This is a genomic window from Cryobacterium sp. TMT2-14, from assembly GCF_004402465.1.
In the GTDB taxonomy this organism is placed as follows: domain Bacteria; phylum Actinomycetota; class Actinomycetes; order Actinomycetales; family Microbacteriaceae; genus Cryobacterium; species Cryobacterium sandaracinum.
Map to the genome: position 1 here is coordinate 1 of NZ_SOFV01000018.1, position 57,671 is coordinate 57,671.

At 68.6% G+C, this 57,671-nt stretch carries 47 protein-coding genes, 2 pseudogenes and 1 riboswitch (1 of these 50 running past the window's edge); of the genes and pseudogenes, 29 read left to right on the forward strand and 20 right to left on the reverse strand.

From position 1 onward, the window contains the following. Positions 1 to 97: 97 nt before the first annotated feature. A complete protein-coding gene (locus E3O28_RS07120; RefSeq protein WP_104099205.1) occupies positions 98 to 835 on the reverse strand; it encodes a helix-turn-helix domain-containing protein in 738 nt (245 codons plus the stop codon). 622 nt (positions 836 to 1,457) lie between these two features. Between E3O28_RS07120 and E3O28_RS07125 the strand changes: the two genes are divergently transcribed. The 8 genes from E3O28_RS07125 (at position 1,458) to E3O28_RS07165 (ending at position 10,159) form a co-directional block, all read left to right on the forward strand. Beyond that, on the forward strand, positions 1,458 to 1,703 hold the full coding sequence (locus E3O28_RS07125; RefSeq protein WP_134415492.1) for a hypothetical protein: 246 nt from the start codon (positions 1,458 to 1,460) through the stop codon (positions 1,701 to 1,703). Between the two features lie 49 nt (positions 1,704 to 1,752). Beyond that, entirely contained in the window at positions 1,753 to 2,184 is a 432-nt protein-coding gene (locus E3O28_RS07130) for a hypothetical protein (protein WP_134415493.1), read from the forward strand. A gap of 539 nt (positions 2,185 to 2,723) precedes the next feature. Next, the gene (locus E3O28_RS07135; RefSeq protein WP_134415494.1) at positions 2,724 to 3,521 is read left to right on the forward strand and encodes an RNA methyltransferase; all 798 of its coding nucleotides are present in this window, start codon (positions 2,724 to 2,726) and stop codon (positions 3,519 to 3,521) included. A gap of 557 nt (positions 3,522 to 4,078) precedes the next feature. Further along, positions 4,079 to 5,380, forward strand: a complete 1,302-nt coding sequence (locus E3O28_RS07145; RefSeq protein ID WP_134415495.1) for a thiolase family protein — start codon at positions 4,079 to 4,081, stop codon at positions 5,378 to 5,380. Position 5,381: 1 nt separating this feature from the next. Further along, on the forward strand, positions 5,382 to 6,221 hold the full coding sequence (locus E3O28_RS07150; RefSeq protein ID WP_104194191.1) for an SDR family NAD(P)-dependent oxidoreductase: 840 nt from the start codon (positions 5,382 to 5,384) through the stop codon (positions 6,219 to 6,221). Between the two features lie 113 nt (positions 6,222 to 6,334). Beyond that, positions 6,335 to 7,384 carry an iron ABC transporter substrate-binding protein gene (locus E3O28_RS07155; protein ID WP_104099200.1) on the forward strand — a complete coding sequence of 350 codons (1,050 nt, stop codon included), beginning with the start codon at positions 6,335 to 6,337 and terminating at the stop codon, positions 7,382 to 7,384. A gap of 154 nt (positions 7,385 to 7,538) precedes the next feature. After that, complete coding sequence (locus tag E3O28_RS07160) at positions 7,539 to 9,038, forward strand: iron ABC transporter permease (protein WP_134342698.1); 1,500 nt, start codon at positions 7,539 to 7,541, stop codon at positions 9,036 to 9,038. Further along, positions 9,035 to 10,159, forward strand: coding sequence for an ABC transporter ATP-binding protein (locus E3O28_RS07165; RefSeq protein ID WP_134415496.1), 1,125 nt, complete (start codon positions 9,035 to 9,037; stop codon positions 10,157 to 10,159). The genes E3O28_RS07160 and E3O28_RS07165 overlap by 4 nt, the downstream gene beginning before the upstream one ends. Positions 10,160 to 10,448: 289 nt before the next feature. On the opposite strand, the gene E3O28_RS07170 is transcribed toward E3O28_RS07165, so the two are convergent. Then, a complete protein-coding gene (locus E3O28_RS07170) occupies positions 10,449 to 11,891 on the reverse strand; it encodes a helix-turn-helix domain-containing protein (protein ID WP_104099202.1) in 1,443 nt (480 codons plus the stop codon). 153 nt (positions 11,892 to 12,044) lie between these two features. On the opposite strand from E3O28_RS07170, the gene E3O28_RS07175 reads away from it, so the two are divergent. Next, a complete protein-coding gene (locus E3O28_RS07175; RefSeq protein ID WP_134342681.1) occupies positions 12,045 to 13,898 on the forward strand; it encodes a phosphoenolpyruvate carboxykinase (GTP) in 1,854 nt (617 codons plus the stop codon). A 221-nt stretch (positions 13,899 to 14,119) separates the two neighbouring features. After that, positions 14,120 to 14,584 (forward strand): glycosyl hydrolase-related protein, encoded by a 465-nt coding sequence (locus tag E3O28_RS16915; protein ID WP_241973047.1) that lies wholly within the window; start codon positions 14,120 to 14,122, stop codon positions 14,582 to 14,584. Between the two features lie 197 nt (positions 14,585 to 14,781). On the opposite strand, the gene E3O28_RS07185 is transcribed toward E3O28_RS16915, so the two are convergent. Continuing rightward, on the reverse strand, positions 14,782 to 16,977 hold the full coding sequence (locus E3O28_RS07185) for an ABC transporter ATP-binding protein (RefSeq protein WP_134415513.1): 2,196 nt from the start codon (positions 16,975 to 16,977) through the stop codon (positions 14,782 to 14,784). A gap of 145 nt (positions 16,978 to 17,122) precedes the next feature. Between E3O28_RS07185 and E3O28_RS16920 the strand changes: the two are divergent. Further along, a pseudogene (locus tag E3O28_RS16920) lies at positions 17,123 to 17,299 on the forward strand (ATP-binding cassette domain-containing protein); the annotation flags it as partial. Positions 17,300 to 17,431: 132 nt separating this feature from the next. On the opposite strand, the pseudogene E3O28_RS07195 reads toward E3O28_RS16920, so the two are convergent. From E3O28_RS07195 to E3O28_RS07220, 6 genes and pseudogenes are all read right to left on the reverse strand, one after another. Further along, positions 17,432 to 18,517: pseudogene (locus tag E3O28_RS07195) on the reverse strand (MFS transporter). Positions 18,518 to 18,611: 94 nt separating this feature from the next. Then, complete coding sequence (ribH, locus tag E3O28_RS07200; protein WP_104100365.1) at positions 18,612 to 19,082, reverse strand: 6,7-dimethyl-8-ribityllumazine synthase; 471 nt, start codon at positions 19,080 to 19,082, stop codon at positions 18,612 to 18,614. Beyond that, a complete protein-coding gene (ribB, locus tag E3O28_RS07205) occupies positions 19,079 to 20,341 on the reverse strand; it encodes a 3,4-dihydroxy-2-butanone-4-phosphate synthase (protein WP_104100364.1) in 1,263 nt (420 codons plus the stop codon). Before ribB ends, ribH begins: the two co-directional genes overlap by 4 nt. Next, positions 20,338 to 20,970 carry a riboflavin synthase gene (locus E3O28_RS07210; RefSeq protein WP_104100363.1) on the reverse strand — a complete coding sequence of 211 codons (633 nt, stop codon included), beginning with the start codon at positions 20,968 to 20,970 and terminating at the stop codon, positions 20,338 to 20,340. The genes ribB and E3O28_RS07210 overlap by 4 nt, the downstream gene beginning before the upstream one ends. A 7-nt stretch (positions 20,971 to 20,977) precedes the next feature. Further along, on the reverse strand, positions 20,978 to 21,994 hold the full coding sequence (gene ribD, locus E3O28_RS07215; RefSeq protein WP_104100362.1) for a bifunctional diaminohydroxyphosphoribosylaminopyrimidine deaminase/5-amino-6-(5-phosphoribosylamino)uracil reductase RibD: 1,017 nt from the start codon (positions 21,992 to 21,994) through the stop codon (positions 20,978 to 20,980). Between the two features lie 98 nt (positions 21,995 to 22,092). Further along, a riboswitch (FMN riboswitch) is annotated at positions 22,093 to 22,224 on the reverse strand. 81 nt (positions 22,225 to 22,305) lie between these two features. Then, positions 22,306 to 23,091, reverse strand: a complete 786-nt coding sequence (locus E3O28_RS07220; RefSeq protein WP_134415498.1) for an IclR family transcriptional regulator — start codon at positions 23,089 to 23,091, stop codon at positions 22,306 to 22,308. 208 nt (positions 23,092 to 23,299) lie between these two features. Here E3O28_RS07220 and dhaK point away from each other — a divergent pair, with 208 nt between their 5' ends. The 4 genes from dhaK to E3O28_RS07240 all read left to right on the forward strand — a co-directional run bounded on the left by dhaK (position 23,300) and on the right by E3O28_RS07240 (position 28,885). Next, complete coding sequence (gene dhaK, locus E3O28_RS07225; RefSeq protein ID WP_134342677.1) at positions 23,300 to 24,298, forward strand: dihydroxyacetone kinase subunit DhaK; 999 nt, start codon at positions 23,300 to 23,302, stop codon at positions 24,296 to 24,298. Positions 24,299 to 24,302: 4 nt separating this feature from the next. Next, entirely contained in the window at positions 24,303 to 24,947 is a 645-nt protein-coding gene (gene dhaL / locus E3O28_RS07230) for a dihydroxyacetone kinase subunit DhaL (RefSeq protein WP_104100359.1), read from the forward strand. Between the two features lie 3 nt (positions 24,948 to 24,950). After that, the gene (ptsP, locus tag E3O28_RS07235; RefSeq protein WP_134415499.1) at positions 24,951 to 27,401 is read left to right on the forward strand and encodes a phosphoenolpyruvate--protein phosphotransferase; all 2,451 of its coding nucleotides are present in this window, start codon (positions 24,951 to 24,953) and stop codon (positions 27,399 to 27,401) included. Positions 27,402 to 27,739: 338 nt separating this feature from the next. Continuing rightward, positions 27,740 to 28,885: a glycerol dehydrogenase gene (locus E3O28_RS07240; RefSeq protein WP_104100357.1), complete on the forward strand. Its 1,146-nt coding sequence runs from the start codon at positions 27,740 to 27,742 to the stop codon at positions 28,883 to 28,885. Positions 28,886 to 28,943: 58 nt separating this feature from the next. Here the strand turns inward: E3O28_RS07240 and E3O28_RS07245 are convergent, their stop codons facing one another. After that, positions 28,944 to 29,912 (reverse strand): sugar-binding domain-containing protein, encoded by a 969-nt coding sequence (locus E3O28_RS07245; RefSeq protein ID WP_104100381.1) that lies wholly within the window; start codon positions 29,910 to 29,912, stop codon positions 28,944 to 28,946. 168 nt (positions 29,913 to 30,080) lie between these two features. Here E3O28_RS07245 and E3O28_RS07250 point away from each other — a divergent pair, with 168 nt between their 5' ends. From E3O28_RS07250 to E3O28_RS07265, 4 genes are all read left to right on the forward strand, one after another. Continuing rightward, complete coding sequence (locus E3O28_RS07250) at positions 30,081 to 31,769, forward strand: glycerol-3-phosphate dehydrogenase/oxidase (protein WP_241973051.1); 1,689 nt, start codon at positions 30,081 to 30,083, stop codon at positions 31,767 to 31,769. A 210-nt stretch (positions 31,770 to 31,979) separates the two neighbouring features. Next, entirely contained in the window at positions 31,980 to 32,744 is a 765-nt protein-coding gene (locus E3O28_RS07255; protein WP_134401231.1) for an MIP/aquaporin family protein, read from the forward strand. Positions 32,745 to 32,812: 68 nt separating this feature from the next. Next, complete coding sequence (gene glpK / locus E3O28_RS07260) at positions 32,813 to 34,327, forward strand: glycerol kinase GlpK (RefSeq protein WP_104100354.1); 1,515 nt, start codon at positions 32,813 to 32,815, stop codon at positions 34,325 to 34,327. A gap of 497 nt (positions 34,328 to 34,824) precedes the next feature. Continuing rightward, complete coding sequence (locus E3O28_RS07265) at positions 34,825 to 35,715, forward strand: hypothetical protein (RefSeq protein WP_134415500.1); 891 nt, start codon at positions 34,825 to 34,827, stop codon at positions 35,713 to 35,715. Positions 35,716 to 36,246: 531 nt separating this feature from the next. Here E3O28_RS07265 and E3O28_RS07270 read toward each other — a convergent pair. The 9 genes from E3O28_RS07270 to E3O28_RS07310 form a co-directional block, all read right to left on the reverse strand. Beyond that, the gene (locus tag E3O28_RS07270; RefSeq protein ID WP_104100352.1) at positions 36,247 to 37,050 is read right to left on the reverse strand and encodes an HAD family hydrolase; all 804 of its coding nucleotides are present in this window, start codon (positions 37,048 to 37,050) and stop codon (positions 36,247 to 36,249) included. A 124-nt stretch (positions 37,051 to 37,174) separates the two neighbouring features. Continuing rightward, positions 37,175 to 38,179, reverse strand: coding sequence for a tryptophan--tRNA ligase (gene trpS / locus E3O28_RS07275; protein ID WP_104171369.1), 1,005 nt, complete (start codon positions 38,177 to 38,179; stop codon positions 37,175 to 37,177). 64 nt (positions 38,180 to 38,243) lie between these two features. Then, the gene (locus tag E3O28_RS07280) at positions 38,244 to 39,182 is read right to left on the reverse strand and encodes an exodeoxyribonuclease III (RefSeq protein WP_104100350.1); all 939 of its coding nucleotides are present in this window, start codon (positions 39,180 to 39,182) and stop codon (positions 38,244 to 38,246) included. 19 nt (positions 39,183 to 39,201) lie between these two features. Further along, a complete protein-coding gene (locus E3O28_RS07285) occupies positions 39,202 to 40,293 on the reverse strand; it encodes a YihY/virulence factor BrkB family protein (RefSeq protein ID WP_104100349.1) in 1,092 nt (363 codons plus the stop codon). 99 nt (positions 40,294 to 40,392) lie between these two features. Then, the gene (locus tag E3O28_RS07290) at positions 40,393 to 41,121 is read right to left on the reverse strand and encodes a succinate dehydrogenase iron-sulfur subunit (RefSeq protein ID WP_104100380.1); all 729 of its coding nucleotides are present in this window, start codon (positions 41,119 to 41,121) and stop codon (positions 40,393 to 40,395) included. 61 nt (positions 41,122 to 41,182) lie between these two features. Next, complete coding sequence (gene sdhA / locus E3O28_RS07295; protein ID WP_104100348.1) at positions 41,183 to 42,997, reverse strand: succinate dehydrogenase flavoprotein subunit; 1,815 nt, start codon at positions 42,995 to 42,997, stop codon at positions 41,183 to 41,185. 17 nt (positions 42,998 to 43,014) lie between these two features. Beyond that, a complete protein-coding gene (locus tag E3O28_RS07300) occupies positions 43,015 to 43,467 on the reverse strand; it encodes a succinate dehydrogenase hydrophobic membrane anchor subunit (RefSeq protein ID WP_104100347.1) in 453 nt (150 codons plus the stop codon). Positions 43,468 to 43,480: 13 nt separating this feature from the next. Further along, positions 43,481 to 43,894: a succinate dehydrogenase, cytochrome b556 subunit gene (sdhC, locus tag E3O28_RS07305; RefSeq protein WP_104100346.1), complete on the reverse strand. Its 414-nt coding sequence runs from the start codon at positions 43,892 to 43,894 to the stop codon at positions 43,481 to 43,483. A gap of 113 nt (positions 43,895 to 44,007) precedes the next feature. Continuing rightward, positions 44,008 to 45,162, reverse strand: coding sequence for a glycosyltransferase family 1 protein (locus E3O28_RS07310; protein ID WP_104100345.1), 1,155 nt, complete (start codon positions 45,160 to 45,162; stop codon positions 44,008 to 44,010). Between the two features lie 79 nt (positions 45,163 to 45,241). Here E3O28_RS07310 and E3O28_RS07315 point away from each other — a divergent pair, with 79 nt between their 5' ends. The 10 genes from E3O28_RS07315 (at position 45,242) to E3O28_RS07360 (ending at position 55,668) form a co-directional block, all read left to right on the forward strand. Continuing rightward, positions 45,242 to 46,363, forward strand: a complete 1,122-nt coding sequence (locus tag E3O28_RS07315; RefSeq protein ID WP_104100344.1) for a mannose-1-phosphate guanylyltransferase — start codon at positions 45,242 to 45,244, stop codon at positions 46,361 to 46,363. Positions 46,364 to 46,575: 212 nt separating this feature from the next. Then, positions 46,576 to 47,670: a BMP family ABC transporter substrate-binding protein gene (locus tag E3O28_RS07320; RefSeq protein WP_104100343.1), complete on the forward strand. Its 1,095-nt coding sequence runs from the start codon at positions 46,576 to 46,578 to the stop codon at positions 47,668 to 47,670. A gap of 177 nt (positions 47,671 to 47,847) precedes the next feature. Further along, entirely contained in the window at positions 47,848 to 49,368 is a 1,521-nt protein-coding gene (locus tag E3O28_RS07325; RefSeq protein WP_104100342.1) for an ABC transporter ATP-binding protein, read from the forward strand. Next, complete coding sequence (locus E3O28_RS07330; protein ID WP_166784761.1) at positions 49,365 to 50,633, forward strand: ABC transporter permease; 1,269 nt, start codon at positions 49,365 to 49,367, stop codon at positions 50,631 to 50,633. The genes E3O28_RS07325 and E3O28_RS07330 overlap by 4 nt, the downstream gene beginning before the upstream one ends. Positions 50,634 to 50,695: 62 nt before the next feature. Then, the gene (locus tag E3O28_RS07335) at positions 50,696 to 51,925 is read left to right on the forward strand and encodes an ABC transporter permease (protein WP_233191324.1); all 1,230 of its coding nucleotides are present in this window, start codon (positions 50,696 to 50,698) and stop codon (positions 51,923 to 51,925) included. Between the two features lie 5 nt (positions 51,926 to 51,930). Further along, positions 51,931 to 52,359, forward strand: a complete 429-nt coding sequence (locus E3O28_RS07340; protein ID WP_277874693.1) for a cytidine deaminase — start codon at positions 51,931 to 51,933, stop codon at positions 52,357 to 52,359. Positions 52,360 to 52,361: 2 nt separating this feature from the next. Then, positions 52,362 to 53,675 (forward strand): thymidine phosphorylase, encoded by a 1,314-nt coding sequence (locus E3O28_RS07345; RefSeq protein WP_104100341.1) that lies wholly within the window; start codon positions 52,362 to 52,364, stop codon positions 53,673 to 53,675. Between the two features lie 96 nt (positions 53,676 to 53,771). Then, on the forward strand, positions 53,772 to 54,893 hold the full coding sequence (locus E3O28_RS07350; protein ID WP_134415501.1) for an adenosine deaminase: 1,122 nt from the start codon (positions 53,772 to 53,774) through the stop codon (positions 54,891 to 54,893). Positions 54,894 to 54,934: 41 nt separating this feature from the next. Further along, on the forward strand, positions 54,935 to 55,399 hold the full coding sequence (locus E3O28_RS07355) for a PTS sugar transporter subunit IIA (RefSeq protein ID WP_104100339.1): 465 nt from the start codon (positions 54,935 to 54,937) through the stop codon (positions 55,397 to 55,399). Further along, positions 55,396 to 55,668, forward strand: coding sequence for a PTS sugar transporter subunit IIB (locus E3O28_RS07360; protein ID WP_104100338.1), 273 nt, complete (start codon positions 55,396 to 55,398; stop codon positions 55,666 to 55,668). The genes E3O28_RS07355 and E3O28_RS07360 overlap by 4 nt, the downstream gene beginning before the upstream one ends. Positions 55,669 to 55,781: 113 nt before the next feature. Here the strand turns inward: E3O28_RS07360 and E3O28_RS07365 are convergent, their stop codons facing one another. Continuing rightward, positions 55,782 to 57,671: the 3' portion of a phospho-sugar mutase gene (locus tag E3O28_RS07365; protein ID WP_241973048.1), read on the reverse strand. It continues 84 nt past the right edge of the window; 1,890 of the gene's 1,974 nt are visible here — the last part of the coding sequence; its start codon lies beyond the right edge, outside the window; it ends in the stop codon at positions 55,782 to 55,784.

Genomic DNA, 57,671 nt, shown 5'->3' on the forward strand with positions numbered 1-57,671 from the left:
GCGCCCGGTCGGCGGCGCCCGCCCGGCTGCCGGCGCTCGCCCGGTCGGCGGCGCCCGCCCGGTCGAAGCGCCCGCGTCTGGACCGGTGTGGCGGCAATTAGCGCAGGTCGGCTGCAATTACGGCCGCGGCCGTCACAAGACGCGCGCCGATCGCGGCGTCACTCTGCCCGGTGCCGAGGTAGACGACCGCCAGAGCCGCCGGTGCCTCGCCGGGCACGACCAGCGGCACCGCCACGGAGGCCAGCCCCGGAATGACTTCGTCATGACTGGTGGCGAAGCCGCGTGCGCGCACGTCGGCGGCCTCGCCTCGGCGGGCTCCCTCGCCGAGGTTCACCCACTGGGTCGCCGTGAGCAGGGACTGGATGGCGATCCCGGGTGCACCCCGGCCGAGCGGATGCCGCGTGCCGGGGCGCTGCGCGACCGTGGCGTGCGCCTGCCGCGGTTCCACGCTGACCAGAGTGACGACCTCCGCCCGGTCCAGCACGGTCACGAAGGCTGTCATCCCCAACTCGTTCGCGACGCTCGTCAGCTCGGGCAGCGCCGCGGCCTGCAGACCGCGGGAGACACCGCGGGCGAGCGCGGCCATCCGTGGGCCGAGGCGTACGGCGCCCGCGGCATCCCGGATCACGACCCCATGGTCCTCCAACGTGCGTAATATTCGGTAGGCGATCGAGCGGTGCACGCCGAGGGCGGCGGCCACGTCGGCAATGGTCAGGGCCTCGTCGGCGTCGGCGAGAATCTCGAGCACGCGGATGCCGCGCGACAGGGTCTGCGAATGCGGCGCACCGTTCGGGCCGTTGGCACTGGGCCCGCTGGGCTTCCTCTGCTCGCTCATCCCGTTACCCCGCTCATTGACGTCGACACGGTGCCATTCTCGCATTCGTGGTTCAGGGCCCGCGGTCGCCCCAGGAGCTATGCACTCGGAGTGTGCGTGTGTGTGTGCGTGTGTGTGGCCAACTCAGGAGACTCGGGTGCCGCGCGGCATCCGTCGCCCGGACCAGTGCGGGGAGCGAGGGGTGGTGCGGCGCGTCTCCTGAGTTGGCCACACCACCGTGACGGCGCGCCCGCGCGCGAGGGTTCCCGGTCCTCGGGTCCGAATCCTCCTCGTGCATATCTCCTGCAAATTGTGGGGGGCCGCATCGCGCCCCCGTCCGGGTCTTTCGGCGGCCCGGGCCGGCGCCCCCACCAGCGTGCAGAAGTCATGCCGGGTTCGCGGAGGCTAACTCAGGAGTTCCGGGATCGGGGCGGCCGATTCGGCACGGGCCAGTGCGGACCCGTGCGCCACAGGTGCGGGATGGTGGTTTCGCCGCGGTGAATCTCCTGAGTTAGCCACACGGAGCGCTGTCGCCTCGCTGCGCGCATCCGTGCGCTGCCGCCGCGCATCCGTGCGCTGCCGCCGCGCATCCGTGCGCTGACAGGCAAGACCCACGGGGGAGACCGGCCTATCGTGAGCCGAAATGACCGCGATCTGGGTGTCCGTGTGCCTGGTCGCCGCCGCCGCGGCGTCCGGCCTGGGAGCGGCGTGCGCGCTCACCGGGCTCCGGATGCCGGGCCGCGCCCTGGTCGCGGCTCCCACCATGGTCGTCATGACCGTCTCGTGCGCCGACATGGTGCTGCCGGGCATGAAGCTGCTCGGCTCCTTGGCCTGGGCGGGGCTCCTGGGCGGGGCTCCTGGTCGGGGCGGCGCTGCTGGCCATACTTGACCGGCGGCACCGCATGCCCGCCGCGCATCACGCCGTATCGCTGCTACTGATGTCCGTAATGTGGGTCGCCATGCTGCCGGCGGCGTCGACTAAGGCTACGGCGGCTTCGGTTGGCTCGGTCGCGGTGGTCGGCTCGGTTGGCTCGGTCGCGGTGGCCGGCGCTGGCGCCGGAACCAGTGCCACGGCTAGTGCCACGGCTGCCGCTGCGCCCGTTGCCGCCGGGACCGCCGTGGGAAACGGCGCCCATGCCGGGCACGCGCCGGCGATCACCGACGGTGGAACGCTGCCGGCCTGGCTTGTGGTGCTGCTGGCTGCGGCATCCGTTGCCCTCGCGGCCAGCGCCGTGCGGTCGGCGTGCCGCCCGACCGGGTCGGGGGTCGAGCCGGCCACGCTCCGACTGGAGTCGGCCCAGCACCTGAGTATGGCGCTGGCGATGACGTTGATGGCCGCGCGGATGTTCCTGTCGCGGACCGGTTGCTGACGGATGCCGGGCACCCCCTGGCCGGGAGGAATCCGCAGCCATGATCTCACCATCACACGACCCGGCCGATAGCACAGTGCCGCCAGGACCGATCACCCAGGGCCGGTCACACGGGACCGTGCCGACACGTCGAGCGGTGCGGCTAACTCAGGAGATGCGCTGCCGCATCCGTTGGATCGCCGCACTGGTCCGGGTGCCGGCTGCCGTCCCCCCGCCCGGATCTCCTGAGTTAGCCCCAGGGCGCAACCCTTACCGGTACATAACTCCTGCAAATCGTAGCCCGGCCGAAGCCGTTGCCTGTGCTCCGGGGGCCGTGAATCCGCTACCGGCGGGGCCACTCGGGCGCCGGGGCACCCAGGCTGTCCGTGCCCGACGGGCGGATGAAAGGTGCGGCTAACTCCGGAGATGCGCCGCGGCATCCGTGGGATCGCCGCACTGGTCCGGGTGCCGGCTGCCGTCCGCCGCCCGGATCTCCTGAGTTAGCCCCGAGGTGCCCCGCATCCAGCCACCCGCCCCCGCCCCGCGATTAGACTGATCGGATGCCCGTCATCGAGATCAGCGACCTCAGCGATCCGCGGCTTGCGGACTACGCCCATCTCACCGATGTGGCACTGAAAAAGGCGCGCGGCACCGAACACGGCCTGTATATAGCCGAATCGGCATTGGTTCTCGAGCGGGCCCTGCGCGCCGGACACCGGCCGCGGTCGGTGCTCACACTCGGCAACACCGCCCCTGAGGCCCGCGCCCTCGTCGGCGAGGACGTGCCGATCTTCGTCGGCCCGGGGGCGCTTCTCGCCGAGCTCACCGGCTACGTGCTGCACCGCGGCGTTATCGCCTCGATGCACCGGCCCGAGCTGCCCGACCCGGAGTCGCTACTCGCCGGCGCCCGCCGCATCGTGATCCTCGAGAATGTGTCCGACCCCACGAACGTCGGCGCGATCTTCCGCTCCGCCGGGGCCATCGGCGCCGACGCGATCCTGGTCACACCGCGCTGCTCCGACCCCTTCTACCGTCGCGCCATCCGCGTCTCGATGGGCACCGTGCTGCAGGTGCCCTGGACCCGCGTCGGCGACTGGCCGAGTACCCGCGCGCTGCTCACTCGGCACGGTTTCCACCTCGCCGCGCTCGCCCTGACAACGGATGCCGTGAGCCTGCGCGACTTCCCCGGGCACGAGCACGAGCGGCTGGCGCTGCTGCTCGGCGCGGAGGGTGAGGGGCTCACCCCGGACGCATTGGCGGCCTCCGACACCGTGGTGCAGATCCCGATGAAGCACGGCATCGACTCCCTCAACGTGGCCGCCGCCAGCGCCGTCGCGATGTGGGCGCTCTCGGGCTGACGCCCCGCCTGCCACACCCGAACCTGCACGGCTCACCGCCGCACGCCACACCCGCACCTGCACGGCTCACCGCCGCACGCCACACCCGCACGCCACACCCGCACGCCACATCCGTACGTCACACCCGAACCTGCACGGCTCACCGCCGCACGCCACACCCGCACGCCACACCCGCACGTCCCTGTCCTGCCGCGTTTGTGGCCAACTCAGGAGATACGTCGGCCGCGTTCTGTTAGCCCCCGGACCAGTGCGGCGGAACCCGCCGGACGACGGCTTCCCCACCGGATCTCCTGAGTTAGCCCCACGCGCAGCCCGTACCCCATGCGCAGCCCGTACCCCATGCGCAGCCCGTACCCCATGCGCAGCCCGAATCACACGCGCAGCCCGTACCAGATGCGCAGCCCGTACCAGATGCGCAGCCCGTACCAGATGCGCAGCCCGTACCCCATGCGCAGCCCGAATCACACGCGCAGCCCGCAGCCCGCAGCCTGCAGCCTGCAGCCCACACGCGCTCCCCGCTCCGCGCCGCGGTGGCACCAGAAGCCTAGGCTGAGGTCATGAGCAACGAGGCTGTCATTGTCGATGTCGTGCGCACCGCGTCGGGTCGAGGCAAGCCGGGCGGCGCCCTCTCGGGCGTGCACCCCGCGGACCTGCTGGCCGGGGTGCTGAGCGAACTGGTCACCCGCAACGGGCTCGATCCCGCGCTCGTCGACGACGTGATCGGCGGCTGCGTCAGCCAGGTCGGCGAGCAGGGCTACAACGTGACCCGCACCGCCCTGCTCAGCGCGGGTTTTCCCGACTCGGTGCCCGGCGCGACCATCGACCGGCAGTGCGGATCCAGCCAGCAGGCGGCCACGTTCGCCGCGCAGGGCGTGATGGCCGGCAGCTACGACATCGTCATCGCCTGCGGCGTCGAATCGATGAGCCGCGTGCCGCTGGGCTCGTCGCTCGGCACGGCCCAGAGCCCGCAGAACCAGCAAGGCGGGCAGAGCCCGCAGAACCAGCAAGGCGGGCAGAGCCCGCAGAACCAGCAAGGCGGGCAGAGCCACCAGAACCAGCAGAGTGTACAGATCCCGAATCCGCACGGCACGCTGATGCGCGACCGCTACCCTGACGGGCTCGTCAACCAGGGCGTCTCGGCCGAGCTGATGAACCAGAAGTGGAAACTGGGCCGCGGCGAACTGGATGCCTTCGCCGCCCGCTCGCACCGCCTCGCCGCGGCCGCCGCCGAACGCGGCGATTTCGACGGCGAACTGCGGCCGACGACTCTGCGGGACGGCCGGGTCGTGGCCGCCGACGAGACCATCCGCCCCGGCACCACCCTCGATTCCCTGGCCGCCCTGCCGCCGGCGTTCCGCACCGACGCCCTCGCCGCCCGCTTCCCAAAACTCGACTGGCACATCACCGCCGGCAACTCGTCGCCGCTCACCGACGGCGCCTCCGCGGCTCTGATCATGAGCGCTAAACGCGCCGCCCAGCTCGGCCTCAACCCGCGCGCCCGGTTCCACAGCTTCGCGGTGACCGGAAGCGACCCGCTCTTGATGCTCACGGGCGTGATCCCGGCGACCCGGCGCATCCTGGAGCGCTCCGGTCTCAGCATCGACGACCTCGACGCCTACGAGGTCAACGAGGCGTTCGCCACCGTGCCGCTGGTCTGGCTGCGCGAACTCGGCGCCGACCCGGCCCTGCTCAATCCGCGCGGCGGGGCCATCGCGCTCGGCCACGCGCTCGGCTCCTCGGGCACCCGGCTCCTCGGCACCCTGCTCAACCACCTCGAACTGACCGGCGGCCGCTGGGGCCTGCAGACCATGTGCGAGGGCGGCGGCATGGCCAACGCCGCCATCATCGAACGGCTCTGAGATGCGCGTCGACGGATGCTCCGCCCTCGTCACCGGAGCCGCCTCCGGCCTCGGGCTGGCCACCGCCACCGCCCTGGCCCACGCTGGGGCAGCGGTCGTGCTGCTCGACCTGCCCGGCACCAGTGGGGAGCAGGCGGCGGTCGTGATCGGCGGCCGGGCGTGTTTCGTGCCGGGTGACGTCACCCGCACCGAGGACGTGCAGGCCGCCGTCGACGCCGCCGCCGCGATCGCCCCGCTGCGCATCGTGGTCAACTGTGCCGGCATCGCCCCCGGCCAGCGCACCGTCGACCGCACCGGGGCCCCGCTGCCGCTGGACGACTTCGACCGGGTCATTCGCATCAACCTCGTCGGCACGTATAACGTGATCCGGCTGGCCGCGGCCGCCATGCAGGCTACCGACCCGGTTGGCGGCACGGACGGAGCCCCCGGGACGAACGGCACGGACGGCACCCCCGGCACGATCGACCAGACGGCAGGCACCGTCCCGGAGCGCGGTGTGATCGTGAACACGGCATCCGTCGCAGCCTTCGACGGGCAGATCGGTCAGGCGGCCTATGCCGCCTCGAAGGGCGGCGTCGCCGCGATGACCCTGCCGCTCGCCCGCGAATTCGCCCGATCGTTGATCCGGGTGGTGGCGATCGCGCCCGGCATCTTCGACACCCCGCTGCTTCAGGGGCTCCCCGAGAACGTGCGCGAGTCCCTCGCGGCGCAGGTTCCACACCCTTCCCGGCTCGGCAACCCGGCCGCGTTCGCCGCGCTCGTGCGGCACATCGTCGAGAACCCGATGCTTAACGGCGACACCATCCGGCTCGACGGCGCCATCCGGATGCCGCCCCGCTGACCGGGGCCGAGCCTGTGTATTCCCCTGCGGCCCCGACGACGCCAATTTCTTTAGGGTAGGCTTACCTAAAAGCACTGCGGGTCATGCCCGCACGACAGTAGGGACGCAACACGATGATCTTGACACGCCGCTGGGCACTGCTTACCGCTATCGGAACGGTGGCCCTGCTCGGGGTGACCGGGTGCAGCGCACCCGAGGAATCCAGTCCTGGTGCTACCGACGCGTCCACCCCGTCGGGTTCGATCACGGTCTACAACGCCCAGCACGAGGAACTGACCCAGGCCTGGGCCGACGAATTCACCGCGGAGACCGGCGTCACCGTCACGCTCCGCAACGGCGACGACTCGGAACTCGGCAACCAGCTCGTGCAGGAAGGCGCCGCGTCGAAGGCCGACGTGTTCCTCACCGAGAACTCGCCCGCGATCAGCCTCGTCGACAAGGCCGGCCTGTTCGCCCCGGTCGACGACGCCACGCTGGCCCAAGTTCCCAAGCAGTTCCAGCCGTCCACCGGCACCTGGACCGGCATTGCCGCCCGCTCGACCGTGTTCGCCTACAACCCGAGCATGATCAGCGCGGGCGAACTGCCGGCCTCGCTGCTCGACCTCGCCGACCCGGCCTGGGCCGGCCGCTGGGCCGCGTCGCCCTCCGGCGCCGACTTCCAAGCCATCGTCAGTGCGCTCCTCGAGCTCAAGGGCGAAGCCGCAACGAGCGACTGGCTCGCGGCCATGAAGGAGAACGCGGTCGTCTATAAAGGCAACAGCACCGTGATGAAGGCCGTCAACGCGGGTGAGATCCCCGGGGGCGTGATCTACCACTACTACTGGTTCGCAGACCAGGCCGGTACGGGCGAGAACAGCTCCAGCACCCAGATGCACTACTTCAAGAACCAGGATCCCGGTGCGTTCGTCAGCGTCTCCGGCGGCGGAGTGCTCGAGACCAGCGCGAACCCCGTGGCCGCTCAGGCGTTCCTCGCTTTCATCACCGGTAAGGCCGGACAGGAAATCCTGAAGACCGGCACCTCGTTCGAGTACCCCGTTTCCGACGCGGTCGACGCGAACCCCGCGATGGTGCCGCTTCGCGAACTCGACGCCCCCGTCATCGACCCGTCCAAACTCAACAGCACCAAGGTCACCGATCTGATGACCGAGGCCGGTTTCCTCTAGGCTGAAACTGGTGATACCTGCAGCCCCCCCGACCGCGAAACCGGCGCCCGACCCGTCGGACACCGGTCGCGGAGCCGTAGCCGAAACCGGCGCAACGGGGCTTGCGGGGCGCACGGATGCCGCCGGCCGGGTCGGCAAACGACCGTCACCATTCATCGTGGCGGCCGCCGTCACCGTGTCCGTGCTCGGGCTGCTGCCGCTGGGCTACGTCATCGTCACCGGTATCCTGACCGGTTGGCCGACCCTCTCGGCGCTCGTGTTCCGGCCGCGGGTCGGCGAACTGCTCCTGAACACGATCGGGCTGGTCGTGATCACGGTGCCGCTGACCGCGGCGATCGGGGTGGCCGCCGCCTGGCTGGTCGGCCGCACCTCCCTGCGCGGCCACCGGGTGTTCGCCGTGCTCCTGGCGACGCCGCTCGCGGTGCCGGCCTTCGTCAACAGCTACGGCTGGGTAAGCGCCGTACCCTCCTTGAACGGGCTCTGGTCCGGGGTTCTGATCGCCACCCTGTCGTACTTCCCGTTGGTCTACCTGCCCTGCGTCGCCGCGCTCCGTCGGCTGGACCCCACGGTCGAAGAGGCAGCAGAGTCGCTCGGCAGCGGTGCCTGGGGCGTCTTCTTCCGCGTCATCCTGCCCCAGTTGCGGCTGCCGATCCTCGGCGGCGCCCTGCTGGTAGGGCTGCACCTGCTCTCCGAATACGGCGCGTTCGCGATGATCCGCTTTGACACCTTCACCACCGCCATCGTGGAGCAGTACCGGTCCACGTTCAACGGCCCCGCGGCCAACGCCCTCGCCGGCGTTCTCGTGCTGCTGTGCCTGTTCCTGTTGATCGGAGAGTCCGGTGCCCGCGGACGCTCCCGGTACGCCCGCATCGGCTCGGGTGTGGCCCGGGTCACGCCGCGGCGCTCCCTCCGCGCCTTCACGCCGGTCGGCTACCTGTTCCTCGGTGGGCTGTTCGCACTCGCGATCGGAGTCCCGTTCTGGAGCGTCATCCGCTGGCTCTACCAGGGCGGCGCAATCGTGTGGACCGATGCCGTGCTGGTCCAGGCCCTGCTGCAGACCGTGGGCTACGGCCTCGTCGGCGCCGCGGTCACCTGTGTACTCGCGTTCCCGATCGCGTTCCTCGCGGTGCGCTACCCGAGCCGGCTGTCCCGCGGCCTCGAATCGGTCAACTACCTCACCAGTTCCCTCCCTGGGATCGTCACGGCCCTCGCGTTGGTGACCATCAGCATCCGTTTCGTGCAGCCGCTCTACCAGACCACCGTGCTGGTGATCGTGACGTACTTGCTGATGTTCCTGCCGCGCGCGCTGGTGAACCTCCGGGCCGGGCTCGCACAGGTTCCGGTCGGACTGGAGGAGGCGGCCCGGTCGCTCGGCAAGCATCCGTTCGCCGCGTTCCTCAGTGTCACCACCCGCTTCTTCGCGCCCTCGGCCCTGGCCGCGGGGGCGCTCGTGTTCCTCGGCATCGTCACCGAGCTGACCGCTACGCTGCTGCTGGCCCCGAGCGGCACCCGCACCCTCGCGATACAGTTCTGGTCGAAGGTGAACGACATCAACTACGTCGGCGCCGCGCCCTACGCCCTGCTGATGATCGTGCTGAGCCTGCCGGTCACCTACCTGCTGTTCGCCCGCTCCCGGCTGACGAGCGTTTCATGACCGCCGCCGTCGAACTGTCCGGGGTCAACAAGAGCTTCGGCAGCAGCCGTATCCTCGAGGACATCGCCCTCTCGGTGCCGGAGGGTAGCCGCACGGTCGTGGTCGGCTCGTCCGGGTCGGGCAAGACCACCCTGCTGCGCCTGATCAGCGGCTTCGAGCTGCCCGACTCGGGCACCATCAGCGTGCTCGGTCGCACTGTGGCCGGCCCGGGCGCGGCCGTGGCCGCGCATCGGCGCGGGATCGGCTTCGTCGCGCAGGACGGCGCCCTGTTCCCGCACCTCACCGTGGGCCAGAACATCGCGTTCGGCCTCGGCCCGGCGCTCCGCGGCGGCACCCGCAAGCAACGCGCCCGTGCCGTGAGCGAGCTGCTCGAGATGGTGTCGCTGAGGCCCGACTTCGCCGCCCGCCGCCCCGACGAACTGTCCGGCGGCCAGCAGCAGCGCGTGGCCCTAGCGCGGGCCCTCGCCCGCCAGCCGCGGGTGATGCTCCTCGACGAACCGTTCTCCTCCCTCGATGCCGGACTGCGGGCGGCAACCCGCGACATCGTCGCCGAAACGCTGGAGCGCGTCGGCATCACCACGGTGCTCGTCACCCACGACCAGGCGGAGGCGATGAGCTTCGCCCACCAGCTCGCGGTGCTCCGCGACGGCAACCTCTGCCAGGTCGGGCCGCCGCGCGAGGTCTACTGGCGCCCCGTCGACCTGTTCACGGCCCGGTTCCTCGGCGACGCAGTCGTGCTACCGGCCACCATCTCGGACGGTTTCGCCGCCTGCGCGCTGGGCACAGTCGCGGTCGCCCCCACCAGCCTGCGCGGCGACGCCTGCATCATGCTGCGCCCGGAGCAGATCATGGTCGAGCACTGCGAGTCCGGAGGGGCGGATGCCGCCGCCTCCTGTACCGGCCAGGTCGAAGCGGTCGATTTCTACGGGCCCGAGGTGCAGCTGGCGGTGCGCCTGTTCTGCGTGGGCGCCCCGGCGTCCGGCTTCCCCCAGAGCCCCGGGACGCAGAGCCCCGGGACGCTGGTGCACGTAAGGCAGCACGGCACGATGGGCACCGTCGTGGGCAGCCGGGTCAGCCTCACCGCCCGTGGCACCGCCACCGCGTTCGCCGCCCGCCCCTGACCCTCGCCCTGCCGCCCGTCGGGCCGCTCCGTCGGGCCCTGTCCGCGCCGAGCCGCCCGTCGTCTCCTGTCCGCGCCGAGCGTACGCTGTTCATCAAAGATGGAGCGCCGTGTCCGGTATCGAACCAATTCGACGGAGATTCTCGCAAAAAGAAGCAGTTTCGGAGCATTCGGGACCGTTTCTGGCAAAATCTCCGTCGAATTCGTTCGACGGAGACGGAGACGAAGACGAAGTCGTCTTCGTCGACGGATGACCCGACGACGTAAGTGGCTCAGTGCCAGGATCCCCACTACTCCGCGGCGTGCGCCTCGAGGAACTCGTAGACCTCGGTGTCGTCGACGCCGGGGAAGGTGCCGCTGGGCAGCGGCGACAGCACGTGCGCGTGCAGCCGGGCGCTCGGCCAGGCCTTGCCGGCCCAGCGCGAGGAGACCTCGGAGGCCGGGCGGCGACAGCAGGACTCGTCCGGGCAGCGGGACACCGCCCGCTGCGTGGTCTCCCGGCCGCGGAACCACTTGGCCTGCACGAAGGGCACGCCGACGCTGATCGAGAACTCGCCGGCATCCGTCGCCCCGGTCTGGGTGGCGCACCAGAAGGTGCCGGCCGGCGTGTCGGTGTACTGGTAGAACTCGGTGGTGCGGTTGGTGTGGGTGAAGGCGCTGCGGGCGCTCCACTGCTTGCAGACGAACTGGCCCTCGATCGAGCCGGTCACGTCGGCCGGCAGGGGAAGGTCGTCGTTCTCGTAGCCCTTCTGCAGGGCGCCGTCGCCGGTGACGCGCAGGAAGTGCAGCGGCATGTCCAGGTGCGAGGTGGCCAGGTTCGTCAGTCGCAGCGCCGCGGCCTCGTGGGTCACCCCGAAGGCGTCGCGGAAGTCCTCGACCGAGAGCTCGCGTTCGCGCTTGGCGTGGGAGAGGAACGCGACGGATGCCGCCTGCGGCATCAGGCAGGCGGCCGCGAAGTAGTTGATCTGCAGCCTCTGCCAGAGGAACTCGGCGTAGCTGCCCGGCCGCTCGTGGCCGAGCAGCCGGTGCCCCATGGCCTGCAGCGCCATCGAGCGCAAGCCGTGACCGCCGGGGATCGACGCCGGCGGCAGGTAGATGCGGTGATTGACCAGGTCGGTGACCGACCGGGTCGAGCCGGGCAGGTCATTGACGTAGATGAGGTTGAAGCCGAGCTGCTCGGCCATCACGCTGACCTCCCGGTGGGTGAGGGCGCCCGACACATGCCCGGATGCCCGCACTCGGTCTTCGGCGAGCTGCTCGATGTCGGGCATGAAATTATCTTGTTCGCGCATCTGTTCGCGCAGTTCCGTGTTCGCGCGGCGGGCCTCTTCCGGCGTGGCGATGGCTTCGCTGGCGCGGCGGGCGAGTTCGCGGTGCAGACCGAGAAGGGACTCGAGCGCCGCCATCGGCATGCCCTTGGTCATCTTCACCCGCGGCAGGCCGAGGGCGCCGTAGAGCGGATTGCGCTGCGCGCGCTCCAGCTCGATCTCGAGTGCGGCCCGCGTGTTCGGCGCTTCGTTTTTGAGCAGGTCGGTGAGCTCCACGTCGACGGCGGTGGCAATGTCCTGCAACGTCGACAGCTTGGGGGAGCGGCGGCCGTTCTCGATCAGGGAGAGCTGGCTCCCGGCCATGCCGACCTGCTCGCCGAGCTGGTCGAGCGTGAAGCCGCGCTCGGCCCGGAAATGACGGACACGGAGTCCCAGGGTGATCAGATCAGCGGCACGTGTCGACATTCCTTAACGATAACGAAAGATTCGCTGTTCTTAACCTGAGCACTTCCGGCACCGGTGGCATCGGTGGATCATTGTGGAGAGGGGGGCGTATTTGCGTCCCCCCACGACTGCAGACCACTGGTTCACGCCGGATTGACCACGAAAGGCCAGGAAATGACAATCGCGAATTCCCGACTTGAGACCGGCGGGGGCGAGTCCCGCTATGTTGCCGGCACCACCGACCCCAACCTTCAGGCCTGGGTGGACGAAATTGCCCGGCTGACCCAGCCCGACGCCGTCGTCTGGTGCGACGGATCGTTGCGCGAAGCCGATGTGCTCGCGAAACAGCTCGTAGCCGAGGGCAAGCTCATTCACCTGAACCCGGAGTGGCGTCCCAACAGCTACCTGGCCCGCACGAGCCCGTCGGACGTGGCGCGCGTCGAGGACCGCACCTTCATCTGCTCGGTCGACCCGGGCGATGCCGGCCCCACCAACAACTGGGCCGACCCGGACGCGATGCGGGGCGAGCTGCAGGGAGTCTTCGCGGGCAGCATGCGCGGGCGCACGATGTACATCGTGCCGTTCTCGATGGGCCCGCTTGGCGGCCCCATCTCCCAGCTCGGCGTGGAGATCACCGACTCGCCCTACGTGGTGCTGAACATGGGCATCATGACGCGCATGGGCCAGAAGGTGCTGCACATGATCGAGGCCGGAGCCCCCTGGGTGCACACCGTGCACAGCGTGGGCTATCCGCTGGTCGACGCCGAGGGGCGCCGCCGTGGGGACGTCTCCTGGCCGTGCAACGACACCAAGTACATCGTGCAGTTCCCGGAGACCCGCGAGGTGTGGTCCTTCGGCTCGGGCTACGGCGGCAACGCGCTGCTCTCGAAGAAGTCGTTCGCGCTGCGGATCGCATCCGTCATGGCCCGCGACGAGGGCTGGTTGGCCGAGCACATGCTCCTGATCAAGGTAACCTCCCCGGAGGGCGGCGTGTCGCACCTGGCCGCGGCTTTCCCGTCGGCCTGCGGCAAGACGAACCTGTCGATGCTGCGCCCGACCATCCCGGGGTGGAAGGTCGAGACCATTGGCGACGACATCGCCTGGCTGCGCCCCGGGCCCGACGGGAGGCTGTACGCGATCAACCCGGAGGCCGGCTTCTTCGGTGTGGCCCCCGGAACCGGCGAGGTCACCAACCCGACCGCCGTGGCCACCGTCTGGGGCAACACGATCTTCACGAACGTCGCACTGCGCGACGACGGCGACGTGTGGTGGGAGGGTCTGACCGAGACCACTCCCAGCCACCTGATCGACTGGGAGGGCAAGGATTGGACGCCCGCCTCCGGCCGCCCGGCCGCCCACCCCAACTCCCGCTTCACGGTTGCTGCGGCGCAGTGCCCGTCGATCGCCGACGACTGGGAGGCCTTCGGCGGCGTGCCGATCGACGCCATCCTCTTCGGCGGACGCCGCGCGACGAACGTGCCGCTGGTGGCCCAGGCCCGCAGCTGGAAGCACGGCGTGTTCATGGGCGCGACCATCTCCTCGGAGAAGACCGCGGCCGCCGAGGGCACCGTCGGCGAGTTGCGCCGCGACCCGTTCGCGATGCTCCCCTTTTGCGGCTATAACATGGCGGACTACTGGGCGCACTGGCTCAAGGTCGGCCGTGGTCTCGGCGGCAAGGCGCCGGAGATCTTCCAGGTGAACTGGTTCCGCAAGGGCGCGGACGGAAGCTTCCTCTGGCCCGGTTTCGGCGAGAACTCCCGTGTGATCGAGTGGATCGTGCGCCGCGTCGAAGGCTTCGCGAATGCCGTGGACACCCCGATCGGACACCTCCCGGTCCAGGGTGGCCTCGACCTGAAGGGTCTGGACCTGGCCGACGCGGATGTCGAGCAGCTCTTTGCGATCGACCCGGCCTCCTGGCTGGCCGAGTGCGACCTCACCGAAGAGTACTTCGCCAAGTTCGGCGACCGGGTGCCGCCGGCGCTGCTCTCCGAGCTCGCGAGCGTGCGCTACAACCTCCGAAACGCATAGCGGAGCTCGGCGCCGCTGGCGCGCTGCGGCATCCGTTGCTGACGAATTCGACGGAGATTTTGCTCCCGTGGGGCTGTTTCGGGTGTTTAAACCGCTTCAGATCCGAAAATCTCCGTCGAATTGGTTCACGAGCGCCCGCAGTGGCGGACGTGTGGGGCCGGGGGGCGGTCGTACGATGCTGCCAGTCGGGCGGCGGTGCCCGGCGGGAAGTCGCAGGTGCGGTGGAAGACGACGGCGGACTCGTGGAGAAACGCATCGACCGGTTCGTGCGGGCGCGGTTGCGCCCGGCGGTGCACCGGGCATCCGTGTCGCTGCGGGCCGGCGCCGGTATCCCCGAGGCGGTCGCGGAGGGGTACCGACTGAACCTGCCGCTTTGTTCGGTGACCGGGGTGAGAGCGGCCCGCGTGGATCCGTTGATCGAGGTCGACCACCCGGCCGTCATGGTCGAGGCGGTCAAGCTGGCCGAGGACCGCAGCGGGGATCTGATCGTGCGGCTCTACGAGGCGCACGGGTCGCGGGTGCGGGTGCGGGTCATCCGTCACTTCGCCGCGACGGATGCCACCGAAACCGACCTGCTGGAACGCCCCCTGACCGCGCCGCGGGCTCCGTTCGCCGCCGATGGCTCCGCGCTGACGATCGAGCTGCGTCCCTTCCAACTGGTAACCCTGCGCTTCGCGCGCCGCTGACCGCCCGCGGTCCCGGCCGCACTACTACCCGCCCTGTTACCCGCCCTGTAACCCGCCCACCTACCCGCTGTCCGCGCGCTGACAGGGCCACATGCGCCTTACGAATTCGACGGAGATTTTGGCTAGATCGGGTGTTTCAGGCCCAAAACTGGCGGTTTCGACTAAATTCTCCGTCGAATTGGTTCGGGCAGTCCAGGCTAAACGAGCAGCTGGTGCTTGGCGAGCTCGCGGTAGAGCGGCGTCGAGGCGACCAGCTCGGAGTGCGTGCCGGTGCCGATGACCTGACCGTGGTCGAGCACCACGATCTGGTCGGAGTCGACCACGGTCGACAAGCGGTGCGCGATCACGATCAGGGTACGGTCCACGGCGACCGCGTCGATCGCGGCCCGCATCTTCTGCTCGTTGACGCCGTCGAGACTCGAGGTGGACTCGTCCAGCAGCAGGATGGGCGGCGCGGCCAGCAGGGCGCGCGCGATCGCCAGCCGCTGGCGTTCGCCGCCGGAGAGCATCACGCCGGACTCGCCGACCGCCGCGCCCAGCCCGGCCGGGTCGCGCTCGAGCACCTCGGAGAGGTTCACGGCGTGCAGCACGGCGATGCACTCCTCGTCGGTGGCGTCGGGCGTGGACAGGGTCAGGTTGTCTCTCAGCGAACCGGCCAGCACGGGGGCGTCCTGTTCGACGTAGCCGATCTGCGAGCGCAGCGCGGTGCGGTCGAGGGTGCGGATGTCCAGTCCCCCCATGCGCACAACGCCTCCGGTCGGGTCGTAGAAGCGCTCGATCAGGGCCAGGATGGTGCTCTTGCCGGCACCGGACGGGCCGACCAGGGCGGTGCGCTTGCCGCGCGGGGCGTCGAAGGAGACGCCGCGGAGCACCGGGCGGGGCTTGCCGGCGGCGTCGGCGTCGCTGCGCTCGGTCGCCCGTTCGGTCGCCTGCTCGGCAGCACGGTCGGCCGCGGCCGCGGAGCGGTCAGCGGCCGCGAGATCTGCCTCGACGAGGTCGGGTTCGGCCAGCACGGCCTCCATCACGGCCGGAACCACGATGGCGGTCTCGAGCACGAACGGAGCCGCGACGGCGGTCTCGATCATCGCGTTCTCGGCGGCGACGAGCTCGGCATCGGAAGCCGTGTGAGCGGAACGCCCGGCACCGGAAAGAGCGGCGGAATCCGCCGACGCGGCCGCAGCAGAGCCGATAGTCCCCGCACCGGCTGCGGCGCCGGCAACACGGCCGACACCGGCAGCATCGGCCTGCGACCCGGCCTGCGACCCGGCCTCCGCACCCGCGGCATCCGTCGCTGCCGAGGCGACCAGGTAGCCGAACTGCACGTTCTCGAACGAGATCGCCGGGGCATCCGGCCGCACGGACTCGTTGGCGGCGCCGACCGTGATGGCCAGAGGGGCGATGTCGCGGTCGAACTGGTCCTCGGTGGGCAGGTCGATGATCTCCTGGATGCGGCCGAGGGCGCCGAGCGCGGCATTCACGGAGGTGATCGCGCCGAACGCCTGGCCGAGCGGCACGATCATCAGAAACAGGAACAGGATGAACGCGATCAGGTCCGCGATCGTGATGGTGCCGCTGGCCACGCGGAAGCCGCCCACGCCCAGCACGACCAGGAACGACACCTGCATGGCGATGCCGGCGATCGGCACGACGAGGGCCGAGATCCTCGCGACCTGGATGCCCATCCGCCAGGCGCCCTTGGCGTCCTCCTCGACGGCGGCGATCTCCCGGTCGGTGGCGTTCGAGGCACGCACGGTGCGCACCGCGCTGATGGCGCGCTCGACACTGGCGGCGAGGTCGCCGACCTTGGCCTGCGCGGCGAGGCTGGCGGCACGGATGCGCTGCGACAGCAGTGTGACGGTGACCACCGACACGGCGATCACCAGTACCGTCAGGCCGAGCAGCACCGGATCGATCACGAGCATGGCGATGAGCGCGCCGACGAACGTGAGCGACCCGCCGATCGCCTCGACCAAACCCTGGGTGAGCACGGCCCGCAGCAGCGTGGTGTCCGACCCCACCCGGGAGACCAGGTCGCCGGTGCGGCGGGTGTCGAATTCGCTGATCGGAAGGCGGAGCATCCGCCCGATCAGTTTGCGGCGGCTGGAGAGCACGACGCCCTCACCGGTGCGCTGCAGCAGATAGTGCTGGTAGCCGCTGATCAGGGCGGAGATGACGACGAGTGCGACCAGCGCCCACACCAGGCTGCCGAGCGCGTCACCCTCCTGCACGATGGTGATGACCTGGCTGACCAGGAGCGGCTGGGCGAGGCTGGCGAGGGCGCCGAGGATGCTGAGTACGATGACGAAGCCGAGCACCTTCTTGTGCTCGAGCAGATACGGGACCAACTGGCTGAACGTCGCGCGGGGTCCGCCGGCATCGTCGCGGCGCCCCATCCGGCCGAGGCGACCGCGACCGGCCGTGCGACCGGCCGTGCTGGTGGGCGGGCGGGCGGCGGAACGGGGGTTGCTGGGGGTACTCACTGAATGATCTTAACCGCATCCCGCTTGGGATGGGCCCGGCGGTCTCCAGCAGGGAACCGTGCCGGAGCCCGTCGTCGTGGCCCGGAATCTCGTCACGAGGCACCAGGATTTCACCGCCGTGGACGGCATCTACTTCGAGGTGGCGCCCGACGAATCCTTCGGACTGCTCGGCCCGAACGGGGCCGGCAAGTCCACCACCATGCACAGGCTGGGCGCCGTCTCGACCCGCACCGGCGAGACCTATGATCCTGCTCGGCCTGGCCTTCACGACCCGGCGCCTGCGCACCCTGTTCCTCGACTGACCCGGGTCTCGACAGGTTCGACCACCGGTGGTCGAGAGCCGGTCGAGAGCCGGCCGAGAGCCAGGTCAGTGCTCGATGTCGATGTCGCGGGTCTCGCGGCTCAGCAGCAGGGCGACCAGGGCGATCACGGCCATCACCGAGAGGTAGACGCCGACCCAGAACGGGCTGCCCTCGCCGAGGGTCCACAGCCAGATCGCGATGAACGGAGCCACCGCCGCCCCGAGGATCGAGCTCATGTTGTACGCGAAAGCGGAGCCGGTGTAGCGCACGCTGGTCGGTAACAATTCGGGCAGCAGCGCGCCCATCGGCCCGAAGGTCATTCCCATCAGCGGCACGAAGAGCAGGCCGAATCCGATGATCGCCAGGGTCACGAAGATCAGGGTCTTGCGGCGCCCGTGCCTGTCGGCCCAGGGGCCGGAGGCCAACGTGACCACGCCGAAGAACAGCACGTAAGTGGCCAGCATGATGAAGGTGCCGAGGATCAGCTGGCGCCAGTGCGACCGGAACACGGCCGCGAGCGGCAGTTTCTCCACACGCTTGGTGGCGACGACCTGTGTGAAGGCGTCGGATTCGACCAGGCGCGGGCGTACCCAGAGGCCGACGACGACCATCACCGCGGAGAAGAGGAACGGGATGCGCCACGCCCACTCGCGGAACGCGTCCGAGGGGCGGGTCGGGTCGTCAGCGGGTCGGGTCATCACCGGGCAGGGCCAGTGCGATGGCCAGGAACAGGCCCTTGGCGATGATGAAGCCGAGCGGGGCGCCGACCTGCGGGAACGTGCCGTACCAGGCGCGCTTGCCGACCGGGGCGTTCTCGGTCGCGACCAGCGCGGCGCCGGACCACTCCCCGCCGAGTGCGAAGCCCTGGGCGAGGCGCAGGACCACGAGCAGGTCCGGCGTGAGCCAGCCGATCATGGCGTAGGTGGGCAGCACCCCGATCAGGAAGGTCGCGATGCCCATGGTCAGCAGTGCCCCGACGAGAGTGGCCTTGCGGCCCCTCTTGTCGCCGAAGTGGCCGAAGACCAGCGCGCCGATGGGGCGGGCCACCATGGCCGCGCCGAAGACGGCGAACGACGCCGGCAGCGCCGTGGTCTCGTTTCCGGTCGAGAGAACAGGTGCGGGAAGTCGAGAAGGGCGGCCGTTTGTGACAGCCGCCCTTGCACCCTACGTCCGGAGTCTCGGCTCCGCTAATCCTCGGCCCACGCTCCGGAAACGATACGGATGCCGCCGCATTATGGTCGTGTCTTACTCGCGCAGCTTCTGCAGCAGCTGAGCGGTCGCGATGGCCGCCGCGGCCGCCTCCTCGCCCTTGTCCTCCTTCGAGCCAGGCAGGCCCGCCCGGTCCAGGCCCTGCTGCTCGTCGTCGAGGGTGAGCACACCGAAACCCACCGGCTTGCCGGTGTCCAGCGCCACCCGGGTGAGGCCATCCGTTGCCGCCGACGACACGTACTCGAAGTGCGGGGTGCCGCCACGAATGATCACGCCGAGCGCGACAACCGCGTCGGCGCCGTTGTCGAGGGCCACCTTGCATGCAACCGGCAGCTCGAAGCTGCCGGGAACCCGCACGAGCGAGTAGCGGGCACCGGATGCCTCGAGCACCCGGGTCGCACCGGCGATCAGCCCGTCGGTGATCACGTCATGCCAGCGTCCGGCGACGATCACGATGTCCAGCCCGGTTCCGTCGATCTCGATCTCCGGGGAGCCTGCTCCGCTCATAGTGCGATTCCTTTCAGCATGTCTGCTTCTGTGATGTGGTGGCCCATCCGGTCGCGCTTGACGGCCAGGTAGTCCTGATTGTGCGTGCCGACGCCGACGACGAGCGGCACTCGCTCGGTCACGGTGATGCCGTGCGCCTCGAGCTGGCGCACCTTCTCCGGGTTGTTGGTCAGCAGCCGCACGGCGGACAGGCCCAGGTCGTGCAGGATGGCCGTGGCGGCGCCGTAGTCTCGGGAGTCGGCGGGAAGGCCCAGCGCCACGTTGGCGTCGAAGGTGTCCAGGCCGTCCTCCTGCAGCTTGTAGGCGCGCAGCTTGTTGATCAGCCCGATGCCGCGGCCCTCCTGGCCGCGCAGGTAGACGACGACGCCGCCGAGCTCCTGAATGGTCTCCAGGGCGGCATCCAGTTGAGGCCCGCACTCGCATTTGAGCGAGCCGAACGCCTCACCGGTGAGACACTCGGAGTGCACCCGCACGATCGCGCCGTCGGCGGGGGTGCCGGAGACGATGGCCACGTGGTCGGCGCCGGTCATCCGGTCCCGGTAGGCGCGCACCTGGAAGTAGCCGTGCCGGGTGGGCACCGTGGTCTCCACCTCGAAGTCCACCCGCGGCGATTCGAGGATCGGGCTGACTGTGGGCAGCTCGGTGTCGGTGTGGAACTCCTGCAGGTAGGCGATCAGGTCCTTGATGGTGATCACCAGCACGCCCTCGCGCTCGCCGAGGGCGAGGAGCCCGGGCAGGCGCATCATCTCGCCGTCTTCGGCGACGATCTCGCAAATTCCGGCGACCGGTACGAGGCCGGCCAGTTTCATCAGGTCGACGGCCGCCTCCGTGTGGCCGTCCCGCTCGCGCACACCGCCATCCCTCGCACGCAGCGGCATGATGTGGCCGGGCCGGTGCAGGCTGGACGGCGTCGAGGCCGGATCGGCCAGCACGCGCAGGGTGTGCGCGCGGTCGGCCGCGCTGATCCCGGTGCTGAGCCGGTCGGCCGCGTCGACCGACACCGTGTAGTTCGTGCCGCGGGGGTCCTCATTGTTCGGCACCATCACCGGCAGATCGAGCTTGTCGGCTAGGTCGTTGGTCATCGGCGCGCAGATGAAGCCGGAGGAGTACCGCACGGTCCAGGCGATCCACTCCTGCGTGGCCATCTGGGCGGAGATGATCACATCGCCCTCATTCTCACGGCCCTCGTCGTCGGCGACGATGACCGGTTTCCCGAGCCGGAGGGCATCCAGCGCGGTAGGAATGTCGGCGAGGCTCATGAGTGGCTCCTTTTCGATCCGGCGTCCGCCAGGGCGAGCATGCGCTCCACGTGGCGGGCCAGGATGTCGGTTTCAATGTTGACGTGATCGCCGATCGTGCGCTGTCCCAGCGTCGTAACGGTGAGGGTTTCGGGGATGAGAGAGACTTCGAACCACTGGTCCGGTTCGCTCGCCGGGCTGATGTTGCTGACGGTCAGCGAGACGCCGTCCACGGCGATGGAGCCCTTGCCTACCACGAGCGGGGCGAGTTCGGCGGAGAGGCTGAACCGCAGCACCCGCCAGGCCTCACCGGGGGTGACGGCCAGCAGGGTGCTGGTGCCGTCGATGTGGCCCTGCACGATGTGGCCGCCCAGGCGGTCGCCGACGAGGGCGGCGCGCTCGAGGTTGACCGGGCTGCCGGCGCGGGCGGCATCGAGGGTGGACATGAGGAGGGTCTGGGCCATCACGTCGGCGGTGAAGGTGTCGCCGGTCCGCTCCACCACGGTGAGGCAGACGCCGTTGACCGCGATCGAGTCGCCGTGGCCGGCGTCGGCTACGACTCTCGGGCCGCGGATGGTGAGGCGGGCGGCATCCGTGGATCGCTCCACCTTCTCGACCTGGCCGAGTTCCTCGATGATTCCGGTGAACATGATTGTCCTATCTCGGCCGGGCGACGACGAGGAGGTCGTCGCCGAGTCGGTCGTAATGGTCGATGGCCAGGCGGCGCTGGTCGGTGATGCCGGCCACCCCGATGTCGCCCAGGGCGAGCCGGGCGCCGCCGAGCAGCGTGGGCGCGAGGTACACGAGGTACTCGTCGACCAGCCCGGCCGCGACGAACGCACTGGCGAGAGTGGGCCCACCCTCGATGAAGGCGTGACGGATGCCGCGCCGGTGCAGGTCGTGCAGCACGGCCAGCAGATCGTCGGTGGCGAAGAAGAGGGGCGGATGCGGGTGGGCGCGGAGGGCGGCGTCGTTGGGGATGCCGCGGGTGCCGATCACGACCGGCACCGGCTGCGTGGGCAGAAGCTTTCCAGCGGCGTCGCGGGCGGTCAGGGCAGGGTCGTCGGCGAGCGCGGTGCCGGTGCCGACGAGGATGGCGCCGGCTGCCGCGCGCCGCCGGTGCACGTCCTGCCGGGCCTCCGGTCCGGTGATCCAGCGGCTGGTCCCGTCGTCGGCCGCCGCGCGCCCGTCGAGGCTCGACGCCCACTTGAGCGTCACGAACGGGCGCCCGAGACGGGCGGCGACGAGCCAGTCGGCGAGGAATGGTTCGACCTCGTCGGCGAGCAGCCCGCCGGTGACGTCGATTCCGGCGCCGTGGAGCCGGTCGGCCCCGCCCGAGGAGCCGACGCCGGGGTCGGCGACGGCGTAGACGACCCGGCGGACGCCGGCGTCGATCAGGGCGAGCGAGCAGGGGCCGGTGCGGCCGGTGTGGTTGCAGGGTTCGAGGGTGACGACGGCGGTGGCACCGCGGGCGGCGCCGGCGGCGAGCCGGCTCAGGGCGACAACCTCGGCGTGGGGGGTTCCGGCGCCGAGATGCCAGCCTTCGGCCAGGACCTGCCCGGAATCGTCGAGGAGAACACAGCCGACGCGGGGGTTCGGGCCTGTGGCCGGCCCATTCGCGGCCAGCGCGAGCGCACGCCGCATGGTGGCCTCGAGCGCCGCTTGGTCCGTCATTCCCGTCCTGTCCGTTGGTGCAACGAACTCCGGGTTTTCGGTGCGGCGAACACCATGTGGGTTGCGAAACCCGCCGACCGACCGGAATGGTCCATCGACTCGTGCGCCTCTCATCCGGACTTTAACCGTCGGTGCTGGAATTTCACCAGCTCAACCGTTCCGCTTTGGGAGCGGCACGGGTCGCGGACTTTCACCGCCGGTTCGGACTTACACCGACCCCGGAGCACGTTTCATATAACTACTACTAGTTATATCCCAACGCGTCGGCCATAGAAAAATTCCCGTTCGAGAGTGCGGCCTGCGATGGGCGCTCACGACTGCGGATGCGCGGCGACGGCCGGTTGGAGGGCCCGCGGCGGCCAGGTGCTGGCGCCGAGTTCCCGGGAGATGTTCCGGGCCGTCTCACGCAATCCGTTCAGCACGCTGGAGTCGGGAGGCCACTCGCTCGACGGTACGACAACGGCGACCGAGGCTATGACATTGCCGCGGGTGTCGACCACGGGCGCCGCGATCGACGACTCGCCCAGCACGGCCTCGTCCTCTTCGGTGGCGATGCCGTCGCTCACGATCGACACGAATTGGATGGCCAGCTGAGCCGGGTCGGTGATCGTGGCGCCGGTGAGACTGCGCAGGGGCCTCCCCAGCAGTCCGGAGGCGTATTCCGGACTGTATGCGAGGAGGACTTTGCCCATTGCCGAGGCGTGGGCCGGGATGGACAGGCCCGTTTCGGGCATCTGCTGGCTGCCGTCAGGCCGCTGGTTGTGGTGAATGATGATGACCTCGTCGAACAATTGCACCCCCAGACGTGTGGACAGTCCGGTTCTGCGCGCGAGTTCGAGGGTCCAGCGCATGGCCCGCGCGCGCACGTCGAGCGTGTCGAGGTAGACATTCGAGAGTTTGAGCAGGGCCGGGCCGAGCATGTACCGGGTGCCGCCAGGCTCCTGCGCGACAAGACCGTGGCCCTGCAGCGATTTGACGATGCCGTGCACGGTCGAGACCGGCAACCAGAGTTCGGTGGCGAGTTCGGTTATGCCGAGGTGGCGTGCGCCCTGCAACGTCGACAGCACTTTCGCCGCACGATCGATGGCTTGAATCACAGCTGCACCTCCGGTTGATTCCTTAAGTATGCCGCGTCACCAACGCGTCTTCATACGACGTGTTGACATTGGGCCACTCTCTGGAGGATATTCGACATTATCGAATTGCGTTCTGTATTTCTTTGAGTCGCGAGGGAAAGTGTCTCGCGGATCCAGCTCGAAAAGTTCAACGGAGAGCAAACATGAAGATAATCCTGGAGGTCTCAACATGAAGAAACTAATCAATTCCCCGGAGACGGTTCTCGCCGATTCCCTCATCGGCGTGGCGGCCGCACACCCGGAACTTCGCGTCGACCACGTCAACCGCATCATCTACCGGACAGACCCGACCAGAGCAGGCAAAGTCGCCCTGCTCTCTGGTGGGGGAACCGGCCATGAGCCGCTCCACGGCGGTTTCGTCGGTGTGGGAATGCTTGACGCGGCCTGCGCCGGGGCGGTCTTCACCTCGCCGACACCCGACCAGATGCTCGAGGCCACGAAAGTCGTGGACAGCGGAGCGGGCGTGCTGCACATCGTCAAGAACTACACGGGCGACGTGATGAACTTCGAAATGGGCGCGGAACTGGCCGCGGCTGAGACCGGGATCGAGGTTGCCGTCGTGGTCGTCAACGACGACGTCGCGGTCGAGGATTCCACCTTCACCGCAGGCCGCCGGGGCGTCGGAACCACTGTCCTGCTCGAGAAGATCGCGGGTGCGGCAGCCGAGGAAGGCCGCGACCTCGCGGCCGTCACCGCGGTGGCCCGCCAGGTCAATGAGTCCGGCCGTTCCATGGGCGTGGCCCTCAGCAGCTGCACGGTTCCCGCGGCCGGGAAACCGACCTTCGAACTTGCCGAAGGCGAGATGGAGATCGGCGTGGGCATTCACGGGGAGCCGGGCCGCCGCCGGGTGCCGCTGGCCGGGGCCGCCGAGGTTGCCCGTCTGCTCGTCGAGCCGATCCTCGCCGACCTGGACTTCACCGGCGCCCCGACGATCGTGATGGTGAATGGGCTGGGCGGAACCCCGTTGATCGAGCTCTATGTCATGTATGCCGAAGTCAGGAAGATCCTCGACGCCGCCGGCATCACGGTTGCCCGCTCCCTCGTGGGCAACTACATCACCGCGCTGGACATGGCGGGCTGCTCCGTCACGATCCTCAAGGCCGACGAGGACCTGCTTCATCTGTGGGATGCGCCGGTGAACACCGCCGGGCTGCGCTGGGGAATCTAGCACCATGACGAATGACACGATCAGCCTTGACCAGCTCACCGGCTGGCTCACCCGTTTTCGCGACTTGGTGACCGAGCAGGTCTCCTACCTCACCGAACTGGATTCGGCCATCGGCGACGCGGACCACGGCTCGAACATGACCCGCGGCATGGATGCGGTCCTCGAGAAAATCCAGGCCTCACCGGTCGTGGCCGTCGACGAACTGTTCAAGGGCGTGGGCATGACCCTGGTGACGTCCGTGGGTGGTGCCAGCGGCCCCCTGTACGGCACCTTCTTCCTGCGGATCGGTACCTCGGCAGGACCGGTCAGCACCCTGGACGCGCCCGGCCTGGCGGCCGCGCTTCGTGCAGGGCTGGGCGGCGTCGTTGCCCGCGGCAAGGCCGAGGCCGGGGATAAGACCATGTTCGACGTCCTCGCTCCCGCGCTCGACGCGTTCGACGCCGACCTCGTCGTTTTCTCCGATATCTCCTCGGCGGCCCGTGCTGCCTACTCCGCTGCACAAGCGGGGCGGGATGCCACCGCACCCCTGATCGCCCGCAAGGGCAGGGCCAGTTACCTGGGGGAACGCAGCATCGGCCACATCGACCCGGGAGCCGCGTCGACGTCGCTGCTTTTCCAGGCTCTGGCCGAGATCCTCGACAAGGAGTAGATCGTGATCGGAATCGTAGTGGTATCGCACAGCCCCCGGCTCGCGCAGGCAGCAGTGGACCTCGCAGTGGAAATGGTCGGGGTCAACGGCCCGGCCATCGCGATCGCAGCCGGTGCCGGCGCAGGGGTGATCGGAACGGACGCGTCCAAAGTCGCCGAGGCCATCGCCGAGGTTTCCTCTCCCGAGGGCGTGCTCGTGATGATGGATCTGGGATCGGCTGTGATGAGCGCGGAAATGGCGCTGGAGTTCTCGGACGACCCCGACCTGCCCGTCCGGCTCAGCAGCGGTCCCTTCGTAGAGGGCCTGATGGCGGCGGTGGTGCGCGCGGCGGGTGGCGCCACCCTTGACGAAGTGGAACGTGAGGCCCGAGGTGCTCTTCGTGCCAAGCAGAGTCACCTGGGCGACGAGGACCCGGCCGGCCTGCCGGTCGACTCCGGCCCGGCGGCGGAACACACGATCGAGGTGACGTTGCTGAACCCCGACGGCCTGCACGCGAGACCGGTCTCGATGCTCGTCACCGCCATCAGCGCCTTTGAGGCGACGGTGACGGTCGCCAACCTCCGCACCGGCCGGCCCCCGGTGCCGGCTAACAGCCCGACTGCCCTGTTGACCGTCGGCGCCCGGAAGGGCGACACGATCTCCGTCGCGGCGGCCGGGCGGCAGGCTGTGGAGGCGCTCGAGGCCGTGAGTGAACTGGTCGGGAAGGGCTTCGGCGAGCTCGCGGCCGCCCACGCTCCCGCGCCCAGGCCGGCGCGTTCCGCGTCGCGGCCGCAGGCCCGGCCGCAGGGCGGGGCGCCGTCGAGCGGGCCTCTGGGCGTGAGCCCCGGCTTCGCCGTCGGTCCGATCGTGCGGATGCAGGAACCGGTGAACGAGCCGGGGCCGGCAGTCGCACTCCCCCTGCGCGAGCGAGCGGCGGCCGCGGAGAGGATCGTGGCCGCCGCGGCATCCGTAGCCCTGGCCCTGCGGGACAAGGCGGCCCGGGTGTCGGGAGCGGCGCGTGGGATCCTGGAGGCAACGGCGCTGATGGCGGCGGATCCCGGGCTGATCGATGCTGCCGTTTCCCGAGTGACCGGGCAGGGCCACACTCCGGAGCGTGCCGTCTGGGCGGCTGTGAGCGAGGTCACAACGGTTTTTAAGGAGCAGGGTGGGCTCCTCGCCGAACGTGTCTCGGACCTGCACGACGTGCGCAACCGCATCGTGTCCGAGTTGCTCGGCCGACCGGCACCGGGCCTGCCGGATCGTGTGGAGCCGTATGTGCTCGTGGCCCGGGACCTGGCCCCCGCCGACACGGCGCTGATCGACCCCACGGTGTGTCGGGCGATCGTCACCGTCGAGGGCGGGCCCACCTCCCATACGGCCATTCTCGCGCGGGCGCTTGGCTTGCCTGCCGTGGTGGCGGCCCGCGATGCGATGGACCTGCCTGAGGGAAGCGTGGTGATCGTTGACGGCACGACCGGTGAGATCGTCGTGGCCCCCACCGACGACCAAGTGTTGCGAGCCGAGGAACAGATCCGCCGGGTGATCACCTTCGACGGTACGGGAAGGACCAGGGACGGGCACCGCGTGCAGCTCCTCGCGAACGTGGCTTCGCCTGACAGTGTTGCCGCCGCGATCGAGGCGAACGCCGAGGGTGTCGGCCTCTTCCGCACCGAATTCTGCTTCCTCGACCACGCCGAGGCTCCGGGACTCGACGAACAGGTCGCCGCGTACCGGCAGGTGTTCGCCGGATTCCCCGGGAAGAAGGTCACTATCCGAACGCTGGATGCGGGAGCCGACAAGCCGCTGGCCTTCGTCACGGCGGCCGACGAAGTCAACCCTGCCCTGGGCATCCGGGGGTATCGCACAGTGTGGCAGCGGCCGGAACTGCTGGACACCCAGCTGCAGGCCATCGCAGCGGCGGCCGCCGCGGAAGACGCCGACGTCGGCGTCATGGCGCCGATGATCGCGACCGTCGACGAGTCCGTGGACTTCGCGGCCCGCTGTGCCGCGCACGGCCTGCACAACGTGGGCGTGATGATCGAGACTCCCGCCGCCGCTATCACGGCGGGCCCCATCCTCGAACGGGTGGACTTCGCGAGTCTGGGGACCAACGACCTCGCCCAGTACACCATGGCGGCCGATCGGCTGATGGGGGAGCTCGCCCTGCTCAACGACCCCTGGCAGCCGGCGGTCTTGCGGATGATCCGGGAGGCCTGCCAGGCCGGTCTGGCGGCCGGCAAGCCGGTCGGGGTCTGCGGTGAGGCCGCGGCAGATCCGATGCTTGCCGCCATCCTGGTGGGGCTCGGGGCGACCAGCCTGTCGATGTCCCCGCGAGCCCTGGGCGGCGTGGCCGAGTTCCTACGCGGCGTGACGGTGGACCAGTGCCGGGATGCCGCACTCGCCGCGGTCGCCGCCGGCAGCGCCGGCGCGGCGCGATCCGCCGCCGCGCTCCTGCTGGAGCCGACACGGGCGTAGCTGCCGGTGTCGGCCCCTCCCGGGCGTCCGATCTGCACAAATGTGCAACGCTGGCTTTCAGAAACAGCGACGTATTTCCTGTAAATCCTGAATAGCATTCAAAAAATTGGCCAAGAGCGCGTGTTTGTGCGTCAGATCCGATCTCTGAGCCGTGACATCAGACTGGGCGGATGTGCCGGAAACCGCTCGGAGGGTGCGCTCGCACGGTCGCCCGCTACAGGGCAGCCGATGTCGGTCGAATCGGCGGGCGTAATGTGAAATCTGTGCCCCGGAAGACCGGTTCACCGCCACCGTCCCACAAAGATGTAGACGCAGTTCGACCAGGAAGAAGTTCCACGATGACCACTTCAATCCGCACAGTCATGAGCCCCGGACGTTACGTCCAAGGCAAGGGAGCGATCGATCGCCTCGGCGAATTCGTATCCCAGATCGGCTCCGCCCCCCTGATCGTCGCTGATGACGTCGTGTGGGGTTTCGCAGGGCAGCAGGTCTCGGCGAGCTTCGCTGCTGCCGGCCTCCGCGTCGAACGGGTCGAATTCGACCGCTTTGCGACTGCGTCCGCGGTCGACGCGCTGGTCGAGAAGATCCGCGTAACCACGGCCGACGTGATCATCGGCTTGGGCGGCGGAAGCACGATCGACTCGGCCAAGGCCGCCGGCTTCCTGGCTGGAATTCGTTGGGTCAGCGTGCCCACCGTGGCGTCGACCGACGCTCCCACCTCCGCACTCTCGGTGATCTACACGGAGGAGGGCGAGTTTGTCGAATACCGTTTCTTCCCGCGCAACCCCGACCTCGTGCTGATCGACACCCAGATCGTGGCCAACGCGCCGGTCGAGTTCCTCATCGCCGGAGTCGGCGACGCGCTGGCGACCTGGCTCGAAGCCCGGGCCACGGCGGCTGCCCATGCGACCACGATGGCCGGGGGGCTGCCGACCCAGACCGGCACCGCGCTGGCCAAGTTGTCGTGGGACGTCATCTGGGAGAACGCCCTTCCGGCCCTCGATGCCGTGCGTGACAACCTGGTCACACCTGCTCTCGAGAAGCTGGTGGAGGCGAATACGCTTCTGTCCGGACTCGGTTTCGAGTCGGGCGGTCTGGCCGCCGCCCACGCCATCCACAACGGCCTGACCGCGGCCCCGCAGACCCACGGTCTCACCCACGGTCAGAAGGTGAACATCGGCTCGCTGACCCAGCTGGTCCTCGAGGGCGCGCCACGCACCGAGGTGGAAGACTTCATCGAGTTCACCACTCTCGTCGGATTGCCCACCACGCTGACCGAGATCGGTCTCAGCCTGGACGACGAGAAGGAGCTGAGGGCCATCGCCACGGCGTCAACCCTGCCGGGTGAGACGATTCACAACATGCCGTTCGTGGTCACTGCAGACGACGTTCTCGACGCCCTCAAGTCGATCGAGGGGCTCTCGCGGTCCGTGCGCGCGGCGCGCGGCCTGCCCGCTCCCGTCAAGTACGTGCAGAAGCATTGATCCGTCGGCCCGCCGGTCGCCACGAACCCTCAGTGGCTGCCGGCGGGCCTCCGTCTGCTCACTCGCACAGTGCCCGGGCGCTGCTCTCGTCGATGAACAGGTCGGTGATCAGGTTCGCGGCCAGCGCGCCGCGGAGACTGTCCACCTTGGACTGGCCCGAGACGACGCAGATGCGCCGGGGGGTGCGGCGCAGCACCGACAGTTCCGGGCCGGTGCCGCGATCATTGAGCGGGATGCCGTCGGTCGAGCCGTCCGCGCGGTAGAAGACTGTCGCGACGTCGCCGACGACCCCGGCGTCGCTAAGAGCGGTGAGCTCGTCGTCGTCCAGGTAGCCTCCGACGTAGACGTGGCTGGGGACGTTGGAGAAGGGCGAACCCACGCTGAAGAGCGCGACGTCCATGTTCCTCTGCATTTCCAACAGCCGGCGCAAGCCGCGCTCCCGCCAGTACGCCGTGCGTGTGGCCGGGTCGTCGAAGAAGGTGGGAACCGGGAACTGTTCCAGGCGGGCGCCGAATGCGTTGCTGAACCGCTGCAGGATCTCGTTGGCGTAGTCGAGGCCGGTGCTGCGTGTGTTGCCGGCGCCGTTCAGCTGCACGATCTGTGCGTTGTGAGTGCGTTTAGGGGTCACGTGGCGGCTGACCGCATTCATCGTGGAGCCCCAGGCGATGCCCATGATCATGTTCGAGTCGAAGAACTCGCCGAGAATCCGTGCAACCGAGAGGGCCACGCGCTCCAACCGATCGACGTCGCTGGCGTGGTCGGGCACCGGCACGACGTGCGCGGTGACCTGGAAGCGGTTCAGGATGAGCTTCTCCACCCGGCTCGTCGCGTCGAGCGGGGACCGGATCTGGATGTCGACCAACCCGCTGGTTCTGGCCTGGCTGAGCAGACGGGACACCGAGGAGCGGGAGGTGTGCAGTTCCCGCGCGATGGCCTCCATGGTCAGGTCCTGCATGTAATACAAGTGGGCCGCCGTGAGCGCGTCACTGGTTCGGTCCGACAGGGACGGATCGTCTGGATGGGCCATTTTAACTCCTTGCACGTATGTTCAAACCTCTTGACCGTTTGTGTCGAACCTAGCAGGGTAGAAGCAATTCCCCTCCACCCACAGAGAAGTGAGCGAACAGTGCTGTCCACACCCGATCAGTCATCTTCCGCACCGTCACAGTCCAGTGGTGCCGCCGCCCAGGCCGCCATCCAGGACCGCCCCCGCGCTCAAGTTCTCATCATCGGAGCCGGCATCAACGGCATCGCGACCTTCCGCGATCTGGCCCTGCAGGGCGTGGACGTCGCCATCGTCGACAAGGGCGACTACGTTTCCGGCGCATCCTCGGCCTCCTCGCACATGATCCACGGCGGTGTGCGCTACCTCGAGAACGGCGAATTCCGCTTGGTCAAGGAGTCTGTGGAGGAGCGCAACAGCCTTCTCAAGATCGCCCCCCATTACGTCAAGCCGCTCAAGACGACCATTCCGATCTACTCCACCTTTTCCGGAGTGATGTCGGCGCCGATGCGGTTCCTCACCCACAAACAGGGTGCGGCCCAGGAGCGCGGAGCTCTACTGATCAAGATCGGCATGATGCTCTACGATTCCTTCTCCCGCGACGGCGGCAATGTGCCCCGGCATGAATTCCTCGGCAAGAAGGCGTCGCTCGAAGTGCTGCCGCAGATAAACCCGGGCCTCAAGTACACGGCCACCTACTACGACGCCTCCATGCACGACCCGGAGCGCCTCGCCCTCGACGTGCTGGCCGACGGCCTGGCCGCCGGCACCCACGCCCGGAGCGCCAACTACATCGAGGCCGTCGGCATGGATGCTGCGGGTGTGCGCCTGCGCAACACGGTCTCCGGCGCCGAATTCAGCTTCGAGGCCGACATCGTGGTCAACACGTCCGGACCGTGGACCGACCTCACGAACACGGCCCTCGGCCAGGCCAGCACCTATATGGGCGGCACCAAGGGGTCGCACGTCGTGCTCGACAACCCCGAACTGCTCGCCGCGACCGGCGGTCGCGAGATCTTTTTCGAGCACAAAGACGGCCGCATCGTGCTGATCTTCCCGCTTGCGGGCCGCGTTCTCGTCGGCACGACCGACCTCGAGCACGACATGACTCAGCCGGCGCGCTGCACCGAGGCCGAGGTTGACTACTTCTTCGAACTCGTCAACCACGTTTTCCCAAAGGTGGCCGTCGACCGGTCGCAGATAGTGTTCCGGTTCGCCGGCGTGCGCCCGCTGCCCCGCCACGACGACGAGGCGCCCGGTTTCGTCTCGCGCGACTACCGCATCGAATCGCGCCCGCTCGGCGCCCGGCACGGCACCCTGCTGAGCCTGGTCGGCGGCAAGTGGACGACCTTCCGCGCCCTGGCCGAACACCTGAGCGGCGACATCCTGACCCTGCTCGGCCTGCCGCGCACCGTCTCGACGGTCGGCCTGCCCATCGGTGGTGGTCGAGACTTCCCGGCGACGGATGCCGCACGCGGGGTCTGGGTTGCCGCCAACGGCGACAAGGTCGGCGCCGAGCGTGCCGATGTGCTGCTGACCCGGTACGGCACGCGCGCCACCGAGGTGATCACCTGGCTCACCGCCGAACCGGACGCGCCGCTCATGCAGCACCCCGGCTACACCCGGCGCGAAATCGAGCTCATCGCCCGGGCGGAATCGGTCATGCACCTGATGGACCTGCTGCTGCGCCGCACCAGCATCGCTTTCCGCGGCGAAGTGACTCTGCCGCTGCTCACCGAGCTGGCCGGCGTGCTCGCACCAGTCCTCGGCTGGGACGCCGCCCGGAGCGCGCATGAGGTCGACACCGCGGTGAATACACTGCGCGACATGTACGGCGTGCACCTGGCCCCGGCGGAAACGCCGGCCGTGCCGGCCGTCTAGGGACTGCTCGGGACTGCCCTGCGGGCGGGCGGGCGCTGCGGTCGCCTGCCCGCAGCCTGCCCTCCGGCCCGGCTCCGTACCCGCAGACTTGAAGGCTGATCTGCACAAACGTGCAGAAAGGTCAGGACCACCGGCGGTCTCGAGTCGCTAGGTTTTTTACTATCCGTTTCCTTCGCTTTCTTCATTTCAATAATCTAAAAGGATGTCAACGTGGACAATCTCGGTATCGTATTCCTCTCGGAAGTGGTGGGAACCGCTCTCCTGATCCTGCTGGGCTGCGGGGTGGTCGCCAACGTCGCCCTGACCAAGAACAAGGGCTTCGGCGGCGGATTCCTGATGGTCACCATCGGCTGGGGCCTCGCGGTGTACGCCGGCGTGATCGTCTCCTATAACTCGGGCGCTCACTTGAACCCCGCCGTCACCTTGGGACTCGTGTCGTCCGGGGCCACCGAGTTCGGCTCGGGGGTTCCGGTCAACGCTGTGTCCGTGGCGGCGTACATCGGGGCTCAGTTGATTGGTGCCATCCTGGGTGCCACCGTCGTCTGGCTCGCCTACAAGCAGCACTTCGACCAGGAACCGGAGCCGGCCAACAAGCTCGGCGTGTTCGCGACCGGTCCGGCCATCCGTTCCTACGGCTGGAACCTCATTACCGAGATCATCGGCACCTTCGTGCTCGTCTTCGTCGTCATCGCGTTCGGCGGCGGGCGCCAGGGCGAGAGCGGCGGCCTGGCCGCCCTTGGCGCCCTTCCGGTTGCCCTGCTCGTGATCGTGATTGGCACCTCGCTGGGTGGACCGACCGGCTACGCGATCAACCCCGCCCGTGACCTCGGCCCGCGCATCGCGCATTTCCTGTTGCCGATCAAGGGCAAGCGTTCCTCCGACTGGGCCTACTCGTGGGTGCCCGTCGTCGGTCCCGTCATCGGTGGCCTGCTGGCCGGCTGGACCTCCGCGTTCCTCCTGCCGATCCTCGCGTAGGCGCCGCTCGCTTCTTCTTTTTCCATTCCTGAATACCCGTGTACCCAGCATTGACAAAGGAGTTAAAAATGGCACAGTACGTCATCGCAATCGACCAGGGAACCACCAGTTCCCGTGCGATCATTTTCGACAAGGCCGGGTCGATCATTTCGACCGGTCAGCTCGAACACGAACAGATCTTTCCCCGGGCAGGCTGGGTCGAACACGACCCGTTGGAGATCTGGAGCAACACCCGTGAGGTCATCGGTCAGGCTCTGGCCAAGGCCAACCTGACCCGCCACGACATCGCGGCCGTGGGCATCACGAACCAGCGCGAGACCGCCGTCGTCTGGGACCGTCACACCGGTATCCCCGTCTACAACGCCATTGTCTGGCAAGACACCCGCACCCAGCCCATCGTCGACCGACTCGCCGCCGACGGCGGTGTCGATCGTTTCAAGGCCCAGGTCGGCCTGCCGCTGGCGACTTACTTCTCCGGCACCAAAATCGTCTGGATCCTCGAGAACGTCGAAGGGGCGCGAGAGAAGGCTGAGGCCGGCGACCTCATGTTCGGCACGACCGACACCTGGATTCTCTGGAACCTGACCGGCGGCCTCGAGGACGGTGTGCACGCAACCGACGTCACCAACGCCAGCCGCACCATGTTCATGGACCTGAAAACCCTGCAGTGGGACGACGAGATCCTCGCGGCGTTCGACGTGCCCAAGTCGATGCTGCCCGAGATCCGTTCCTCCTCCGAGGTCTACGGCATCGCCAGCGGCCACAGCCTGCTGCGCGAAACCCCGATTGCGAGCATCCTGGGTGACCAGCAGGCCGCGACGTTCGGGCAGGCTGCCTTCGACCAGGGTGAGGCGAAGAACACTTACGGCACCGGTAACTTCCTGATCTTCAATACGGGCACCGAAATCATCCACTCCAAGAACGGTCTGCTCACCACGGTCGGCTACAAGCTCGGCGACGCCGAACCGCACTACGCCCTGGAGGGCTCGATCGCGGTCACCGGCTCGCTCGTGCAGTGGCTGCGGGACAACCTGGGCATCATCAACTCTGCGGAGGAGATCGAGGCACTCGCCCTGTCGGTCGAGGACAACGGCGGCGCCTACTTCGTGCCCGCCTTCTCCGGCCTGTTCGCGCCGTACTGGCGTGCGGATGCCCGTGGTGCCCTGGTCGGCCTCACCAGCTACGTGAACAAGGGCCACATCGCCCGCGCCGCCCTCGAGGCGATCGCGTACCAGACCCGCGAGGTGCTGGACGCGGTCAACGCCGACGCTGGTGTTCCGTTGACCGAGCTCAAGGTCGACGGCGGGGCCTCGGCCAACGACCTGCTGATGCAGTTCCAGGCCGACATCCTCGGCGTGTCTGTCGTGCGCCCGGTGGTGGCGGAGACGACCGCCCTGGGTGCCGCCTACGCGGCCGGCCTGGCGGTCGGTTTCTGGAACAACCTCGGTGAGCTGCGGTCCAACTGGCAGGAGGACGCCCGCTGGGAGCCGAGCCTGGACATCGCCGAGCGCGACCGTCTGCTGCGCAACTGGAAGAAGGCCGTCACCAAGTCCCTGGACTGGGTCGACGCCGACGTGATCTAGCCCGCGCCCCCTTTTTCCCCCCGCGTCCCTGCGCGCGTACGACGCACCCCACCGAGACCCGGCGGCCGCCCCTGGCCGCCGGGTTTCGGCATCCGTTCCCCGTGGCCCGTGCCCGTTCCCCGTGGCCCGTGCCCGTGCCCGTTCCCCGTGGCCCGTGCCCGTCCCCCGTGGCCCGTGCCCGTCCCCCGTGGCCCGTGCCCGTCCCCGTCTTCCCCTCGCGCCGGCCGGCATCCGTGCCCCGTCGGACAGTTCCTTCGTGGCGCTTCCCGGAGGGCAGCTCCCGTGGGTGGTGTGTGGCTAACTCAGGAGATCTACCCCGGCGGCGCCAACGGATGCCGGACTGGTGTAGTTTGTCCCTCGTTTCACAGCCGTTTCTCCTGAATTAGCCACGGGTCGGCGGCGACACCGCGGATCCTCCACAGCACAGGCTGACCGGAGCAGGCCACAGGTGGGCAGCCGACGCGGCAGACGGGGCCCGCGCTGTCCACACTGTCGACATGACTTGGGCAGAGTACTTCCGCGTCCACAATGTGCAGATCGCCGAAACCGGGGCGCTGAACGCCGCCGGCGCCAATTGGCGGGTGCTGAGGGCGGCCGTGCAGAGTGGATATCTGGTGAGGGCGCGTCGAGGGCACTATGCGCTTCCCGATACGGATTCGCACATCCTCGAAGCGGTGCGGCTGGGTGGGCGACTCGCCTGCGTCTCCGCGGTTGCGAATGCCGGGATCTTCGCCCTGGACAGCACCTTCGCGCACATCCATGTCGACCCCACCGCTTCCCGGTTGCGGGCGCCGCACGATCGATTTCAGCAGCTCAACGCTCACAACCGAGACGGTGTGGAACTCCACTGGGGTCAGCTGCTCGACCCCTGCGGCGGCACCGAGTTCCGTATCGGGCTGGCCGATGCGCTGGTCCAGGTTTTCCGGTGCCAGGAACCGAGATTCGCGATCGCGTCACTCGATAACGCCTTGTACAAGAGACTGCTCGCGGAGCAGACCGTGGCCCAGATCTTCGCAGCCCTGCCCGCGGAGTTGCAGTCCCTGCGCCCGCTCATCGACTGTCGCAGCGAATCGGGCCAGGAGACCGTGCTCCGCCTCGTGATCACGGGAGCCGGCTTCGACGTCGAGATCCAGGTCGAGATCGGGGGCGTCGGTCGCGTCGATATGATCGTCGAGGGGCGCATAGCGGTCGAGGCCGACAGCCGGCAGTTCCACGACGGCTGGGAGGCGCACGCGCGCGACCGCACCCGCGACTGCGACCTCGCCATGCGGGGGTACCTGACTCTGCGGGTTCTCTACCGGGACATCATCCACCACCCGAAGCGCGTCATCGCCGCGATCACCGGCCTTCTGGCGTCGACCAGTCACTACCGCACCTTCATCGTCTAGTCGGTTCCCGGCAAGCCGACATCCGCTCCCGCACCTCCATCGTCTAGTCGGTTCGCGGCAAGCCGACATTCGCTCCCGCGGGGCTGCCGGGTCCGGCTTGGCGGACACCCAACCTGCCGGTCATGCGGTTGAGACCCACCCCCATGTGGCTAACTCAGGAGATCTGCCGAATCGCAGTATCAGACCCGCGTGTTTCCGGGGCGAAGAGGAACGCATATTACGGATGTCCTGAGTTGGCCACGCAGGCAGGAGCCGTGCCTGCTTCGAGCCCGGCGTTGCCGTCAGCGTGGCCGGGCGGCGCGCGCAGCGGGGCGGCCCGCCCGCGGACCCGACCTCCTTGCGGTCGAGACCCACCCTCGTGTGGCTAACTCAGGAGATCTGCCGAATCGTAGTATCAGACCCGCGTGTTTCCGGGTCAAATAGAAACGAATGCGACGGATGTCCTGAGTTGGCCACACCGGGGCAGGCCAGGGGGACCCCAGCGGCACCGTCAGGGGGGGGGGCAGCCGTCAGCGGGGCGGGGAACAGCCGTCAGCGGGGGCCGGCGGTCAGTGGGGCGAGGCTGCGGGCCGCGAGGGCCCCGGGCAGCGCGGCGAGGCTGGTGATCCGGATGATGCCCAGCCGGGCGGCCTCGGCCGCATCCGCCCCGGCCCCGGCACCACTACCTCCAGCACCACCCCCAGCCCCGGCCGCGGTCCGGTCCAGCCAGACTCCGGTCAGCCCCGCCGCGGCGGCTCCGATCGCGTCCGTGCGCAGCCGGTCGCCCACGTAGACGGTCTGCTCCGACTCCGACCCGAACACCATGCAGGCATGCCGGAAGATGCGAGGATCCGGCTTGGCGAAGCCCAGGCTGCCGGATGCGATCACGTGCTCCAACCGCACGTCGAGCCCGGTGTCCGCCAGTTTGTGCCCCTGAGGCGTCGACTCACCGTTGGTGATCAGCCCGATCCGCACGCCCGGAAAGGCGACGGCCAGCGCGTCGAGGCAGGGGAGCGCATCGGTGTGGAGGCGCCAGCTCGCCCGATAGTGCAGAAAATACGCATCGAACCAGCTCGTCGCAGCCGGCCCGGTCAGGGTCACGCCGTGCGCCGCCGCGAAGTCGCGGGCCCGCTCCCGGCGCTGCCCGGCGAAGTCCAGACTGCCGGCGAGGTAGGCGTGGTAATGCCGCTCTTCCAGGTCGTCCCAGAGCGCCAGCGCCGCGCCGGGGTCGGCGTCGGTGAAGGTGCCGCCCAGAGAGCCGAGGTAGGCGCGGATGCCGTCGGCCACGGCACCGCGATGGGCGAACAGGGTGTCATCGAGGTCGAACAGAACGACCGCGGGCGCGGGCGCGGACATCCGCTACCCGACGACGACGTCAACGACGACGTCAACGACGACGTCGACGACCATGACGAACATGACGACGAGGGGCCGGCCCCGCCCCATCAGTAGCGAGCTCACCACAATCGCCACCACCGCCCTAGCGCCGCGGTAGCAGGCCGACGCGGTCGTAGGCGCGCGCCAGCGTCTCGTTGGCCACCGTCGCCGCCCGGTCCGCGTTGAGGGCGAGGAGTCGGTCGAGTTCGGCCGGGTCGTCGAGCAGCTCGAGAACGCGCGCCCGGATCGGCCCGAACGTGCCCGTGACCACCTCGGCGAGACCCTTCTTCAGGTCGCCGTAGCCGCGGCCGGCGTACTCGTCCTCGATCGAACCCACCGAGCGTTCCGCGAGCACCGAGTAGATCGTCAGCAGGTTGGCCACGCCCGGCTTGTTCTCGCGGTCGAAGACCACGCCGCCCTCGGCATCTGTGACCGCGCGCATGATCTTCTTATTCGTCACTGCCGGCTCATCGAGCAGCCAGATCACGCCCGCGTGCGACTCGGCCGACTTCGACATCTTCGACGTCGGGTTCTGCAGGTCGTAGATCTTGGCGGTCTCCGTGACGATGGCGACCTCCGGCACTGTGAATGTCTGCCCGAACCGGGCGTTGAAGCGCGCCGCGAGGTCGCGGGTCAGTTCGACGTGTTGACGCTGGTCCTCGCCGACCGGCACGATCTCGGTGTCGTACAGCAGAATGTCCGCGGCCATCAGCATTGGGTAGGCGAACAGTCCCACGGTGGTCGCGTCCGATCCCTGCCGGGCGGATTTGTCCTTGAACTGGGTCATCCGGCTGGCCTCGCCGAAACCGGTGATCGTGTTCAGCACCCAGGCCAGCTGGGCGTGCGCGGCGACATGCGACTGCACGTACAGAGTCGACGCCGACGGGTCGATGCCGCTCGCGATGTATTGGGCGGCGGTGCGGCGGGTGTTCTCCCGCAGCTTCACCGGGTCCTGCGCCACGGTCAGGGCGTGCAGGTCGACGATGGAGAAGTACGCGTCGTGGGTCTGCTGCAGCGCCTTCCAGTTCAGGAGGGCGCCGATGTAATTGCCGATCTGCAGGGAATCGGCGCTCGGCTGCATGCCCGAGTAGAGGCGGGGCTTGTCCATGGGATCAGATCTTTTCGTAGCGTGTGGCCGCCGGCCGGGCCGAAAGCGCGAGTTGGAGGGGAGGTCAGATGGTGTAGTCGACGACCACGGGGGTGTGGTCGGACCAGCGCTGGTCGTAGGCGGCCGCGCGGTCGACGACGTAGCCGGTGACGGATGCCGCGAGCGCCGCTGTGGCCAGCTGGTAGTCGATCCGCCAGCCGGTGTCGTTGTCGAACGCCTGGCCGCGCCACGACCACCAGGTGAACGGCCCGTCCACTTCGCCGGACCACCGGCGCCCCACGTCGATCCAGCCGAGTCCGGCCCCGGCGTTGTAGTCCGGGGCGGCTTCGGCGCCGACGATGCGGTCGAAGTAGGCGCGCTCCTCGGGCAGGAACCCGGCGCGCTTCACGTTTCCGCGCCAATTCTTGATGTCGAGCGTGCGGTGCCCGACGTTCAGGTCACCGAGCACGACGGCCCGGTCGCTGTGCGCGGCGAGCTCGGGCAGTCGTTCGAGCATGGCGTCGAGGAACCTGTACTTCTCGACCTGCTTCGGGGTACCCACCTCGCCGGAGTGCACATAGGTGCTCACGACGGTGATCAATTTGCCGTTGACCTCGTAGTCGGCTTCGAGCCAGCGGCCGGCGCTGTCGAATTCGGCGGAGCCGAGCTCGACCCGGTGGATGGCCGCGGTCGATCGGCTGGCCAGGGCCACCCCGGCCCGGCCCTTCGCGGTGGCGGCGTCGTGCAGGATGCTCCACCCCGGCCCGAGCAGACCCTCGAGGTCCTCGGTCGAGGCACGCACCTCCTGAAGGGCGAGGATGTCCACGTCGCGTTCGGACAGCCAGTCGCCCATTCCCTTGCGGAAGGCGGCGCGCACGCCGTTCACGTTCACGCTCGCGATCCGCAGGCGCTCGCCGGCGAAAGCCGCGGACACAGCGGAGTCGGCGGAGGCGGCGGAGGAAGCAGGGTCGGACGCGGCCGGGGTGGAAGCGGCAGTGGAAGCGGCAGTCGAGGCGGAAGGCATTCCCCAATTCTACTTTGGCTCAGGCCTTGGGGCCGTCGTTCGTCAGCTCAGCGGCTCGCTTCTCGGCGGCGCGCAGGCGACGCGCGGTGAGCAGCCGCTGGGGCCAGGCCGCGGTGTCGTGCGCGAGGCGGGCCTCCCGAAGCTCGGCCTGCACCACCACGCGGAACGCCTCCTCCTCCTGCCGGCGCTTCTCGGTGGCAACCTCGTCCGCGCTGATCCGTCGCGGTGAGAACCCGGCGTCGTCCATGCCGACGGCGATCCAGGATGCGGCGAGCAGTGTCAGGGTGCTGGTCAGGTTGAACCAGATCAGGAGTCCGATGATCACCGCGAATGCGGCGAGCAGCGGGTTGCGGCCGGCGCCGGCGAGCAGCGTGCTGCCGAGGACCTTGAGGACACCGAGGCCCACCGCGCCCAGAATGGAGCCGGTGATGAGCTGGCGGACGGGGATCCGCACCCGCGACAGCACCCGGAACAGTGCGGCGAGGGTGATCGTGTCGATCAGGAGCACGAGGAGCAGGCCGACCGCTCGGGCGGCGCCGTTGAACCAGAACGAATCCCGGGACACCCCGAAAAGCCCGAACAGGGCCCCGAGCGCCTCGGTGCTCGCGATCGAGATCAACGCCGACACCACGAGCACGACCGCGAACAGCACTCCGAGGCCCAGCTCCCGCAGCTTGACGAGGAGGATGAAGGTCTTGTCGGGCGGCATCCGGAAGATCGTGCGCACCGCCTGCGCCGTTGTCGAGAGCCAGCCGAGCACGGTCGCGAGCAGACCGACCAGTGCGATGACGCCGGACCAGCCGAGGACCCTGGCGTCGGCGAGGACGCTTGGGTCAATCACGCCTTCCTCGCCGATCAGCCCGGGCACGGACTGGTTGATGAAGGAGTAGAGCGTCAGCTCGAGGTCGGGATTGGACGTGATCCACAGTCCCGCGATGGAGAAGGTCAGCCAGAGGGCCGCGAACGTCGCGAAGATGGCCTGGTAGGACATGCCGCCGGCCAGGATGCCGCCGCCGCTTTCACCGAACCGGGTGAAGACCCGCACCGGGCGCGAGCGCATGACCCGCGCGATGAGGGTCTTGATCCGGTCGATCGCCGTGGGAGTGTTCACCCGCTCAGCCTAAGCGGCAGCCGGGCAGCGGAGAAAGCGAAAGGCCGGTCTCGCCACGACGAAACGTCGTGACAAGACCGGCCCCAGGGTTCGGACCGGCTACTCCATGCCGCGCAGCATGGCCTGCTTGACCTCGGAGATGGCCTGCGTGACCTGGATCCCGCGGGGGCACGCCTCGGTGCAGTTGAAGGTCGTGCGGCAGCGCCACACGCCTTCCTTGTCGTTCAGGATATCGAGGCGCACGGCGGCGTTGTCGTCGCGCGAGTCGAAGATGAAGCGGTGCGCGTTGACGATCGCGGCCGGACCGAAGTACTGTCCGTCGGTCCAGAACACCGGGCAGCTCGACGTGCACGCGGCGCAGAGGATGCACTTCGTCGTGTCATCGAAGCGTTCGCGCTGGGCGACGGTCTGGATGCGCTCCTTGCCATCGGTGGGGGCGTTGTTCGCCACCAGGAACGGCTGCACGGCACGGAACGATTCGAAGAACGGCTCCATGTCCACGATCAGGTCCTTCTCCAGCGGCAGGCCCTTGATCGCCTCCACGTATACCGGCTTGGTGATGTCGAGGTCCTTGATCAGGGTCTTGCAGGCCAGGCGGTTGCGGCCGTTGATGCGCATGGCGTCCGAGCCGCAGATGCCATGCGCACAGGAGCGGCGGAAGCTCAGTGAGCCGTCCTGCTCCCACTTGATCTTGTGCAGAGCGTCGAGCACGCGGTCCGTCGGGTACATCTGTACGTCGAAGTCGTCCCAGTGCGGTTCGTCGTCGACCTCCGGGTTGTACCGGCGGATGATCAGGGTCACGGTGAAGGACTGGATTTCCTCCGGCACGACCGGGGCACTCGCAGTTGTCGGTGCGGTTGCGGTTGCGGTTGCGGTTGCGGTACTCAACTCAGTACTTCCTTTCCATCGGCTGGTAGCGCGTGATGGTGACCGGCTTCCAGTCGAGCGCAATGTGGTCGGCGGCGTCGGCGGAGAGCGGGTCTCCGGTCAGGTAGGCCATGGTGTGCACAAGGTAGTTTGCGTCGTCGCGCAGGGGGAAGTCGTCGCGCATGTGCCCGCCGCGGCTCTCCTTGCGGTTGCGTGCGGAGTACACGACGACCTCGGCCAGGTCGAGCAGGAAGCCGAGTTCGACGGCCTCGAGAAGGTCGGTGTTGAACCGGCGGCCCTTGTCCTGCACGCCGATGTTCTTGTACCGCTCGCGCAGGCCGTGGATCACGTTGGTGACGTCGGAGAGCGATTCGTCGGTGCGGAACACCTGCGCCTTGGCGTCCATCGTCTCCTGCAGCTCCTTGCGGAGCACGGCGATGCGCTCGGTTCCGGTCGAGGTGCGGATTCCTTCCAGCAGCTCCCGCACACCCCGGGCCGGGTCGGTCGGCAGCGGCGTGAACTCGGCCGTCGTGACATAGGCGACGGCGTTGTTGCCGGCGCGCTTGCCGAAGACGTTGATGTCGAGCAACGAGTTGGTGCCGAGGCGGTTGGAGCCGTGCACGGACACGCAGGCGCATTCGCCGGCCGCGTAGAGGCCGGGCACGACGGTCGTGTTGTTGCGCAGCACCTCCGCGTTCACGTTGGTGGGGATGCCGCCCATCGCGTAGTGCGCGGTGGGCATGACCGGCACCGGTTCGGTGACCGGGTCGACGCCCAGGTAGGTGCGGGCGAACTCGGTGATGTCGGGCAACTTGGTCTCGAGCACCTCGGCACCGAGGTGGGTGCAGTCGAGGTACAGGTAGTCCTTGTTGGGACCGGCACCGCGGCCTTCCGCGACCTCCTTGACCATGCAACGGGCGATGATGTCCCGCGGGGCGAGGTCCTTGATGGTGGGCGCGTAGCGCTCCATGAACCGTTCGCCGGCCGCGTTGCGGAGGATGGCGCCCTCTCCGCGCGCGCCCTCGGTGAGCAGGATGCCGAGGCCCGCCAGTCCGGTCGGGTGGAACTGGAAGAACTCCATGTCCTCGAGCGGCAGGCCCTTGCGCCACACGATGCCCACGCCGTCGCCCGTGAGGGTGTGCGCGTTGGAGGTGGTCTTGTAGATCTTGCCGAACCCGCCGGTGGCGAAGATGAACGCCTTCGCCTGGAAGACGTGCAGTTCGCCGGTGGACAGGTCGTAGGCGACGACGGCCGAGGGCTGGTCGACCCCGTCGACCGGTGTCATGACCAGGTCGAGCACGTAGTACTCGTTGAAGAAGTTGATGCCGCGTTTGACGCAGTTCTGGTAGAGCGTCTGCAGGATCATGTGGCCGGTGCGGTCGGCGGCGTAGCAGGCCCGCCGTACCGGTGCCTTGCCGTGGTCGCTGGTGTGGCCGCCGAACCGGCGCTGGTCGATCTTGCCCTCCGGCGTTCGGTTGAAGGGCAGGCCCATGTTCTCGAGGTCGATGACCGCGTCGATGGCTTCCTTGGCGAGGATCTCGGCCGCGTCCTGGTCCACCAGGTAGTCGCCACCCTTGACCGTGTCGAAGGTGTGCCATTCCCAGTTGTCCTCTTCGACGTTGGCGAGGGCCGCGGCCATCCCGCCCTGCGCCGCACCCGTGTGCGAACGCGTCGGATACAGCTTGGAGATCACGGCCGTGCTGGCGCCGGAGCCGGCTTCGATGGCGGCACGCATACCGGCACCCCCGGCTCCCACGATGACGATGTCGAACTGGTGGTAGTGCACACCGTCGATGACGGTGGACTCTGAGGGCGCGGTTGAAGCATCCGTAGTCATATGGGTTTTAGCAGCTCCTAAATGGCCGAGCAAAACGAAGGAAGAAGATCGGCGGGCGAACCGGCCGGGCAAGGGTCGAACGTGAAGACCACGAGCGTGCCGAGCACGATCAGGATCACGACGGCCGCCAGGATGGCGGACTTCAGGATGCCGCGGGTCAGACGCTGCGTGGCGTAGTCGTTGACCAGCGTGCGCATGCCATTGCCGCCGTGGATCAGGGCGAGCCAGAGCATGAGAACGTCCCAGACCATCCAGAACGGGGTGGTCAGCTTGCCGGCGACGAAAGCAAAGTTGAGGGCGCTGACGCCCTCGCCGACCATCAGGTTGACGAAGAGGTGTCCGAAGATGAGCACGACCAGCACGACGCCGGAGACGCGCATGTAGATCCAGCCCCACTTCTCCCAGTTCACGCCGCGGGAGCGCGGCGCGCGGGAGTAGGGGCTGCGGGGAGCTTCGATTGTGGATGTCATGGCTCTCCCCGTTCTAGTGGCTGAACACGTTGATCAGGTGGCGCGGCACGAAGGCGAGCATCGTTACCACCCACAGGGCGACCACGACGTAGAACATGGCCTTCTGGTACTTGGCGTTCCAGAAGTCGATCAGGATGATCCGAATCCCGTTGAAGGCGTGGAACACGATGGCCCCGACGAGCGCGGTTTCGCCGAGGCCCATGATCGGCGTCTGATAGCTGCTGATGACCGCGTTGTAGGCCTCCGGGCTGACGCGCACCAGCGCGGTGTCCAAGATGTGAACCAGCAAGAAGAAGAAGATCGCAACACCCGTAATGCGGTGGAGGACCCACGACCACATGCCCTCACGGCCCCGATACAGGGTTCCGGCGGGGCGACGTGATGTCGTCTTCTGCTGGGATGTCAGTGTCGCTGCCTGCTCTGGCATGACCAACCCTCCCTGGCTGTGTGGCGGCCTCGACGAAGCTGGCCGACAATGCGCCGTGCGCGCATAGAACAATTATAAGTGTCTCTGTGCCGAGATAAAACGCGAATGTCCGGCTAGCGCTGCATTGACAGCGGAACCGCAACCAAGGCGCGAACGGCGGCTCGTTCGTCGACGACCTGCTCGTAATGCGCCAGCAGCGCGCCGCACACGTTTTCCCAGGATCGACCGAGCACGCTCCGTCGTCCCGCCTCGCCCATCCGCCGCCGCAGCGCAGGGTCCAGGACCAGCCGGGCGACGCAGCGGCGCAGGTCTCTCTCGTCGTCCGGAATGAAGAGGAAACCGTTTTCACCGTGGCTGACCAGGTCGATCGGGCCGCCGGCCCGCGGTGCGACGACCGGCAGCCCGGCGGCGTGCGCCTCCTGCAGGGTCTGGCCGAAGGTCTCCTCGGTGCCCGCGTGCAGGAACAGGTCGAAGCTCGCGTAAGCCCGGGCGAGATCCGCCCCGTCCAGGCGGCCGAGCCAGGTCACCGGCATCCCGGCGAGCTCCCGCTCGAGCGCCGGCCGCGACGGGCCGTCGCCGACGAGGGCGAGACGGATGCCGGGCAGCCCGCGCAGGGCCCGGAACCTCTCCACCTGCTTCTCCGGTGCCAGGCGGCCGACGTAGCCCACGACGACCTCCCCGTTCGGGGCCAGCCGGCTCCGCAGCGCCGACGCCTCCGGGTCGGATCTCCGGTTGGGGTGGTAGCCGACCAGGTCGACGCCGCGGGTCCAGTGCGCCAGCCGCCGCAGGCCGATGCGGCGCAGGTCCGCCATCGACGCGGAGGAGGGAGCCAGGGTGAGGTCGGCTCCCTCGTGCACCCACTTGACGAAACGCCAGACGGACTGCGCGGCCGGGCCGAGCCGGTTGCGGCGGGCGTAGCCGGCGACATCCGTCTGGAAAACGGCGACGCTGGGAACGTCCTGCCGGTTCGCGGCCGCGATGCCCTGTGCGCCGAGCAGGAACGGCGACGCAGCGTGCAGCACGTCCGGGGCGAAATCGGCCAGCAGGCGGTGCACCTGCGGGCTGGGCATTCCCACCGGGAACTGCCGGTAGCGTGCCGCGGGAACACCGTGCACGGGGAACCCGGCGTACTCGGCCGGGGCGCCGGCCGGGGCGATGACCATCGCGTCGTGGCCCGTGCGGGAAAGATGCTCGAGCACCTTGCACACGCTCGTGGTGACTCCGCTGACCGTGGGCAGAAAACTTTCGGTGATGAGTGCAACCCTCATGAGGGTGACCCTAGGCACGCCCTCCGGCGGGCAGGTGAACGCACCGTGAACGGCGTGGACCGGGCGGTAGTCTGGCCGAATGCTGCCTTCCACGGAACCACTCGATCGTTTCTACAGCGTGATTCCCGCCGGTGGGATCGGATCCCGGCTGTGGCCGCTGTCCCGCGCCGACGCCCCCAAATTCCTGCACGACCTGACCGGCTCCGGCCAGACCCTGCTCCGGGCCACCTGGGATCGCCTCGCACCTCTGTCGGGCGAGCAGCGCATCATGGTGGTCACCGGCCGCGCGCACCGCGCCGCCGTCGAGGAGCAGCTCCCCGAGCTCGCCGACCTGAACGTGGTGCTCGAAAGCGAGCCGCGCGAGTCCACCGCCGCCATCGGCCTGGCCGCGGCGATTCTGGAGAAACGCGAACCGGGCGTCATCATCGGCTCCTTCGCCGCCGACCACGTGATCAAGGGACACCACCTGTTCCGCCAGGCGGTCGCCGAGGCCGTGCGCGCCGCCGACGCCGGCTACATCGCCACCATCGGCATTCAGCCCACGGAGCCGGCCGTCGGCTTCGGCTATATCAAGACCGCCGGCGCGCTGCACATTGCCGGCGCCGCCAGCGCCCTGTCGGTGGACTCTTTCGTGGAGAAGCCCGACCTTGCCACCGCCCAGGACTACCTGGCCAACGGCACCTATTTCTGGAACGCCGGCATGTACATCGCCCGCGCCGACCGCCTGCTCGAAGAGATCGGGGCGTCCGAGCCCGAACTTCTCGCCGGGCTGCTCGAACTGGCCGAGGCCTGGGATACCCCGCGCCGCGGCGCCGTGGTCGACCGCGTCTGGCCCCGCCTGAAGAAGATCGCGATCGACTACTCGGTCGCCGAACCGGCGGCCGCCCGCGGCAGGCTCGCCGTGATCCCCGGCCAGTTCGACTGGGACGACGTGGGTGACTTCGCATCGATCGCGAAAATCCACGCCAACGGCCGCAAGCGCGATCTCGCCATTCTCGGCGACGGTGCCCGGGTGCTTGCGGACTCCTCGAGCGGGATCGTGGTCAGCCACACCGGGCGCATGATCGCCCTGATCGGCGTCGAGGACATCGTCGTGGTCGACACCCCGGACGCCCTCCTCATCACCACCAGCGCCAACGCGCAGAAGGTCAAGGCCGTCGTCGACGCGCTAAAGCTGTCCGGCAGCAACGACGTGCTCTAATCGGCATCAAACCCCCCGATCGAGGGCATTTTCGGGCCCGATTCGGCCGGGGCGTCCGGCGGGCCTCCCGCGGACCAGTATCGCGTCTTGATAACCTTTCGCCCACGGGCCCGTTTTGCTCCTCTGAGCAGAGAATCATTCGATAGCGTGTAAACCAATACAGCCCCTTGCGAACCCGCGCCGGGCGACCATTGGAGGTCATTTTGACAATCATGAAACGACGGGTCGCATTCAGCGGCCTTGCCACGTTGGGCGTCGTGGCCCTTCTCGCAGCCTGTGCGCCGGCGCCGACCGATGAGGGAACCGCTGGTGGCGGTGCCGAATCCGACTACCTGCCCTGCATCGTCTCCGACTTCGGCGGCTTCGACGACAAGTCCTTCAACCAGTCCAGCTTCGAGGGCATCACCAAGGCCTCCGACGAGCTCGGCATCGAATTCCAGCAGGCCGAGTCCAAGTCGGAAGACCAGTACGGCCCGAACGTCTCGAGCATGGTCGACCAGGGTTGCGACTTCGTCCTCACCGTCGGTTTCGCCCTCTCCAACGCCACCCGCGATGCCGCCCAGGCCGCGCCCGACACCAACTTCGCGCTGATCGACTCCGCGCTCTCCAATGACGACTTCAGCCCGCTGACGCTCGACAACGTGAAGCCGGTGCTGTACGACACGGCGCAGGCCGCGTTCCTGGCCGGCTACCTGGCCGCGGGCACCACCAAGACCGGAGTCGTCGGCACCTACGGCGGACTCCAGTTCCCGTCGGTCACCATCTTCATGGACGGCTTTGTCGACGGCGTCGCGTACCACAACGAGAAGAAGGGCACCGACGTCACCGTCAGCGGCTGGGACAAGGCCACCCAGACCGGCCTGTTCGCCGGTGGCTTCGACGACATCAACCAGGGCAAGGCGCTCAGCACCACTCTGATCGACGCCGGCGCTGACATCATCCTCCCGGTCGCCGGACCGCTCTTCCAGGGCACCGCGCAGGCCATTCAGGACTCCGGCAAGGACGTCGCCATCATCGGTGTCGACAGCGACCTGTTCGAGACCACGCCCGAGTTCGCATCGCTGTACCTCACCTCGGTACTCAAGCAGATGACGGATGCCACCGAGCAGATCATCCTCGACGACGCTGAGGGCGACTTCTCGTCCACCCCCTACGTCGGCACGCTCGAGAACGAGGGCGTCGACATCGCCCCGCTCCACGACTGGGAGTCCAAGGTCGACCCCGCGGTCATGACCGAGATCGAGGCCATCAAGGCCGACATCATCAGCGGTGCTCTCAAGGTTGAGTCGCCCGCGACCCCGAAGTAGCACCGAAGCAGCACTCAGACGCAGTCGGGGAGGCACGCATCTTGCGGGCCTCCCCTCTTGCGTCAGTGGGCGGATGTCGTCGGCCGGGATGCCTGCACACCCAAGCGAACGGTGCCACCCCGCCAACATATGAGCAAGAGCGTCAACTTTCGCTCGTCACTGAATAGAATCGACGACATGAAGCTCGAACTTCGAGGCATTACGAAGCGATTCGGTGCCCTGGTCGCGAATGACCACATTGACCTCACCGTCGAGGCCGGAGAAATCCACGCACTGCTCGGCGAAAACGGCGCGGGGAAATCCACCCTGATGAACGTGCTCTACGGCCTGTACCGGGCCGAGGAGGGCGATATCCTCCTCGACGACGTGGTGCAGCACTTCAGCGGCCCCGGCGACGCCATGGCCGCCGGCATCGGCATGGTGCACCAGCACTTCATGCTCATCCCGGTGTTCACCGTCGCCGAGAACGTCATGCTCGGGCATGAGGAGACCAAGGCGGGCGGTCGCCTCGACCTGCCCGCGGCCCGCAAGCACGTGCGCGAGATCTCCCGACGGTTCGGGTTCGACGTCGACCCGGATGCGCTCGTCGAAGACCTCCCCGTCGGCGTGCAGCAGCGGGTCGAGATCATCAAGGCGCTCTCGCGCGACGCGAAGGTGCTCGTCTTCGACGAGCCCACCGCCGTGCTCACGCCGCAGGAGACCGACGAGCTGATGGTCATCATGCGCCAGCTCAAGGCGAGCGGTACCTCCATCGTGTTCATCACCCACAAGCTGCGCGAGGTGCGCGAAGTCGCCGACCGGATCACCGTCATCCGTCTGGGCAAGGTCGTCGGCGAGGCGTCCCCGACCGCGAGCAACGTCGAGCTGGCCACCCAGATGGTCGGCCGTGCGGTCGACCTCACCGTGGACAAGTCCCCGGCACTGCCCGGTGAGGTGGTTCTGTCGGTGAAGAACCTCACCGTGCTGGGCCCGCACGGCCAGATCCTGGTCAACAACGTCAGCTTCGAGGTGCACAAGGGCGAGATCCTGGCCATCGCCGGGGTGCAGGGAAACGGCCAGACCGAACTCACCGAGGCGATGATGGGGCTCCAATCGCGGGTCTCCGGGGAGATCACCCTCGACGGCAAGTCGCTGCGCGGGCATTCGGTGCGCCAGGTACTCGACGCCGGAGTCGGATTCGTGCCGGAAGACCGCAACGAAGACGGACTGGTCGGTGAGTTCACCATCGCCGAGAACCTCATGCTCGACCGCTCGAACAAGCTCCCCTTCGTCAAACGGTGGAACGTGCAGCGGGCCTTCCTCGCCGCGTTCGCCGAAAAAAAAGTCACGGAGTTCGACGTGCGCGCCCAGGGCATCGAGACCCCGGTCGGCAAGCTCTCCGGCGGCAACCAGCAGAAGGTCGTGCTCGCCCGCGAGCTCGGCCGCGATCTGCGCCTCTTCGTCGCAGCCCAGCCCACCCGCGGGCTCGACGTCGGCTCGGTGGAGTTCGTCCACGAACGCATCGTGGCCACCCGGGATGCCGGCACGCCCGTGATCGTCATCTCGACGGAGCTCGACGAGGTGGCAGCCCTCGCGGACCGGATCATGGTCATGTACCGCGGTCGCATCGTCGGCATCGTTCCCGGTGACACGCCGCGCGCCGTACTCGGTTTGATGATGGCCGGCGAAACGCCCGCCGGAGAAGGAGCTGCCGCGTGAGCGCGACACAGGGTCCCACGACCGAGTCAGGAACGCCGTCAAGCCCGGCCCCCGAACAGCCGTCCCGCTGGAACCAGGCGTTTCGCGAGATCACCACCGGCAACGCGATCATCTCCGTGCTCGCCGTCGTGCTCGCGCTCTTCGTCGGCGGCATCATGATCGCCTTCACCAACGAGGGCGTTCAGGAAGCCGCAGGCTACTTCTTCTCCCGGCCCGGCGACCTGCTGCGGGAAGTCTGGTATTCCGTGTCCGGCGCCTACTCGGCCCTGTTCCAGGGGTCGGTCTACAACTTCCGTCGACCGAGCTTCGCCGCCGGCATCAAGCCGCTCACCGAGACGCTCACCTTCGCGACCCCGCTGATCATGGCGGGGCTCGGCGTGGCGCTGGGCTTCCGGGTGGGCATGTTCAACATCGGTGGCCGCGGCCAGATGCTGATCGCCGCCGCCCTCGGCGGCTGGGTCGGTTTCGCCGTCGACCTGCCCTACGGCCTGCACATGGTCGCGGCCCTCGTGGCCGGCGTGCTCGGCGGCGCCCTCTGGGGTGGGATCGTGGGTCTGCTCAAGGCCCGCACCGGCGCCCATGAGGTGATCACCACGATCATGCTCAACTACGTCGCGTTCTACCTGGTCAGCTACCTGCTGCGCGAGGGCTTCCTGAAGACCCCCGGATCGAACAACCCGAAGAGCCCGGCGACGAAGGTCACCGCGGTCTTCCCCGACCTTCTCGGCTCGACGTACTCGCTGCACTTCGGCTTCATCCTGGCCATCGCCGCCACGGTTTTCACCTGGTGGCTGCTGTCCCGGTCGAACCTGGGCTTCCAGTTCCGGGCCGTGGGACTGAACCCCCACGCGGCGCGCGTCGCCGGCATCAGCGTCAAGCGCATCTACGTCTACGCGATGCTGTTCTCGGGCGGACTGATCGGCCTGGCCGGCATCAACCAGGTGCTCGGAACCACGACCAGCGGTTTCGGCGCCGGACTGGACTCCGGCATCGGCTTCGATGCGATCACGGTCGCGCTGCTGGGCCGTTCCAAGCCCTGGGGTGTGTTCGCCGCGGGCATCCTGTTCGGCGCGTTCAAGGCCGGCGGTTTCTCGATGCAGGCGGCCGAGGGTGTGCCGATCGACATCGTGCTCGTCGTGCAGTCACTGATCGTGCTTTTCATCGCGGCTCCGCCTCTCGTGCGGGCCATCTTCCGACTGCCGGCCCCGGGCTCCGCGCCCCGCCGGGCACTGCCCAACGTTTCCCAGGAGGTGGCTGCACAGTGAGCACCGTTGCCCCGGCCGTCCAGCCCGTATCGTCGACCGCCGACGATCGCCCCGACTTCAAAATCGTGAAGAGTTGGAAGTCGCCCATCGCCCTGGCGATTTTCACCGTCGTCGCCTTCGCGCTCTTCGTGGCCTTCGGCCGCGAGGGCGTCAGCACCATGCGGCTCTCCACCTCGAGCGACCTGATCCAGCTTCCCGATCTCCTGCTGCCCACCCGGCTGACCGGCATCGTCATCAGTGTGCTGCTGCTTGTGATCACGGGCGTGAGCGTGTGGCTGGTGCAGTCCCGGCGTCAGGTGCCGATCTGGCTTATCTCCGTCTACGCGGTGCTCTTCCTGATCGGATTCCTGGTCTGGGCCGCCGCCGGCGAGTCCATCCCGGTGCCCGGGCTGCTGTTCGGTTCGCTCAGCCTGGCTGTACCGCTGATCTTCGGTGCTCTCGGCGGTGTCATCTCCGAACGGGTCGGCGTGGTCAACATCGCCATTGAGGGGCAACTGCTCGCCGGGGCGTTCACCTCGGCCATGGTGGCGTCCCTGACCAACCAGCCCATCCTCGGCCTCGTCGCGGCCATGTTCGCCGGCGTTCTCGTTTCGATGGTGCTCGCCTCGTTCTCGATCAAGTACTTCGTCGACCAGGTCATCGTCGGTGTCGTGCTCAACGTTCTCGTGATCGGCGTCACCGGTTTCCTTTACTCCCAGGTGATGGCGCCCAACGCGGCCCTGCTCAACCAGCCGCCTCGATTCGAGCGGATCAACATCCCGCTGCTCAGCGAGATCCCGATCATCGGACCGGTCTTGTTCCGGCAGACCCTGATCGTCTACATCATGTATGTGGCCGTCGCCTTGGTGTACTACGGCATCTTCCACACCCGGTGGGGCCTGCGCCTCCGCAGCGTGGGCGAGCACCCCCAGGCGGCAGACACCGTCGGCATCAACGTCGGCCGCACCCGGTTCTGGAACGTGTCGCTCGCCGGCGCGATCGTCGGCCTCGGCGGCGCCTACTTCACCCTCGGTTCGGTGGGCGCTTTCGGCAAGGAGATGACCGCCGGAGCCGGCTTCATCGCGCTGGCCGCCGTGATCTTCGGCCGTTGGGATCCGATCCGGGCCACGCTGGCCGCCCTCCTGTTCGGGTTCGCGAGCAACTTGCAGAACGTGCTCAGTGTCATCGGTTCGCCGGTGCCGAGCGAGTTCATGCTCATGCTGCCGTACCTGATCACCATCGCCGCCGTTGCCGGGTTCGTCGGAACGTCGCGGGGACCGGCGGCATCCGGCAAGCCCTACATCAAATCGTGACCGGCGTGAGCCACGGCGCCTCGCCAGCGGCCGGCGACATCGACTGGGCGGCGCTGCGGGAGGCCGCGACGACGGCGATGGCCCAGGCCTATGTGCCGTACTCGAAGTTCCCGGTCGGCGCCGCGGCGCAGGTCACCGACGGTCGTGTGATCAGCGGATGCAACGTGGAGAACGCCTCCTACGGGCTCACCCTCTGCGCCGAATGCACCCTCGTCTCCGTGCTGCACCTGACCGGGGGAGGCCACCTCGTCGCGTTCACCTGCGTCGACGGCAACGGCCGAACGCTGATGCCCTGCGGCCGCTGCCGCCAGCTGTTGTACGAACATTCCGCGCCCGGCATGCTGCTGGAGACGGTGTCGGGTGTGCGCACCATCGATGAAGTGCTGCCGGACGCCTTCGGGCCGAGGCAGCTCGCCGAATATCAGGAAGAGTAGCTGTGAGCACCAACGAGAACCGTATCGAGGCCTTCGACGCCGTGGACCTGATCCATGCCAAGCGTGATCGGGGCGAGCTCAGCACGCCGCAGATCGACTGGCTGATCGACGCGTACACGCGCGGTTACGTCGGCGACGAGCAGATGGCCGCCATGACCATGGCGATCTTCCTGAACGGCATGAATCGCCGGGAGATCAAGGATCTCACCATGGCGATGCTGAGCAGCGGCGAGCGGATGAGCTTCGCCGGACTCGGCAAGCCGACCACCGACAAGCACTCCACCGGCGGCGTCGGCGACAAGATCACCCTGCCGCTGATGCCACTCGTGGCGGTCTTCGGTGCGGCCGTGCCGCAGCTGTCCGGCCGCGGCCTCGGCCACACCGGCGGCACCCTCGACAAGCTCGAATCCATCCCCGGCTGGCGTGCGCACCTCACCAACGAGGAGATGTTCGCGCAGCTGCAGGAATTCGGCGGCGTGATCTGCGCCGCCGGCGGCGGTCTGGCCCCGGCCGACGGCAAGCTCTACGCGCTGCGCGACATCACCGGCACCGTCGAGGCGATCCCGCTGATCGCGTCGTCGATCATGTCGAAGAAGATCGCGGAGGGCACCGGCGCCCTCGTCCTGGACGTGAAGTTCGGGTCGGGCGCGTTCCTGAAAGACATCGAACGGTCCCGGGAGCTCGCCCGCACCATGGTCGCCCTCGGCGAGGACGCCGGCGTGGCGACATCCGCTCTGCTCACCAACATGAACGTGCCGCTCGGGCTCGCAATCGGAAACGCCAACGAGGTGCGTGAATCGGTCGAGGTTCTCGCCGGCGGCGGGCCGGCGGATGTCGTCGAGCTCACCGTGGCCCTGGCCCGGGAGATGCTCGCTCTGGTGGGCATCACCGACGTCGACGTGGAATCCGCTCTCACGGACGGACGCGCCATGGACAAGTGGCGCGACGTGATCCGTGCCCAGGGCGGCGATCCCGACGCCCCGCTGCCCGTGGCCCGCGAGACCCACGTCGTCACCGCCCTGCGCGACGGTGTGCTCGTCGAGCAGCAGGCGCTGCCGTTCGGCATCGGCGCCTGGCGCCTCGGCGCCGGCCGCGCCCGCAAGCAGGATCCGGTGCAGCACGCCGCCGGCATCGACCTGCACGCCAAGCCGGGCGATACCGTGCGCGCCGGCCAGCCCCTGTTCACCCTCAGTGCCGACGAACCCGAGCGCTTCGCGCGGGCCCTGGAGGCCGTGGACGGCGCATATCGCATCGGCGACCCCGGCGAGCCCGTGCAGGACGGCGGCCCGCTGATCGCCGAGCGTATCGGTCGCTGAACCGCCCGGCCGGTCTCGGCCCGTGCATCTGAACGGATGTGCGGGCCGGCTCAGCCAGCAGTGTGACTCTCAGCACCCAGCCGGTAGATTAGGGGGGTGAACACGAGCCCTGAGGACTACCTGCTGCCCGGTGCCGGCACGAGCATCAACGCACTGCCGAAGATCTCCCTGCACGACCACCTCGACGGCGGCCTGCGCCCGCAGACCATCATCGAGCTGGCCGGCGCGGTCGGGCTGGCGCTGCCGGCGACGGATGCCCGATCGCTCGGCTCCTGGTTCAGCACCCAGGCCGACTCCGGCATCCTGGTCGACTACCTGAAGACTTTCGACGTCACCGTCGGCGTGATGCAGACCCGCGAGGCCCTGGTGCGCGTGGCCCGCGAATTCGTGGAGGACCTCGCCGCCGACGGCGTGATCTACGGGGAGATCCGCTGGGCCCCCGAGCAGCACCTGGCCCGCGGCCTCACCCTCGACCAGAGCGTCGAGGCGGTGCAGGAGGGCATCGAGGCCGGCATCGCGCTGGTCGCGGGTGCCGGGTCCCGCATTCGGATCGGCCAGCTGATCACGGCCATGAGGCATGCCGAGCGCAGCCTGGAGATCGCGGAACTCGCCGTGCGGCATCGTTCCAACGGGGTTGTCGGCTTCGACATCGCCGGGGCCGAACTGGGGTTCCCGGCCCACCACCACCGGGACGCGTTCGACTTCCTCGCGAAGGCTTTCCTGCCCGTCACCGTGCATGCGGGCGAGGCTGACGGGTTGGAGAGCATCCGCGGGGCACTCTACGACGGCCGGGCATTGCGCCTGGGCCACGGCGTGCGTCTCGCCGAGGAAATCGTGATCGGCCGCGAAGACGCGGAGAACACCTACGTCACGCTCGGCCCGGTGGCGCAGTGGGTGCGCGACCGCGACATCGCCCTCGAGCTCAGCCCGTCGTCCAACCTGCAGACCGGCGCAATCGCCGCGTGGGGCGCGGACCTGCTCGACCACCCCTTCGACCTGCTCTACCAGCTGGGCTTCCGGGTCACGGTCAACACCGACAACCGCCTGATGAGCAGCACCACCCTGACCCAGGAACTCGCGCTGCTCAGCGATGCGTTCGGCTACGACATCGACGACCTCGAGGTCTTCCAGCTCAACGCGGCGCAGGCCGCGTTCCTTCCGCTCGACGAACGCGAAGAGCTGGCGGACGCCATCGTCGCCGGTTTCGAAAGCGCCTGAGCGACTCGCGAAAGCCGACCCCCTACCCCGTGAAAGTTCCCATGCCCCTTCCGCCCCTGCCCCTCGAAGCCATCGCGATCGGCGTCCACGTCGACGACTGGCGCGGCGCGGTGGCCGCCGCCGGTGACGCCCTCGAGCGCTCCGGCGCCACCGCCCCCGAATACACGAAGCGCATGATCGCCGTCATCGAGGAATTCGGTGCCTACGTGGTCATCGCCCCCGGGCTGGCGCTCGCGCACGCCCGACCCGGACCCGATGTGCACACCGAGGGTCTCAGCATCGTGACCCTGGCCGACCCGGTCGCGTTCGGACATCCGCACAACGACCCGGTCAGCGTGGTGCTCGGGCTCGCCGTCACCAGCTCCGACGAGCACGTGCTGCTCGTGGCCGAGCTGGCCAACGTCTTCAACGACGCGCACGTCATCCCCTCGCTCGCCGCGGCCACGGATGCCGACGCCATCCGCGCCCTGCTCGGCGTGCCGACCGCAACAGAGGAGCCCTCATGAAGATCGTCGCACTCTGCGGGGTGGGAGTGGGAACCTCCGCCATCCTCAAAATCAACGCCGAGCGCGCGCTCAAACGCCTCGATATCGAAGCCTTCGTCACGGCCACCGACATCGCCGGGGTGAGCACGGTCGGGGCGGATGCCCAGGTCATCCTGACCTCGTCGGAGCTGGTCGACGCCATCGGCAAGACCAATGCCGATATCGTCGTGATCGACAACTACTTCGATGTGGACGAGCTCACCGCCAAGCTGGAGACCGCCCTGGGCTGACGCCCTCGCGGCGGTGCGCTGCAGCTGCGCCCTTGCGCGCGAGGCACGCCACCCGCGCAGCGGCGCAACACCCGCGCGCCGTGCGAACGGATGCTGCACCGCGTTTCGCGGGGCTACGCGATCAGGTCGCGCATGCCCCGGTCGAGCTCCGCGAGGGTTGCCTCGGCGGCGGCCCGGCGTTCGGCGACAGTGCCGACGGAACTGCTGGTGTCGAGGTAGACCTTGAGCTTGGGCTCGGTGCCGCTCGGGCGCACCATGACGCGGGAGCCGTCGGCCAGCCGGATGCGCAGCACGTCGCTGGGCGGCAGGCCGTTGAAGCCCCCGGAGAGGTCGTCGATGTGGTCGACGGCGATGCCGCCGACGAAGACCGGGGGTGTCTCGCGCAGCCGCGCCATGACCTGCTCGATCTCGGTCAGGTCGGTGACGCGCACCGAGATCTGGCCGGAGGCGAAGTGGCCGAAGCGTTCACTGAAACGGTCGAGGTGCTGGGCGAGGGTGACGCCCTCCGCCTTCAGATTGCTGACCAGGGAGAGCAGCGCCACGGCGGCGGAGATGCCGTCTTTGTCGCGCACGGTCTCGGGGTTCACGAGGTAGCCGAGGGCCTCCTCGAAGCCGAAGATCAGGTCGGGCGCGCGCGACACCCACTTGAAGCCGGTGAGGGTGTCGGTGAACCGCAGCCCGTAAGCCTTCGCCACGGCCTCCAGCGCCGGGGTGGAGACGATGGAGCACGCGAGGGTGCCGGTGGCACCGCCGTCACCGGTGACGCTCGCGGCCAGTTCCGCGGCTCGCCAGCCGAGGATCGCCCCGACCTCGTTGCCGCTGAGGCGCCGGTACCCGTCGGGGGACCCCTCTTGCGGGATGGCGATCGCAAGGCGGTCGGCGTCGGGGTCGTTGGCGATGATCAGCTCGGCGCCGGTCTCACGGGCCGTCTCATAGGCGAGGTCCATCGCGCCGGGTTCTTCGGGGTTGGGGAAGGAGACCGTGGGGAAGGCGGCATCCGGGGCGATCTGGGCGTCGACGAGCGTGGGAAGGTCGAAGCCGGCGGCTTGAAGCACCCGGCGGGTGGTGTCCCAGCCGACGCCATGCAGGGCCGTGTAAACCGTGTTGACCTGCGCGAGGGGCCGGCGGGCAAGACCTGCCGTCGCGTCGATGTAGGCCTGCACGATCGACTCGGGCGCCGTCTCGTAGGGTGCCCGGGGCAGGTCGGGAACCCGTTCCTCCGCGGCGACGCGCAGGATCTCGGCCGCGATCGCGGCGTCGTCGGGCGAAACGATCTGGGAGCCTTGGTTGGCGCCGCCCAGGTAGACCTTGTAGCCGTTGTCGTTGGGCGGGTTGTGCGAGGCGGTGACCATGATGCCCGCGCCGACGTCGAGGTGGCGCACAGCAAACGCGAGCACGGGGGTCGGTAGCAAACGGGGGAGCAGGATGGCGCGTACCCCGGCACCGGCCATGATCGCGGCCGAGTCAGTGGCGAAGACCTGCGAGTTCTTGCGCCCGTCATAGCCGATGACGACCGAGGGGACCCGGCCCGGGGCGGCGTTCTTCGTCAGGAACGCGGCGAGGCCGGCGGCTGCCTGGCAGACGAGTACGCGGTTCATCCGGTTGGAGCCTGCGGCGATGGCGCCGCGCAGACCCGCCGTGCCGAAGGCGAGGCGCTCGTCGAAGCGGGCGTGCAGCTCCGCGAGTGCGACGGCGTCGCCGTCGCCGGCCCCGCGCAGCAGGAGGCGCAGCTCGGCCTGGGTCTCGGGATCGGGGTCCTGGCTGAGCCAGGCATTGGCCACGGCGATCACGGTCGGCGTGGCAGCCGAGGCCGGAGCGGAGTCGGTGCCGGTCTCGCTGCCGCTCACGGCATCCGTGCTGGTGCCGGTGCCGGTCTCGCTGCCGCTCACGGCATCCGTGCTGGTGCCGGTGCCGGTGCCTGTGTCGTCGTCGGCGCCGATGGTGTTGATGACCATCGTGTCGGGCAGGACTGTTTCGGTGGTGCCGGTGCCGGTGGCGGCATC

What these genes read in the sequence shown, in the direction of transcription:
- E3O28_RS07120 (WP_104099205.1), bottom strand. Translation starts at nt 835, where the DNA reads ATGAGCGAGCAGAGGAAGCCCAGCGGGCCCAGTGCCAACGGCCCGAAC.
- E3O28_RS07125 (WP_134415492.1), top strand. Translation starts at nt 1,458, where the DNA reads ATGACCGCGATCTGGGTGTCCGTGTGCCTGGTCGCCGCCGCCGCGGCG.
- E3O28_RS07130 (WP_134415493.1), top strand. Translation starts at nt 1,753, where the DNA reads ATGTCCGTAATGTGGGTCGCCATGCTGCCGGCGGCGTCGACTAAGGCT.
- E3O28_RS07135 (WP_134415494.1), top strand. Translation starts at nt 2,724, where the DNA reads ATGCCCGTCATCGAGATCAGCGACCTCAGCGATCCGCGGCTTGCGGAC.
- E3O28_RS07145 (WP_134415495.1), top strand. Translation starts at nt 4,079, where the DNA reads ATGAGCAACGAGGCTGTCATTGTCGATGTCGTGCGCACCGCGTCGGGT.
- E3O28_RS07150 (WP_104194191.1), top strand. Translation starts at nt 5,382, where the DNA reads ATGCGCGTCGACGGATGCTCCGCCCTCGTCACCGGAGCCGCCTCCGGC.
- E3O28_RS07155 (WP_104099200.1), top strand. Translation starts at nt 6,335, where the DNA reads ATGATCTTGACACGCCGCTGGGCACTGCTTACCGCTATCGGAACGGTG.
- E3O28_RS07165 (WP_134415496.1), top strand. Translation starts at nt 9,035, where the DNA reads ATGACCGCCGCCGTCGAACTGTCCGGGGTCAACAAGAGCTTCGGCAGC.
- E3O28_RS07170 (WP_104099202.1), bottom strand. Translation starts at nt 11,891, where the DNA reads ATGTCGACACGTGCCGCTGATCTGATCACCCTGGGACTCCGTGTCCGT.
- E3O28_RS07175 (WP_134342681.1), top strand. Translation starts at nt 12,045, where the DNA reads ATGACAATCGCGAATTCCCGACTTGAGACCGGCGGGGGCGAGTCCCGC.
- E3O28_RS07185 (WP_134415513.1), bottom strand. Translation starts at nt 16,977, where the DNA reads ATGGGGCGCCGCGACGATGCCGGCGGACCCCGCGCGACGTTCAGCCAG.
- ribH (WP_104100365.1), bottom strand. Translation starts at nt 19,082, where the DNA reads ATGAGCGGAGCAGGCTCCCCGGAGATCGAGATCGACGGAACCGGGCTG.
- ribB (WP_104100364.1), bottom strand. Translation starts at nt 20,341, where the DNA reads ATGAGCCTCGCCGACATTCCTACCGCGCTGGATGCCCTCCGGCTCGGG.
- E3O28_RS07210 (WP_104100363.1), bottom strand. Translation starts at nt 20,970, where the DNA reads ATGTTCACCGGAATCATCGAGGAACTCGGCCAGGTCGAGAAGGTGGAG.
- ribD (WP_104100362.1), bottom strand. Translation starts at nt 21,994, where the DNA reads ATGACGGACCAAGCGGCGCTCGAGGCCACCATGCGGCGTGCGCTCGCG.
- dhaK (WP_134342677.1), top strand. Translation starts at nt 23,300, where the DNA reads ATGAAGAAACTAATCAATTCCCCGGAGACGGTTCTCGCCGATTCCCTC.
- dhaL (WP_104100359.1), top strand. Translation starts at nt 24,303, where the DNA reads ATGACGAATGACACGATCAGCCTTGACCAGCTCACCGGCTGGCTCACC.
- E3O28_RS07240 (WP_104100357.1), top strand. Translation starts at nt 27,740, where the DNA reads ATGACCACTTCAATCCGCACAGTCATGAGCCCCGGACGTTACGTCCAA.
- E3O28_RS07245 (WP_104100381.1), bottom strand. Translation starts at nt 29,912, where the DNA reads ATGGCCCATCCAGACGATCCGTCCCTGTCGGACCGAACCAGTGACGCG.
- glpK (WP_104100354.1), top strand. Translation starts at nt 32,813, where the DNA reads ATGGCACAGTACGTCATCGCAATCGACCAGGGAACCACCAGTTCCCGT.
- E3O28_RS07265 (WP_134415500.1), top strand. Translation starts at nt 34,825, where the DNA reads ATGACTTGGGCAGAGTACTTCCGCGTCCACAATGTGCAGATCGCCGAA.
- E3O28_RS07270 (WP_104100352.1), bottom strand. Translation starts at nt 37,050, where the DNA reads ATGTCCGCGCCCGCGCCCGCGGTCGTTCTGTTCGACCTCGATGACACC.
- trpS (WP_104171369.1), bottom strand. Translation starts at nt 38,179, where the DNA reads ATGGACAAGCCCCGCCTCTACTCGGGCATGCAGCCGAGCGCCGATTCC.
- E3O28_RS07280 (WP_104100350.1), bottom strand. Translation starts at nt 39,182, where the DNA reads ATGCCTTCCGCCTCGACTGCCGCTTCCACTGCCGCTTCCACCCCGGCC.
- sdhA (WP_104100348.1), bottom strand. Translation starts at nt 42,997, where the DNA reads ATGACTACGGATGCTTCAACCGCGCCCTCAGAGTCCACCGTCATCGAC.
- E3O28_RS07300 (WP_104100347.1), bottom strand. Translation starts at nt 43,467, where the DNA reads ATGACATCCACAATCGAAGCTCCCCGCAGCCCCTACTCCCGCGCGCCG.
- sdhC (WP_104100346.1), bottom strand. Translation starts at nt 43,894, where the DNA reads ATGCCAGAGCAGGCAGCGACACTGACATCCCAGCAGAAGACGACATCA.
- E3O28_RS07310 (WP_104100345.1), bottom strand. Translation starts at nt 45,162, where the DNA reads ATGAGGGTTGCACTCATCACCGAAAGTTTTCTGCCCACGGTCAGCGGA.
- E3O28_RS07315 (WP_104100344.1), top strand. Translation starts at nt 45,242, where the DNA reads ATGCTGCCTTCCACGGAACCACTCGATCGTTTCTACAGCGTGATTCCC.
- E3O28_RS07320 (WP_104100343.1), top strand. Translation starts at nt 46,576, where the DNA reads ATGAAACGACGGGTCGCATTCAGCGGCCTTGCCACGTTGGGCGTCGTG.
- E3O28_RS07325 (WP_104100342.1), top strand. Translation starts at nt 47,848, where the DNA reads ATGAAGCTCGAACTTCGAGGCATTACGAAGCGATTCGGTGCCCTGGTC.
- E3O28_RS07355 (WP_104100339.1), top strand. Translation starts at nt 54,935, where the DNA reads ATGCCCCTTCCGCCCCTGCCCCTCGAAGCCATCGCGATCGGCGTCCAC.
- E3O28_RS07360 (WP_104100338.1), top strand. Translation starts at nt 55,396, where the DNA reads ATGAAGATCGTCGCACTCTGCGGGGTGGGAGTGGGAACCTCCGCCATC.